Here is a 57,671-nt window from a genome sequence, read left to right on the forward strand (position 1 = left end):
TGATAAATTATCGAAGGATTATAAGGCCGCCCGGAACGCGGTAGAATCCGACGCCTGCCGCATCGGCAAGGGTCCGAACCGCACCGTCGACATCATCAAGCCGATAGTTGCCGGTGACCCTCATCTGGTTCACCCGCTCATCCGCAACGAGGATTGCTCCTCGATGATAGCGACCCAGTTCTTCCAGAACATCGCCAAGAAGCGCATCTTCAAAGATGATCCTGCCCTCGCGCCAAGCGAGTGTCGCAGAGGGATCGGCCGCATGAACGGAAGACACGGCGGACGCAGTGACGCTGACAGCTTGGCCGGGCGCAAGCACGGCCTTGTCCTTGCGCTCGCAAAGACAGAGGACCTGCACGCGGCCTCGCTCCAGCACGACCTCGTCTTCACCAGGGCCGGTCCTGACCGCAAATGCGGTGCCCAGCACTGTCACCTCGCCATAGCGGCCGCTGACCGTGAAGGGATGGGCGGGATCATGCACCACATCGAAGAAGGCCTCGCCGCGCAGCAGGCGGACATGACGCCGACCTGCATCGAAATCGAGCGCCACGGCGGTGTCGGTGTTCAGCAAGAGAGTGGAGCCGTCCGGCAACGGAACCCGCCTCTGTGCGCCAGTCGCAGTGACATAATCTGCCTGGAGCGCGACCACGAGCGCCGGATACTGCCAGATCCCCGCAGCAACCAGAACTGACGCGGCCAGCGCAGCGGCACGCATCGACCAGCGACCGCCCCTCGGTCGCCTAACCTCGGGCTTGGCGACAGGCAGCGCTTTCAACGCATCGAGGAACGGTTTCGAGTTCCATAGGATCTCAAGCCCCCGGAATTCCTCTTCATGACGCGGATCCTTCGCCAGCCAAGCGAGAAAATCGGCGTGTGTCGCCGCATTCTGCTTGCCGTCACGTAGCCGCACGAACCAGTCCAAAGCCTGATCCGCAACAGGATCGGCATGATTGAAGTCGGTGACCGTCCGGTCCATGTCCTGCGCGCCCTGATGTCCCACTTAGCCGATCCATTCGCAGTGTGTTTGCGGGCTCCTGATACCTTGACGCATAAGCACATCAAACCCGGCAAAATTCGTCGCGGAGACGGACCGCCTGGCTCCCTCTGTAGCGCGTTTGGTCGAGACGGTCGAAGAACGCATCCTGTTTCTCACTTCCCGTCCAGACGTGCCAGGGCATCACGGCAATGGGCCATGGCGAGTTTGAGATCATTGAACACCGTTCGTTCAGAGATGCCGAGATGGTCTGCGATGCGAGCATTCGTCCATTCTTCGATGCGGCTGAGCACCAGCACCGTCTGGGCGCGCTTCGGTAGGGTAGCAAGCGCGGTCTGGAACGCGCCGAACGTCTGCCTCTCGATCAATGCCTGCTCGATCGAGGGAATGTCGGCAGAAACGGCGGCCAGAAAGGTCTCATCCAGGCCCTCCACCTCCGCCGCTTCGCGCGTTCTGCGTCGCCGCAGGTGATCAAGCGCAAGGTTGCGGGCCGTCTGATGGAGAAATCCCTCGAGATGCTCGACCCGACCACTCTCGACCGCCTTGCGGGCACGCAGATAAGTCTCCTGCGCCAGATCTTCCGCCGTCTGGGGATCGCGCACGATCCGCATGACTGTCCACAACAGAGAGCGCCGGTGGGCGGCAAAAATCGCGTTCAGAATGGCAGGCAAGCGCAGTGCCTCCTGCTCATGGGCGGCCAATCACCCGGAAACCCCGTGCCTCTTTCCGATCGCTGCACCACGCACAATCGCCTTGTTCTGGCCGGACTGGCCGCGAGCTTTATCCGGCCGACAACGCCTGTACCGGCCTTTGATCGCCAATATTACGACAAGATCGGATGCGCAATGAAAACTTGATAAACCGATACAGGATTAAAAGGGGAGAGTAGCCATCTGGCGACAGGAGTGACTGCAAATATTTGCGTTGCCGTCACGGGATATGGCAGCAGGCCGCCCGCGACGGCCTGCTCCTTCCATCTGGTTGCCCTTAGCCGATGCGGATCGACTTCACGTTCACGAACTCCTTCAACCCTTCTGGACCGTGTTCCCGCCCGTAGCCCGACGTCTTCACGCCGCCAAACGGCATGCTTGGATAGGCCACATTGAAGGTATTGATGAACACCATGCCGGTATCGAAATAGTCGGCTGCCAGCTTGCGCGCCCGCTCGACATCGCGGCTGAAGATGCCTCCACCGAGACCGTAGCGGCTGCTGTTGGCAATCCGCAGGGCGTCCATATCATCCTTCGCACGGATGATTGCGGCAGCGGGACCGAACAGCTCATCCTCATAGGCCGGCTGGCCGGGTGCGACATCGGCGAGCACCGTCGCCGGATAGAACCAGCCTTCACGCTCCGGGACCTCTCCACCGACGACCAGTCGCGCGCCTTTTTCGATGCTGTCCTTGACCTGTTGGTGCAGCTCGTCGCGCTGCTTCTTGGTCACCATCGGACCGAGCTGCGTGTCATCGGCTTTCGGATCGCCAAGCTTGATGGAGCGGAAGGCCTCGGCATAAGCCTCGACGAAGGCGTCGCAATTCTTCTCCGTCACGATGAACCGCTTGGCGTTCACGCAGGTCTGGCCGTTGTTGTAGATGCGGCCCTGTACGCAGGTTTTGACCGCAAGATCGAGATCGGCGTCATCCAGCACCAGATAAGCATCGTTGGAACCGAGCTCGAGAACGGTTTTCTTCACCAGTTCCGCGGCTTTCGCGCCGACGGCCCGGCCGGCTCTGTCGCTGCCGGTGAGCGTCACGCCACGAATGCGTTCATCCTCGATGATCTTGTCGGACTGGTCATGCGAGATCAGGAGCACGCCGAACAAGCCCTTCGGCAGGCCGGCGCGCTCATAGAGGTCGCGCAGGAACAGGCCACTGCCGGTGCAGGCTTCGGCATGCTTGAGCAGCACGCCATTGCCCGCCATCAAACTCGCAATCGAATAGCGCACCGCCTGATAGGCCGGAAAATTCCATGGCTGGATCCCGTAGACGACACCGATAGGCGAATGCGTGACATAACCCTTTCCGCCCTCGATCTCGCGCTCTTCGTCAGCCAGAGCATCCGGGCCGATCTTGGCGGTGTAATCGCAGATCGCGGCACACAGATCGACTTCGCTCCGACTGTCCTTCAGCAGCTTGCCCACCTCGTCCGTCATGAGCTGGGCGAAGTCCTCCTTGGACTTGCGCATCTCGGCCCCGATGGCGGCGATCACCTCGGCCCGCTCTTCCAGGCTTTTCAGCCGCCAGTCGAGAAAGGCCGTATGGCTGGCTGCGACAACGGCCATGGCCTCGGCATCGGACATGTGGGGATAGGTCTTGAGATCTTCCTCGGTGAACGGATTGATGGTCTTGAGCGAATTGGACATGTCGGCGGAATTCTCCTGTTCGTGTTGACAAGCGAGTTGAGATTTTCACGCGTGTTGGGCACGCAGATGGGAGGTCAAATCTCACTCGAAGCGACACTCGGCTGAGCTTTCGGCACGCCCGTTGGCGGGGCCTTCGGGCGCAAGGTCAACCAATGCCTCGGGGCGTCAACGGCTCCCCCGACCCGCAGGTTTCACACAGCGGAGTGCAAATACTTGTGAGAAGAAGAAGCTTGACGCGGGACCCGGGACGGGGCCGCAGCGCTCCAAACCAGTTTCGACTGGCGGGCCGAACTGGTCCAGCAGTCATCAAGGCGCCGCCCGCTGATGTCGTTGCTGATGCGAGCATGCACAGCAATCAGGCGGGTAAAAGACTGCATCACAGATGCGAGCGTCCAACGGCAGTGCGCGCAAACAGGCCGCAATCGACTTGTTATTTTATTTATTAAATTAATTGTTGACGCTGGCTGTCTCATGTGGCTTCTTGCCACCGTCGGCACTTGGGAAAACCGATGGAGGAGCAACATCATGAAGTTTACGAACAAGCCTTTCGAAATGTCGCGTCGCCACTTTTTGGCGTCCACGGGTTCGGCGATCGCTGCATCGGCCCTGTCGACGCCTGCCATCGGGCAGACCCGCGAACTGACCATCATCTCCAACCGTGGGGATGTCGACCAGCGAAAGGCGCTGGAAGCGATCGCCGCAGCGTTCGGCAAGGAAGCGGGCGTCACTGTCTCGGTCAACAACATGGACCACGAGGCACACAAGACGGCCATCCGCAACTATCTCGTCACCAGCCCGCCGGACATCTGCTTCTGGTTTTCGGGCAGCCGGATGCGGTCCTTCGTGACCCGCGGGCTGTTTGAAGACATTTCCGATCTGGTGGCGCGCGAAAACTATGCCGATGTCATCGGCAATACGCTGGGCTCGGTCACCGTTGACGGCAAGCAGTATGGCCTGCCGACCGGAGGCATCCTCTGGGGCCTGTTCTACCGGCAGGACACCTTCGACGAATTCGGCCTCACCGTGCCGAAGACATTCGACGACTTTTTCACGCTCGCGGAAAAATCCAAGGCATCCGGCCTCGTCCCCATGAGCATCGGCACCAAGGATCAGTGGCCCTGCGGCGGCTGGTTCGACCACATGAACCTGCGCATCAACGGTCTCGACCATCACATGGACCTGATGGCCGGCAAGATCCAGTACACTGACGCCTCCCTGAAGGAGATCTTCGATCGCTGGGAAGCGCTGATCAAGGCAGACCTCTTCACGCCCAATCACACCTCCTTCTCATGGGATCCGGCAGCCGCCGCACTCGTGCAGAAGAAGGCCGCCATGATGGATCTCGGCAACTTCATCAAATATGCCTTCCCGGCAGAAGACCTGTCGCAGGTGCGGTTTGCACCCTTCCCCGAAATCAAGCCGGGTATGGAGCAGTTCGAAGACTTCTCGGTGGATTCGATCCATATGCCGTCAGGTGCGAAGAACAAGGATGCCGCACGCGAATTCCTCGCCTACTTCTACCGCCCGGAGAACCTGTCGGCCTATCTGATGCCGGAAGGCAATGTACCGGCCCGCAGCGACTGCGAAATCGGCGACGACCCGATCCTCAAGATGTCGGTCGAGGCCCTGAAGCGCGTCAAGGGGACCGCGCAGTTCTATGATCGCGACAGCGATCCGGATCTCGCCCAGGCCGGCCTGAAGGGCCTGCAGGAATTCATGGTTCGCCCCGAGCGGCGCGACACCATCCTCGCTCAGATCGAGCGCACCCGCGCCCGCATCCACGGCTGACCCTCTACAACGCGGGCGAACGCCGTTCGCCCGCCCTAAAACCGGCAGTAGACCCATGACAATTTGGTGGCGACGACACCGAAGCTGGCTGACGCCCGCTCTCCTTCTCGCACCGGGACTTATTCTGTTCCTGGTCATCATCGTGGCTTCGTCGATCGAAACCTTCTGGATCTCGTTTTTCGAGTGGGATGGCATCGGTCCGAAGACCTGGATCGGGCTTGGCAACTATGTCGAGCTCCTCGACGATCCGCAGTTCTACACATCGCTGAAGAACAATGTCATCTGGCTCCTGATGTTCTTGGCTGCTCCTCCGGCGGGGCTCGCCATCGCGCTGCTCGTCAATCAGAAAATCGCCGGGATGCGGCTGGCGAAATCCCTGTTCTTCATGCCGCTTGTCCTGGCGGCCGTCACCGTCGGCGTCATCTTCAACTGGTTTTACGACCCGACCTTTGGCCTGCTTGCCATCATCTACAACGCCCTCGGCGCAACGGCACCCGCCCTTTTGTCCGACGAGCACCTCGTCACCTTCGCGGTGATTATCGCTGCCCTTTGGCCCCAGATTGCCTTCTGCCTGGTGCTGTTCCTGGCAGGCCTCAACAATCTGGACGAAGAACTGATCGGCGCCGGGCGCGTCGATGGCGCCCGCGGCTGGAACATGCTGCGCCATGTTGTGCTGCCGCAGTTGACGCAGGTCGCCTTCATCGCAGTCGCCATCACACTCGTCGGCGCCTTGCGCTCCTTCGACCTCATTTCGGTCATGACGGCAGGCGGCCCGTTCGGCTCGTCCACGGTCCTCGCCTATCAGATGTATGAACAGTCGATCTTCTCGTACCGCTTCGGTTACGGCGCAGCGATTGCAACCGTTCTCTTCCTGATCATGGCGGTCTTCATCGCCTGGTACCTGCGTGGCCTGATCAAGGCTGAGAAAGGGACGTAACGCCATGTATCCCCGCCCCATTCCCGAGACGCAGACCGCTGCACGCGCGCTTTACATGACGATGGTTTGCGCTGTCCTTGTCCTTTGGCTGCTCCCCCTCTTCGCCATTCTCCTCACATCGTTTCGCTCGTTTGAAGATGTGATGGCCGGAAACTACTGGGGTTGGCCAACCGAGTTCAACCTCGTCGACAATTATGTTGCCGTCTTCCAGCAGACGAAGATGCTGCAATACTTCGTCAACAGCCTGATCATCACGGTGCCCTCGGTCATCATGGTGCTGGTGTTTTCGACCATGACGGGCTTTGTCCTGTCGCGCTATCCATTCCCCGGATCCATGGTGATCTTCGTGCTCTTTGTCGGCGGCAATTTCCTGCCACAACAGATCATGATGATCCCGATCCGGGACCTGATGGTGTCGCTTGGCCTCTACGACACCTTCTTCGCTCTGATGGCGTTCCACATCGCCTTCCAGACGGGTTTTGCCACCCTCTTCATGCGTAACTTCATCGCGGCCCTGCCGGCGGAGCTCTTCCAGGCGGCCCGGGCAGAGGGCGCCTCGCCCTGGCAGATCCTGATCCACATCGTCGTGCCGCTGGTGCGGCCTGCCCTTGCCGCGCTCGCCATCCTCACCTTCACCTTCATCTGGAACGACTACTTCTGGGCGATCGTGCTGACCCAGAGCGACGCAGTGAAGCCGGTGACCGCGGGTCTTGCCAATCTCAAGGGCGAATGGGTGTCGCAGTGGAACATCGTCTCTGCGGCCACGATCTTCGTCGCCATTCCACCGGTCCTGATGTTCTTCCTGATGCAGAAGCACTTCGTTTCGGGCCTGACAATGGGCGCCGTCAAGGGATGACCGACTGCGCCCGGCCTTTCATCGACACACTTGCAAGGGGCTGACCAATGAGCAGCGTCAAACTCGAAAACCTTCAGAAGCATTATGCACAGTTTCACGCTCTGAAGGATATCAATCTCACGATCGACAAGGGCGAGTTCATCGTCATGGTCGGCCCCTCCGGATGCGGAAAGTCGACACTTCTGAAGACGATCGCGGGCCTCGAGACAGTCACATCCGGCACGCTCTCGATCGGCGGACGCGACGTCACCCACGAGGAACCGGGTGACCGTGGCATTGCGATGGTTTTCCAGTCCTATGCGCTCTACCCGCATATGACAGTCGCCGAGAACATGGGCTTTGGCCTGAGAATGGCGAAGCGCCCGCAGGCGGAGATCGATGCGGCGGTCAAGCGCGCGGCGGAGATCCTCAGGATCACCGAACAACTGGACAAACGCCCAAGACAACTGTCTGGCGGCCAGCGGCAACGCGTCGCCATCGGCCGTGCGATTACCCGCTCTCCCGAAGTCTTCCTGTTCGATGAGCCGTTGTCGAATCTCGATGCAGCACTGCGCACACAGATGCGCGTGGAGCTTTCGACGCTGCATGCCCGACTGGGCTCGACCATGATCTATGTGACCCACGATCAGGTCGAGGCCATGACCATGGCGACCCGGATCGTCGTCTTGAACAAGGGTGAGATCGAGCAGGTCGGATCGCCGCTGGAACTCTACACCAATCCGAAAAACCTCTTCGTCGCCGGCTTTCTCGGAGCGCCCCGCATGAATTTCTTCGAGGGAACGGTTGCCGATATCGCGGGGAATACGGTCACCACGACCATTGAAGGTCTCCCACCCGTCAGCCTCGACCATGTCGACACGCAGGGTCTTTCTCCGGGAGACAGGATCACGCTCGGCGTTCGACCGGAGAAGCTGGCGACAGATAGCGGGTCGAGCGTGACCATTCCCGCCCGTATCCGGCTGGTCGAGCATCTCGGACGCGAGACCGTGTTCTATGCCGACGCCTCTCCCTTGAAGACTTCGGGGTCTGACACCGGAACCGAGAACATCACCGTGCAGCTACCGCAGATCGTACCCTTCGCCAGCGATGCCGCGGTCACGATCGGCTTCGAGATCGCCGACGCCTATCTGTTCGGCCCGGATGGGCAGACCCTTGCCGCCCGCAAGCCGCTGCAAGCCATCTGAATACCAGGAGCATTTCCATGAAACGGACCCAACCCGCGCCACTTTCCGTCTGGCGCCCCATCAATCTCGACGACTTCCTGCTGGGCGTTCCGCATTATCCCGAGCATGTCGACGAAAGCTACTGGCAGCGCGACGCCGAACGGATGAAAGAAGCCGGCTTCAATGCGGTGCGCATGGGCGAATTCGCCTGGCACATCTGGGAACCCTTCGAGGGCAAGTTCGACTTCGACCTCTTCGACCGCGCAATCGAGGTGCTCGGCAAGGCCGGCATCAAGACCATCCTTTGCACCCCGACCGCCACCCCACCGCGCTGGCTGACGATGAACTATCCGGAAGTGCTGCGCGTCGATCGCAACGGCCGCCGGGCAAGCCATGGCTCAAGACAGCATTGCGACACCACGAGCCCGGTCCTGCGGCAGCACAGTCGCCGGATCACATCGGCCATGGCCGAGCACTACAAGGACAATCCGCATGTCATCGGCTGGCAGACGGACAACGAGTTGAACACAACGGTGTCGGAATCCTTCTCCGACTCCGCCGCGCTCGCGTTCCGCAACTATCTGCGCCATCGCTATCAGACGATCAATGATTTGAATTTTGCCTGGGGTGGCCATTTCTGGGCCACGGCCTACGACAATTTCGACCAGGTGGTCCTGCCGTTCCCGATGGCACCGTCTTACTCAAGTCCTGGCCATGTTCAGGACTACCACCGCTTCCTGGCTTGGGCGACCGCAGCCTTCCAGCGCGACCAGGTCGAGATCCTCCGGGCGACCAATCCCGACTGGTTCATCTTCCACAATCTCGGCAATCTGCAGGACATCGATTTCCGCGCAGAATTCGGCCAGGATCTCGATTTCATCGGTTTCGACATCTATCCGATGCTCTATGACGAGTTCCGGCGGACCAATGGCCATGCCGCGACCCAGGCCCTGCAGCTCGATCTCTGCCGCAGCTACAGCGGAAACTTCCTGGTGCCCGAACAGGCGTCGGGTCTCGGCAGCCAGCCGTCCTTCACCACGATGAATCCCGAACCGGGTGAGATGCGCCGCATGGCCTTGTCTTCGGTGGCACGCGGCGCCGATGGCCTGATGTTCTTCCGCTGGCGTCCGGCCCACTTCGGTGCGGAAATCTACTGGATGGGCATTATCGACCACGATGATGTGCCGCGGCGGCGCTATCAGGAAGCCAAGCAATTCGCCTCCGACATCCACAAGATCAAGGATCGCCTGCTCGGAACGTCCGTGCATATGGATGTGGGCATCGCTGGTGCTGATTTCGACAATCAGGAGGCACACAAGACCTATCCCATCGGCCTGCCCTCACCGCAGGACGACGGCACGCTTTTGCATGCTCACTGCTATCGGCGCGGCATCGCTTGCGGTTTCGTGCATCCGGAAGACGACCTGTCACGGCTAAAAGTCTTTTACGTGCCGCATTGGGTGATGTGGAAACCGGAATGGACCCCGAAGCTTGAGGCCTTCGTAGAGGCGGGCGGCACGCTCATCGTCGGAGCGATGACGGGCACGCGCGACATCAACAACCACATCATCCGGGAACAGGCGCCCGGCGGAGCGCTGGCGAAACTCTGCGGCGTCAAGGTCGTGGAATTCGGTCGTCTGACCGCGAAGAACGGAGACGGTCTCTTCCAGCGGATGACACCCCAGGCCGGGCTGTATGACAATCCCAATCGTCCGGCCCCCTCTTCGGCGGAACGGATCTATGCCCTGGACTTTGCCGGACGGCGACTGGAAGTCGAGCACCTTTACGAGCAGATCGAGATCAAGCCGGACGTAGAGATCCTTGCACGCTGGTCGAACCGCTTCCTTGAAGGCGAACCGGCCGTTACCCGCCGCAAGGTTGGCAAGGGCGAGGTCATTTATGTTGCGACCTATCTCACCCCAGATCTGGTTGAAGCCCTGGAGGAGCAGGTTCTTTCACCACGCGGCGTCAGCCCGCTCCTAAACGATCTTCCGGCCGGTATCGAAGTAACCTTGCGCAGCTCCGAAGACCAGAAGCTTCTGTTCGTCCTGAACACGCTTGAAACACCGACCATGGTTCGTGGCCTGCCGTCCGGTTTCGATTTGCTGTCGGGCCGGGCCATCTCCGGGGAGCAAGAGCTCGAAGCCTATGGCTGCCTGATCATCAGTCTCGATTGAACCCCATAATCTCCCAAGCAACTGGCGGTGGAACATCAGTTTCACCGCCTCTTTTTATTCCGCGTCTTTCAGACCACTACCACTGGCTTCGAAATTGAACAGTGCCTGCGTTGCAAGGGCGGCCGCTCCCGAGCTCCAGAAATCATCCCGTTCATCCGGAACGATCGCAGGCGGCTCATCATAACATCGCGCCGCCAGGCTCTCGCGCATGGGCCCGAAGAGCAGATCGCCAAAACTGACGGCTTCCGCGCCCACGATCACGACCTCCGGGTCCATGATGTTGACGGCGTCCGCCAGATGGTAGCCGATCGCCTTGCCGGCCTCCTGAAGGATACGCCGGGCAACCGGATCGCCCTGGATTGCCGCTTCCTTCATCGCATATCGATCGACGCCCGCTGGCAAGCCCCGCTCGGATCGCCAGGCCTCGACAATCGCAGGCTCCGAGTAGAAGGCCTGCAGACAGCCTCGGCGGCCGCATTCACAAAGAGGCCCGTTGGGATCATGCGTCACATGCCCCAGTTTCCCGGCCCGGCCATGGGCGCCTCGGTGAATGACGCCATCGTTGACTGTCGCACAGGCAATGCCAACGCCAAGCGCAAGCGCCGTGAAAATCTTATGATGCCGCCCAAGCCCGAAAAGGTGTTGGGCCAAGGCAAAGGCCAGCGTATCGTCTTCCATCCAGACCGGTGCATTGACCCGCTGCTGCAACATCCGGCCGAAGGGCACGTTTTCCCACTGGAAACGTCGGCTCTGCACGCAGATCGCCTGCTCGATGTCGACGGTGGCCGGCATGGAGAAACCAATGCCGATCAGCTTTCCCTGCAGATCCGGAGCCGTGCGTCGTAGTCGGACAATGGCCTGCTCCGCGGCATCGAGCACATCTTCCGGCTTGGACGACTTGTACTCGACCGTCAGGCTGGAGAGGACCGATGTCGACAGGTCAGTCAAAACACATCCGAGCGTCCCGACGTTCATCTTGATGCCGATTGCATAATGGCCGGCATAATTCAGCTCGAGCGGTATCGGTCGCCTGCCGCTTGTCCCCGGCTGTGTCTCACCTTCGCGCAGATAGCCTTCGGCAATCAGGTCTGCGACGACAAAAGTCACGGCCGCCGGGCTCAGGCCGGTCACGGTTGCGATATCAGCCCTGCTTGCCGGTCCTTCACGGCGAAGAAGGTTGAGTATGAGCCGCCGGTTCATGGCTCGGGTCATACGCTGATCAATCTTCACGAATTGGACACTCCAAACACCGCTTCGCCACGACAACAAGACCTCAACTAGCAGATAGAGGTCCCGTTGTCGCCCGAATGCAATGTCGGAGCAGCGCTACAAGGTTCTCCTGGTCTTGTTCCGCCCTGGAGTATGGCTCAGCAGCCGTAGAAGCCAGGAAAGGTCGAGGAAAGGTCGTTTAAGGAGGCGGCAACAACACATGCGGTCAAAGACATGTCAATTGCGTGACATGGAGGTGGTTCATTGCCAACTGGCCCGGTCGAACCCTTGCAGATCGAAGACCGGCACCGCCGTTGACGGTCCGCACCTCGCCATCCTTCATGACCATGCGCTCCGGCCCCAAAACACGAGTCTCGTGCGGATCAATCCTCAGTGACTGATCATCCAGGGGCGTGCGGAAGGGAAAGCCTTGGCGCCATCAGCCCGGTACACCGTTTTCGACTTTTTCGGTGCACCCGAGCAGCAACTGCAGCCTGCACCGTGTCCCAGGGATTTCGATGTCTTGGGTTCGTGCGCTGCCTTCTCGTTGGTCCCGATCGCTGTTCGCGTCGCCTTGTCCATCAAGGCAAAGAAGGGCGTCGAGAAGAAGGCCCGTGGCGAAGGCGTCCCGCATTGCGGGCAGTCGCAAGGGTCGCCCGACATCGCCATCGGCCGGTTCTCGGTGAAGCCGCCGCAGTCCGGGCAGTTGTAATCGTAATTGGGCATGATCGGTTTTCCTCAGGATATGCTTCGATGCGCAGGACGCAGCTAATTCCACGCCCTGCGCCTGCGCCTTAAAGGTCGCGAGCCAACGGCACGTCGATCTTGCCGTCGAGGAACTTCTTCGGCCCGTCCGCACCCGGCTTCATGTCGAATTCGAAGATGTCGAGCGGCAGCCAGAGTGTGGCGCAGGCATTCGGAATGTCGACAACACCTGAAATATGACCCTGGACAGGGGCGGTACCGAGAATGGCGTAGGCCTGAGCGCGGCTGTAACCAAACTTCGTCATGTATTCGATGGCGTTCAGGCAGGCCTGGCGATAGGCGATGTGCACGTCGAGGTAATGCTGCTTGCCGCTCTCATCGACGGAAATTCCCTCGAAGATCAGGTAATCGTCATATTTCGGCGTAATCGGCGACGGCCGAAAGATCGGGTTCTTGATCCCGTATTTCGCCATTCCGTCCTTGATCAGCGAAACCTTGATATGCAGCCAGCCGGCCATTTCGATCGCGCCGCAGAAGGTGATTTCGCCATCACCCTGGCTGAAATGCAGGTCGCCCATCGAAAGACCGGCACCGTCGACATAAACCGGGAAATAGATCTTCGAACCGCGCGACAGGTCCTTGATGTCACAATTGCCGCCATGTTCGCGCGGAGGCACGGTGCGCGCGCCTTCTGCGGCAGCCTTGTCGCGAGCCTCGCCTTTGAGGCTGCCCATATGGGCGGTCGCTCCTCCATCCGGCAGCGCCGCCAGCGCAGGTACCCGCGACGGATCGGTATCGAACAATGCCTTTTCGCGGCTGTTCCACATGTCCAGCATCTTGTGATCCGGCAGGCAGCCGATCAGACCGGGATGGATAAGCCCGGCATATTTGACGCCTGGCACGTGGCGCGAGGAGGTGAACATTCCATGGAAGTCCCAGATCGACTTCTGTGCCTCGGGGAAGTGCTCGGTCAGGAATCCGCCGCCGTTCTTCTTGGAGAAGAAGCCGTTGAAGCCCCAGAGAGAGTTGTCGAAGGCACCGATGTCGAGGATGTCGACGACCAGCAGGTCGCCCGGTTGTGCCCCCTTGACGCCGATCGGCCCCGACAGGAAATGCACCTGGCTCAGATCGACATCGCGGACATCGGCCGCATCGTCGTCATTCTTGATCTGGCCGCCGGTCCAGTCATAGGTCTCGACCAGGAAATCGTCCCCCGGCTCGACCCAGCAGGCCATCGGAATATCCGGGTGCCAGCGGTTGTGGATCTTCTCGTTGGTATAGGGCGACTCGCTGAGATCGACCTTGATCAGGGTATCGGGCATGGCTTGGCTCCTTCCTTGGATGTGAAGCGGCTGGGTTTGGTGGGATCAGACGGAGAGGAAGCTGGAGACGCGGGCCTCATCGATGCCGGCGCGCGGGGCTTCATGGACGAATTCGCCCTTTTCGATCACCAGCACCCGGTCGGCCATGTCGAGGGCAAAGCTCAACACCTGCTCGGAGACGACGATGGAAAGGCCGATCTCGTCGCGGATCCGGCAGAGCGTTCGCGCCATCTCCTTGATGATCGATGGCTGGATGCCTTCGGTCGGCTCGTCAAGCAGCAGCACTTTCGGCTTGGACGCCAGCGCGCGGGCGATCGCCAGCTGTTGCTGCTGACCGCCGGAGAGATTGCCACCGCGCCGCCCCTTCATCTCGAGCAGCACGGGAAAAAGCTCGTAGATCTGCCCTGGCACGGTCTTCTCCCCGGTCACGGTCAGCCCGGTTTCGATGTTTTCCTGGACCGTGAGCGTTGAAAAGATCATCCGCCCCTGCGGCACATAGGCGAGACCTTTGGCCACCCGTTCGTAGCTTTCGAGCCGCTCGACCGGTGTCTCGCCGATCCGGATCGATCCCGCGGCGGAGGGAACGACCCCCATCAGCGACTTCATAAGCGTCGTCTTGCCCATGCCGTTGCGACCCATGATCGCAACGATCTCAGCGGGTTTGACGTCGAAGGACAGGCCGTGAATGACTTCGCTCTGGCCGTAGCTGACCTTCAGTTTTTCGACTGACAACATGACGATCTCCTAGTGACCGAGATAGACTTCGACGACCCGCGGATCGCTCTTGACGCGCTCCATGCTGCCTTCCGAAAGCACCTTGCCCTGGTGCAGCACGGTGACCCGGTGGGCGATGTCCTCGACGAACTTCATGTCGTGCTCGATGACGATCACCGATTGGTTCTTCGTGATCGTGTTGAGGAGTTCCGCCGTCTTGATGCGCTCGGCAACGCTCATCCCGGCCACCGGCTCGTCGAGCATCAGAAGCCGCGGCTTCTGGATCAACAGCATGCCGATCTCCAGCCATTGCTTCTGCCCATGACTGAGGATTGCCGCGTCGGTGTTCAGATGATCCTTGAGGAAAATCAGTTCGGCCACTTCCTCGACCCGCTCGATGACCTCCTTGTCCCTGCGAAAGGTGAGCGCCCCGAAAACGGAGCGGCCGCGGGGAAAGGAAAGTTCGAGATTTTCGAAGACGGTGAGATCCTCGTAGATCGACGGGTTCTGGAACTTGCGACCAACGCCTGCATGCACGATCTCGTGCTCGCGCATACGGGTGAGCTCCCGACCGTCGAACCGGATGGAGCCGGACGTCGCCTTCGTCCGCCCACAGATGAGATCGAGCACCGTGGTCTTGCCGGCCCCGTTCGGTCCGATGATCACGCGGATCTCGTTCTCGTCGACATAGAGCGAGAGGTCATTCACCGCCTTGAAGCCGTCAAAGGACACGGTGAGGGCGTCGATGCTGAGGATGAAGTCTTTCGCGGGTTGAGAAACAACTTGCATGCTCGCCTCCATCATTCGGCCGCTTGCGGCTGCGTCAGCGGCGCGCGTTTCAGGAAACCGGGTAGCCGGCGTGTAACGAACGGCTCGACATAGTCCTTGACCACACCGGCAAGGCCGTAGGGGAAGGCCATGACGACAGCGATGAAGAGGCCGCCCATGGCAAACAGCCAGAGTTCGGGGAAACTCTCGGAAAAGGTTGTCTTGGCGGCATTGACGAGAAGCGCGCCGTAGATCGCCCCGAACAGCGACAGGCGTCCGCCGACGGCCGCAAAGATCACCATCTCGATGGATGGCACGATCCCCACGAAGGACGGCGACATGAAGCCGACCTGCAGCGTGAACATCGCACCACCTATGGCAGACATCGCAGCGGCAAGGCAGAAGATGAAGATCTTGAAATTGGCGACGTCATATCCGGAGAATCGAACCCGGTCCTCGCGATCCCGCATGGCGATCAGCAACCGGCCGAATTTCGAGATGCGGACCGCCTGGGCGAGGAGGAGCACACCGATCAAAAGCACGGCGTTGACGAAGTAGAGGATCAGCTTGGCCTCGTCGGTACGGATATCCCAGCCGAGCAAGGTCCTGAGATCGGTGATCCCGTTGACACCGCCGGTATAACCCTGCTGGCCGATGATCAGGATGGTAAGGATCGCGGCAACGGCCTGGGTGATGATGGCGAAATAGACCCCACCGACGCGCCGCTTGAACATGGCCGAACCAATGATGAAGGCGAAAATCGACGGGACGAGAAGGATCGCGGCAAGCGTGAAGGAGAAGGAATAGAAGGGCGCCCACCACGACGGCAGTACAGTGATCTGGTTCCAGTCCATGAAGTCGGGAATGCCTGGCGTCGACTGGATCTTCGTCGCTTCGGGCGTGGAGGCCTCAAGCTTGAGGAACATCGCCATGCAGTAGCCACCGAGACCGAAGAAGATCCCCTGGCCCAGGCTGAGGATGCCGCCATTGCCCCACAGCAGGACGAGGCCGATGGCAACGAAGGCATAGGTCAGATACTTGCCGATCAGATTGAGCCGGAAGATGTCCAGCCCGAGAGGCAGGACAATGAGCAGCAGCGCGGCCAGGATGGCGAAGTAGAGCCATTCCTTGCGGGAGAAGAGAAAGCCGACAGCAGGCATGGGAGATCTCCTTAGCGGCGGATGTTGAGGGAGAAGAGGCCTTGCGGTCGCAGCATCAGGATCCCGACGACGGTGAGCAGGGTCAGAACCTTGGCCATGGAGCCGCTAAGGAAGAATTCCATTGTCGACTGGGCCTGGGAGATGGTGAAGGCCGAGGCGATGGTGCCGATCAGACTGCCCGCACCGCCAAAGACGACCACGAGGAAAGTATCGACAATGTAGAGCTGTCCCGCCGTTGGCCCGGTCGAGCCGATCATGGTGAAGGCGGAACCGGCAATGCCGGCGATGCCGCAGCCGAGCCCGAAGGTCATGCGGTCGACCTTCTTGGTATCGATGCCGACGGCACCGGCCATGACGCGGTTCTGCACCACCGCGCGCACCCGCTTGCCCCAGGACGAGCGATACATGAGGAAATAGACACCGGCAGCGATGATCAGGGTGAGCACCATGACGAAGAGGCCGTTGAGCGGCACCTCGATCGTATCGCTGACGGCAACGGACCCCATCATCCAGTCAGGGAGGGTTACGCCGACTTCGCGGGCGCCGAAGATCGAGCGATAGAGCTGCTGCAGCACGAGCGACAGGCCCCAGGTGGCCAGCAGCGTGTCGAGCGGTCGACGATAGAGATGACGGATCAGCGCCCATTCGACGAAAACGCCGAGCGAAAACGAGGCTGCGAAGGCAAGTGCCATGGCAACGAAGAAATAGAAAGGGAAGAGCCCGGGCAGATAGGTCGTCACTAGGGTGGAGACGAGATAGGTGACATAGGCGCCGAGGATCATGAACTCCCCATGCGCCATGTTGATGACCCCCATCTGTCCAAAGATGATGGCAAGACCGAGTGCCATCAGCACGAAGACGGAAAACAGGATCAGCCCTGCAAAGCCCTGCATGGCCAGGATCGAGAAGAATTCGCTGTAGGTATAGTCACCGATCATTGCGTCACCTCGCATGTCCTCGAAAGACGTTCGGGAAAAAGGGGCCGGCTAAGCCGGCCCTCCAGGCGGGGAACGAGGCTTATTGATAGCCTTCCGGGAATGGATCGGGCTCCATCAGGTCCGTGGTCTCGTAGACGACGTCGTACTGACCGTCGGCACGGGCGTGTCCGATACGGGTCTTGGACCAGAGGTGGTGGTTCTCGTGAACCTTCACATAGCCTTCCGGTGCCGTGGAAAGTTCGATGCCCGGCGAAGCGGCGCGCACCTTGTCGATGTCGAAGGAGCCAGCCTTCTCCACCGCGGCCTTCCACAGCCAGGGGCCGAGATAGGCGGCTTGGGTGACGTCGCCGATGACGATATTGTCGCCCCACATCTTCTTGAATTCAGTGACGAAGGACATGTTGTTGTCGTTCGGCAGGCTCTGGAAGTACTTCATGGCGGCATAGGCCCCAACCATGTTTTCCCCGCCGATGCCAAGGATTTCGTCTTCGGTGACAGAAATCGTGAGAAGCAGCGGCTTCTCCTTGGTCATGTCGATGCCGGCCGCCTTCAGCTGCTTGTAGAAGGCGACGTTCGAACCGCCGACGACGATCGCATAGATCACGTCAGGCTTCTTCAGCTTGATCTTGTTGATCACCGAGTTGAACTGGGTATGGCCGAGCGGGTAGTATTCCTCGCCGACGACTTCGAGGCCGAGCTTCTCGATGTGCTTGCGGGCGATCTTGTTGGACGTGCGCGGCCAGATATAGTCGGAGCCGAGCAGATAGAAGCTCTTCGCACCCTTCTCCTTCACCACCCAGTCGATGCCGGCGAGAATCTGCTGGGTCGCTTCCTGACCGGTGTAGATGACGTTCGGCGACTGCTCGAGCCCTTCGTAGAAGGTCGGGTAGTAGAGCATGCCGTTATACTGCTCGAAGACCGGCAGAACGGCCTTGCGCGAAGCCGAGGTCCAGCAGCCGAAAACGGCAGCGACCTTGTCCTCGACAAGCAGCTTCTTCGCCTTTTCGGCAAAGGTCGGCCAGTCGGAGCCTCCGTCTTCCTGGATCACCTCGATCTTGCGGCCGAGAATGCCGCCGCTGGCATTGATCTGCTCGATGGCGAGCTTCTCGGCCTGCACGGAACCGGTTTCGGAAATAGCCATGGTGCCGGTGACGGAATGCAGGATGCCGACTTTCACCGTGTCGTCGGTCACGGCAAGACCAGTCGTATTGATCGCCGCAGTGGACGTGTCCTGTGCAAGCAGCGGTGTGTTCAGGGCGGCCAGCAGCGGGATCGATGCCACCCCCGCAAGCAGGGCTCGGCGACTGATGCTCATCTGTGGTTTCTTGGGGTCGTCAGACATGGCGTGCCTCTTCATCGTTCTAGGAGGTTGCGGCGGGGGCTGGCAGCAATTGAACCGGCCAACTGGCGGTAAATTCGTCGCAATTTGTGCAACGCAACAATGGAGCGTTTGACGTATACCCACCCGGGTCTTTGTCCCCTATGGTTCCCTTCAACAGAGGCAATCCGTTCGGGAAACCAAGGAAAAACACGAGCCTGCGTCATCGGTTCATTTGGCCCGCAAGGCCTGGCGTCAGGATCGGAAATCGCGATTTCCCCGAATGGTACGAGAATTGCCTCCCAAAGCAGGGGCATAGCGCGCGGCAGGCCGCCTCGCCGGTCGCAGGGGGATGAATTGAACCAGGCCGAACGGATTCCCAGAATTCGGCGGACCTACAACAGGTGGGTCGCCAACCAGACGTTGGAGGACTACGCCCTGCGCTTCACCGCGCACGAGGTGCGTCGTTTCTCGCCGGGTCGGATCGCCAACACGGCGCTGGGTGCGATCTCCTTCCTGGCGCTGGAAGCGATCGGTGGGGCCATCACCTTGAGCTACGGCTTCACCAATGCAACGCTAGCAATCCTGGTCGCATGCTCGGTCATGCTGGTCATCGGCATCCCGATTGCCTACAGCGCCGCCCGCTACGGGGTGGATATCGATCTTCTGACCCGCGGTGCCGGTTTCGGTTATCTCGGCTCCACCGTGACCTCATTGATCTATGCCTGCTTCACCTTCCTCTTCTTTGCCATCGAGGCGGCGATCATCGCCAAGGCGCTGGAATTGATCACGGGACTGCCGCTGACGATCGGCTATATCGTCAGCGCGGTCGCCATCGTTCCCCTCGTCACCCACGGCGTGACCTTCATCAGCCGGTTCCAGGCATGGTCGCAGCCTTTCTGGGTGGTGCTGCAGCTTGCCCCCTTTGTCTTCATCGCTGCCCAGGGGCTTGAACCGGTGCGCGACTGGACCGGCTATACCGGTCTCATTGGCCCGGTCGACCATGGCTTCGATGTCGCGCTCTTCGGTCTCTGCTCGGCCGTGGTATTTTCGCTCGCGGCACAGATCGGCGAACAGGTCGACTATCTGCGCTTCCTGCCGCGCAAGACAGCTCAAAACAGGGTACGGTGGTGGCTCGCGCTGTTGAGCGCGGGCCCCGGCTGGATCGTCATCGGCGGGCTGAAGATCCTGGCGGGTTCGTTCCTGGCCTTCTACGCCTTTCGAAACGGCGTTGCGTTTGAGGATGCCTCCGATCCGACGCAGATGTATCTGACCGTGTTCAGCCAGATGCTCGGCTCGCCAGAGTTTGCGCTGGGCGTCACCGGCATTTTTGTCGTCATCTGCCAGGTGAAGATCAACGTCACGAATACCTATGCCGGGTCCATCGCCTGGTCGAACTTCTTTTCGCGTCTGACCCACAGCCATCCGGGGCGCGTCGTCTGGCTCGTGTTCAACGTGTTGATCGGCCTGCTACTGATGGAATTCGGCATCTACAAGGCATTGGAAACGGTGCTAGGCCTCTATTCCATCGTCGCCATTGCCTGGACTGCCTCCATCGCCGCCGACCTGATGATCGCCAAGCCTTTCGGCCTGTCGCCGCCTATCATCGAGTTCAAGCGAGCCCATCTCTACGACATCAATCCGGTCGGTTTCGGCTCGATGACGATCGCGGCACTTGCCGCCTTCGCCGCCTATGGCGGCCTCCTCGGCGAACTGGCGAGCAAGATCTATGTCTATGTCGCGCTTGCCCTGCCCTTCGTGCTCGTGCCGCTGATCGCGAGCCTCACAGGCGGGCGCTATTACATCGCAAGAAACAGCAGCGTTCACGCGGACGCTTCAGGCCATGCGGGATGTTCGATCTGCGAGCTGAATTTCGACCGGGAGGACATGGCCCACTGCCCGGCCTATTCGGGACCGATCTGCTCGCTCTGCTGCTCTCTCGATGCACGCTGCCACGACCTGTGCAAAACCGATGCACGCTTCAGTCAGCAGGCAAAGGCCGTCGCCCGCGCTTGGCTGCCGGCCGGGATGGCCGAGGCGGTCCATGGCAGCGTGATGCGCTATATCGCGCTCTTCACGGTGGTGAATGCCTTCATGGGCAGTGTCTTTTGGCTCATCCACTTCCAGAGCACGATCGAATATCCGGATGCTGCCAAACTGATCGGCTTCGAGCTCTGGAAACTCTACATCATCCTCTTCATCCTAGCCGGCATCGTCACCTGGCTCTTCGTGCTGGCTCAGGAAAGCCGCGACTTCGCCGAGGAAGAAGCCAGCCGCCATACCAGACTGCTGATGGACGAGATCCGGGCCCATGAGGAAACCGACCGACAGCTGCAAAAGGCCAAAGAGGCGGCGGAATCGGCGAACCTTGCCAAAAGCAAATACGTCGTGGGCCTGAGCCACGAACTGCGCACACCGCTAACCGCGATCCTCGGCTATGCGCAGGTTCTCGAGCGCCAGCAGGGCATGCCGAACTTCGTGCACAATGCCGCCCGGACGATAAAGCGCAGCGGCGAGCACCTCGCCGACATGATCGAGGGTCTGCTCGACATCTCCAAGATCGAAGCCGGCAAGTTCGAGATCTACCGTCACAAGATTGCACTTGGTCCCTTCCTGGACCAGATCGTGGACATGTTCAGTCTGCAGGCGCAAGCAAAGGGCATCAGTTTCGAGTTTCGTGCCACCTCACCCATTCCGGACTATGTCTATACCGACGAGAAACGGCTGCGGCAGGTCCTGATCAACCTGTTGTCCAACGCCATCAAGTTCACCCATTGGGGCCATGTCTGCTTCACGCTGTCCTATCGCGGCCAGGTCGCGACGTTCGACATCGAGGACACAGGGGTCGGTATCAAGCCCCAGGATCTGGAGCGGATTTTCCTGCCCTTCGAGCGAGCCGAGCAACCCGTCGACCAGACCCAGCCACCGGGCACGGGTCTCGGCCTGACGATCACCCGGTTGCTGGTCGAGATCATGGGCGGCGACCTCAAGCTGACAAGCCAGCCTGGCAAAGGCACGCAGTTCACCATCCGCCTGATGCTGTCGGAGGCTCAAAGACCTGATGATCTGGCGGCACCGGCGCTCGCTGTAGCCGGTTACGAAGGGCGCCGCAGGACAATCCTGATCGCCGATGACGATGCCACACAGCGCGCGCTGATGGAGGAGGTTTTGACCCCGCTCGGCTTTTCGGTGATCACCGTGAACGACGGACCGGCCTGCCTCTCGACCCTTGCCCTGCACCGCCCGGATATCGTCATTCTCGACCTTGCGATGCCCAGCATGTCCGGCTGGGACGTCGCTCGGCGCATCCGCCAGCGTTACGGCCGCGACCTGCCGATACTCATTCTGTCTGCCGATGCCGGCACCGAGCGCACCAGGCCGGAATACGCGCCGCTGTTCGATTCCTATCTGATCAAGCCTTTCAACTTAGAAGGCCTGTTCGAACGTCTGGCAACACTCATTCCGCTGACCTGGATACTGGATGACGGGGTTCATGTGGAGACTTCCCAGCGCCCATCGTTCGCGCCCGACGAACTGCCCGACGCGCGCCGGCTGCAGCAACTCAGGACGCTGGGTCAGACGGGCTTCGTCCGCTCGATCGAAGCAATGCTGAACGACTTGGAGATCTCCATGCCCGGTACCGAGCGTTTTTGCCGACATATGCGCCAACTGGCCACGAACTACCGCATGCGCGAGTTCCTGGCGATTATTGAGGATACCAGGAACCATGCCTGACACCTTCGACGGCAGCCGCGTTCTGATTGTAGATGATTCCGGCGAGGCACTCGCCATGCTATCGGACGCCCTGAGCCTGGAGGGGCTTGAGGTTCACACCTCGAGCAGCGGCCGGTCCGCCATCTCCATGGCCAATTCCAAGGTGCCGGACATCGTGTTGATGGACGCGATGATGCCGGGACTGGATGGTTTCGAAACCTGCCGGATTCTCAAGGCGGCGCGAGGTTTTGAAGACCTGCCGGTGATCTTCATGACCGGCTTCAACGAGAATGAGCATGTGGTGAAGGCGCTCGCCTCCGGAGGCGTTGATTTTGTCGTCAAGCCGATCCTGCTCGATCAGCTTTTCGCCCGCATGCGCGTCCATCTGAGCAATTCCAAACGGTCGCGTTCAGCCCGCCATGCGCTCGATTCCACCGGCCGCTGGATCGTCGCCTGCGACCCCAACGGCTTGATTGGCTGGTCGACACCCCAGGCATCGGATCTCTTGGCCAAGGTCGGAATCCGTGCCGATGCCAATAGCTATCTACCGCTGGAGATCCTGTCCTGGCTGGCCGACGGTGCAGGAAACGACATTGGCGGCAATCCCAACATCTTCCATTACTCCCGCCTCGGTCACGACATCGAGTTCCGGCGCCTGACAGAAGGCCAGACCGACGAAATCCTGCTGCGGCTGGTCGACCGCCACCGCGGCGCCGACGAGGAGCAGCTGGCAAGAGCCTTCGGCCTGACCCTGCGCGAGGCGGAGGTTCTTCTTTGGGTGGCCCATGGCAAGTCCAACAAGGAAATCGCCGATATCCTGGAGATGTCGCCGCGCACAGTGAACAAACATATGGAACAGATCTTCAATAAGCTTGCGGTCGAGAAGCGCACCTCTGCTGCGACGTTGGCCGTGAGGGTGCTCTGGCGGGAGTGACGCAGGCAAGCATGAGCCATCAGTCCGGCCCTGCGCTCACTGTGGCGCAGGGCCGGACCTATACCTCGGGCGAGAGCCTCATTCCGCCGCGGTCATGTGCACGATGTCTTCGTTTCCGTGCTGACGCAGGGGCCGGTTTCCGGCAAGCAACCGGGCCAGGAGGTAGAAGACCGGCGTCATGAAGATGCCGAACAGGGTGACGCCGATCATGCCGGAGAACACGGCGACGCCCATGGCGGAGCGCATCTCCGCACCAGCGCCGGTCGAAACGACGAGCGGGATGACGCCCATGATGAAGGCCATCGACGTCATCAGGATGGGCCGAAGGCGCAGGCGGCTCGCCTCGACCGCGGCCTGAAACGGCGTGCGGCCCTCGAACTCGAGTTCGCGCGCAAATTCGACGATTAGGATCGCGTTCTTCGCTGAAAGCCCTACCAGCACGACAAGCCCGATCTGGGTGAAGATGTTGTTGTCTCCGCCCGTGTACCAGACACCGACCAATGCGGCGAGCACGCCCATGGGCACGATCATGATGATCGAGAGTGGCAGGGTCAGGCTTTCATACTGCGCGGCCAGAACGAGATAGACGAGCAGCAGGGCAAGCGGGAAGACGACGATACTCGAATTGCCCGCCAGGATCTGCTGATAGGTCAGATCCGTCCATTCGAAATCGATGCCGGCTGGCATGGTTTCCTTGAGGATCTTTTCCATCGCCGCCTGCGCCTGCCCCGAGGAAAACCCGGGTGCGGGACCACCATTGATGTCCGCAGCGAGGAAGCCGTTGTAGCGCGTGGTGCGTTCCGGGCCGGTCGAGGTTTCGACCTTGAGCAGGGCCGAGAGCGGGATCATCTCGCCGCTTGCCGAACGCACCCTCAGCTGACCGATGTCTTCCGGCTGAGCGCGATATTGCGCATCCGCCTGAACGCGCACACTGTAGGTGCGGCCGAACGCATTGAAGTCGTTGACGTAGAGCGAACCCAGATAGATCTGCAAGGTCTGGAAGACGTCCGTCACCGACACGCCGAGCTGCTGGGCCTTCACCCGGTCGAGATCGGCGAAGAGCTGCGGCACGTTGATCTGGAAGCTCGAGAAGATGCCGGCCAGTTCCGGCGTCTGATAAGCCTTGGCAAGAACTGCCTTGGTCGTCTCGTCCAGCGTCTGGTGGCCGAAACCGGCGCGATCCTCGATCTGCAGCTTGAAGCCACCGGTCGAACCGAGACCATTGACGGGCGGCGGCGGGAACATGGCGATGAAGGCGCCGTCGATGGCAGCGAACTTCTGATTGAGTGCCATGGCAATGGCCCCACCCGACAAGGACGGATCCTTGCGCTCGTCGAAATCGTCGAGCACCGCAAAGACGATGCCGGCATTCGAGCCGATAGTGAAGCCGTTGATCGACAGGCCCGGGAAGGCGAGCGCGTTCTTCACGCCGGGTTCCTTGAGCGCGATGTCGCTCATCTGACGGATCACCTCTTCCGTGCGGTCAAGTGTTGCCCCGTCAGGCAATTGCGCAAAGCCGATGAGATACTGCTTGTCCTGGGGGGGAACGAAGCCCCCGGGCACGCCGGTGAACATGCCATAGGTAGCTGCGACCAGCGCGAGATAGATCACCATCACCAGGCTCTTGCGGCCAAGCAGCCCACCAACCGTCTTTCCGTAGCCGTTTGACGCCGCGCCAAAGGCGCGGTTGAAGCCGCGGAAGAACCAGCCAAGCAGGCTGTCCATCACGCGGGTCAGCCGATCCTTCGGTGCGTGATGGTCCTTCAGGAGCAGGGCGGCGAGCGCCGGCGAAAGCGTCAGGGAGTTGATCGCCGAGATGACCGTCGAAATGGCAATCGTCAGGGCAAACTGACGGTAGAACTGTCCCGAGAGACCGGTGATGAAGGCAAGCGGCACGAAGACCGCGACGAGCACCAGAGCGATGGCGATGATCGGCCCGGAAACTTCCTTCATCGCGCGATAGGTCGCCTCGCGAGGCGAGAGACCGTTTTCGATGTTGCGCTCGACGTTTTCGACCACGACGATCGCGTCATCAACCACGATGCCGATTGCCAGCACGAGGCCGAACAGCGTCAGCGCATTGATCGAAAAGCCGAACGCGTACATGACCGCAAAGGTGCCGATGATCGAGACCGGGACGGCGATCAGCGGAATGATCGAGGCACGCCAGGTCTGGAGGAAGAGGATCACGACGAGCACGACAAGGGCAATCGCCTCGAGAAGGGTGTCGACGACCTTGTCGATCGAAGCACGAACGAATCCGGTGGTGTCGTAGACGATCTCGAAGCGAACACCTTCCGGCATGGCCTGCTGCAGGTCGGCCATGGTCTGCTGGACGGCATCGGAGATAGCGATCGCGTTGGAGCCCGGAGCCTGGAAGATCGGAATGGCGACGGCCGGTTCGCCGTCGAGAAGCGAGCGGAGTGAGTATTCTGCGGCCCCGAGCTCGATGCGCGCAACATCGGCAAGACGGGTGATTTCGCCGTTCGGGCCCGCCTTGACGACGATCGCGCCGAATTCTTCCGGCGACTGAAGGCGACCGCGCGCATTGATGTTCAGCTGAAGGTCGACCCCTTGTGGCGAGGGCGAAGCGCCGATCGTGCCGGCGGCCGCCTGGACGTTCTGCTGGGCAATGGCATTCGTTATGTCGCTGGCCGCCAGTCCGTGCTCGGCCACCTTTTGCGGGTCGAGCCAGATGCGCATCGAATAGTCGCCCGCGCCGAAGATCTGGACCTGGCCCACGCCTTCGATGCGTGCCAGGCGGTCCTTGATGTTGAGCGTGGCATAATTGCGCAAATAGGTGAGGTCATAGCGATCACCGGTGGAGACAAGATGCACCACCATCATCAGGTCAGGCGAACTCTTGACCGTCGTGACGCCGAGCGCCCGCACCTCAGCCGGCAGCCGTGGCTCTGCCTGCGCAACGCGGTTTTGAACGAGCTGCTGCGCCTTGTCCGGATCCGTCCCGAGGCGGAAGGTGACGGTCAGGGTGAGCACGCCGTCGGACGTGGCCTGGCTCGACATGTAGAGCATGTCCTCCACGCCATTGATCTGCTCTTCGAGCGGCGTCGCCACGGTTTGGGCGATAACGGTGGGGTTGGCGCCCGGATAGACCGCACGGACCACCACGGATGGCGGCACGACCTCCGGATATTCGGAGATCGGAAGTGCGCGCAGACCGATGAGGCCGGCGACGAGGATGAGGATCGAAAGCACGCCGGCAAAGACCGGCCGATCGACAAAGAAGCGGGAGAAATTCATCTGAGGACCCATAAGGCGGACAAAGGGGGAGCGATCCCGCGATCGGCATCACGGGAGGGGCGAATTTCGATAAGGGTGCTGGGTGGTGGCGAAGCGCTCTGACGAAGACGTCAAAACTCTTCGTTTGCCACCTGGCTGATCAATTCTTGAGAGCTGTCTGTTCCTGCGGCGCGACCACGGCGCCGGGGCGAATGCGCTGCAGGCCGCTCACCACGATCCGGTCTCCAGCCTCAAGGCCGGTTTCCACGATCCGTTGGCCATCAACCGCAGCGCCAAGCTCGATCTGCCGATAGCTGACCGTATTGTCGGGGGCGACGACGAAGACGAATTTCTTGTCCTGATCGGTCCCGACAGCGCGTTCGGAGATCGTCATGCGGTCTTGCGCCTTCGCCTGGCCGAGCCTGATGCGCGCGAACTGTCCGGGAATGAGGCGGCCATCCGGATTGTCGAAGACGGCACGCACGCGGATCGTCCCCGTCGCAGCGTCAATCTCGTTGTTGATCAGCTGCAGCCGACCGGGAATGGGAGGGCTTCCCGCTGCCGCCTCGACTTCGACCGGGATCTGCTCAAGCAGCAGGCCTGCGTCATTGGCCGGCAGGGTCGACAGGACGTCGCGCAGATGGTCTTCGGCAATCGTGAAGCTTGCATAGATCGGGTCGACCGAGACGAGCGTCACCAAGGAGGGCGAAGAGGGGCCGGCAGCCACCAGATTGCCGACGGTGACATCCAAGGTCCCGATGCGGCCTGCAATCGGCGCACGGATTTCGGTATAGGCGAGATCGAGTTCGGCAAGCTTCAAGGCCGCCTTGGCGGACTGCAGCTCGGCTTCGGTCGACGCTTTCGTGCTCTTGCGCTGGGCGACTTCGCTTTGAGAAATCGTGTTGCGTTCAAGCAGCGCGTTGCCGCGTTCGAGTTCCGTCTCGGCAAGCACCAGCCGAGCTTCGGAGGATGCCACCGCGCCGCGTGCCTGGTCGACCACGGCGCGATAGGGCTCAGGATCGATCGAAAAGAGCAGGTCACCCTGGCTGACATGCCCGCCCTCGCGGAAATGGACGGCTTGGATCGCGCCTGCGACGCGCGAGCGGATTTCGACCCGATCGACGGCCTCGAAGCGGCCGGAAACCTCACGCCAAACCTGCACCGGTCGAGGTTGGACTGTCGCGACCGTGACAGGCACGGCCGGTGGTGCGGTTGCGGTTTCCGTCGATGCAGCTTGCGCATCCCAGGTTGGTTCGAAATAGACGACGCCGGCAATTGCCAAAGCTGTCGCCATCGCGGAACCCCATAGGGCCGCGTTCCTGATCCTTGCGGTCATGATCGTCTCCTTCGGTTCGCCTGGAACCGCTATGTGGTGGAAGCGGGTTGGGAGCCCGCCGTCAGTGCGGCAGTTCCTGCAGGAACTGCGAAAACTCCGTCGAAATCTGCGAATGCCATTCGCCGTCTCGACCATGGTAAAGCCCTGTCCATCCGAGATGGTCGGGCAATATTCTGGTCTTCACGGACACGCCTGACGACTGCAGACGTGCCGCATAATCCAGGGCCTCGTCGCGCAGCGGATCGTCATCCGACGTCACGACCAGGGCCGGAGCCGCTCCCATCAGCCGCGAGCACAGACACGGGGCAGCATAGGGATGCTGGCCGTCGCTCGCCTGGGCCAGATAATGGTCCCAGCCGTCCGACCAGCGCTGTTGAAGCCCGATCGCATCGGCCGTGCGAAAGGACATTGTCACCATGCGGGGATCGAGCATGGGAGACAGAAGAACCTGCCCCGCGAGCTCTCCCGGCATGGCATCACGCGCCTTCAGAGCGAGGCTCGCAGCGAGGTTTCCGCCCGCCTCATCTCCGGCAACCAGCACCGGAGAATGCAGGTTGGCAAAGCGCTTGCGCTTGGCAAACAAATGCTTCAACGCCTCGAAAGCCTTTTCCAGCGCTCCTGGAAACAGGTTGCGCGTCGGCCCGCCGAAATCGGCTTCCACGACCAGGGCGCCGGCTTCTGCCATGGCCGCTGCGGCCGGTGCATCCCCCAGACGCGGTGGAGCTGCACCGAACGCATTGCCGGAAAAGTACAAAACGAGCGGCCGGCGCTTTCCTTTGCCAGTCCCGTCATAGACGCGGAACGGCAAGGGAAACCGTATCTCTCCGTCCTCTCCGCTCTGCCATTCCTTGCTCATGCTATTCCGTGGTCATCTGCTGAATTCAGCTTCCGCTTGTTGGGTCTTTATATTATTATCCACCGAAGCGGCACAAGCCTTGCAAATCCGAGAGCTCTGTTCCGGAATTTTGAATAATAACCCTCTTATTGAGCTAAGGCGTATAATGGATCAGCTATCGGCCATGCGGGTGTTCACGAGAGTGGTGGAGACCGGCAACTTCTCCAAGGCGGCCCACTCGCTCAAGATGCCGAAGACCACCGTCACCACTGCGGTTCAGGCTCTGGAGGCGCATCTGGCGACCAAGCTCTTGAACCGGACCACCCGCAAAGTGGTGGTGACGACCGATGGGGCGCTCTACTACGAACGCGCGGCGCGTATTCTATCGGAGCTGGACGAGCTCGATGGAAGTCTCTCCAGCTCGCAGGCACAGCCATCAGGCAAGGTCAGAGTTGCTCTGTCTGGTGCCTTTGCCGATCGCATCATCATGCCGGCCCTGTGCGACTTCCACACGCGCTATCCGAAAATCCAGCTCGAATTCGATATTGGCGACCGGATCGTTGACTACGTCGCCGAGAATATCGACTGCGCCTTGCGGGCGGGCACCCCAACAGACCAGTCGCTTGTGGCCCGGAAAGTGGCAGACCTAGAACTGCGCACCTATGCCTCGCCGATCTACCTCGAGCGGATGGGGTTCCCCCGCCATCCGCGCGATCTCGAAAACGGGCACTTCGGCGTCGGCTACATGAAAGCCTACGAAGGCCGTGTCTTCCCGCTGCAGTTTCGCAAAGAAGACGAAGAGGTCGAAGTCAGGCTGGATTATGTGATCTCGGTGAATGAATTCAGGAGCTACATGGCCGCAGCCGTTGCCGGCATCGGCGTCGCCCAGGCCATCGCCTTCACTGTCCGGGACTATGTGGATCGCGGCGAACTCGTTGAAATCTTGCCGGACTGGCCGCGGGATCCCGTCCCGCTCTACATCGTCTATCCACAGACACGCCATTTGAGCAACAAGGTGCGGGTTTTCGTCGACTGGCTGGCGAAGAAGCTCAACGAGGCGAACCAATGCGAAGCGCAGCTCAAGTCCGCGGCGCCCAAGGCTGAGGCATGAGGTAACGGCCCGGTCCATGACCGGCCACCATGCAAAGCAGGCGCTCCTTCGCAATTCCTTAAGACATCACTGCAACGGTGACGCCAAAACTGAAGGCAAAAGCATATGCGCACGATCACCGTAATACTGCTGCTGGTTCTCTCCGGCTGCTCCGGCACAGCCAATGGCGGACACGAATACGAGCCGCCCAAGAGCACCCCTTGGTCAGAAGGCGCCTCGTAAGCCGCATTAGCGTTGGCAGCCGGTTCAACTCCGGCCGAAGGTCCTCGGAAGTCCTGCTCATCAACGCCGGCCCGGTACCGTCTTGGAGCAAGAATTGGCCCCCATCAGGGGGCCAACACCGTTCAGGCTAACCATCCGTCAAAGGTTGTTTGCCCGCTGCTGCATCATCATGAAAGTGTCGAAGGTGTAATCCGGCAGCTGCATCCAGAGATAACCCTCCTTCTTGAATGCCAGCTGGCTGTCGTAGATCTTCTTGAAACTCTCGTTCGACGCATTGATCTCGGCATAGGTGGACAGCGCCGCCTCGTAGCAAGCCATCATGATTTCTTGGCTGAACGGGCGCAAAACGGCGCCAGACGCCGCCAGTTCCTTCACGGAAGCCGGGTTCTTGACGTCGTATTTCGCCAGCATATTGGCATTGGCGAAGGCACAGGCGTCCTGCAGGATCGCCTGATAATGCGGGGGAAGGCTGTTCCACTTCTCCAGATTGACCATGGCATGGAGTGCTGCGCCCCCTTCCCACCAGCCCGGATAGTAGTAGTACTGCGCAACCTTGAAGAAGCCGAGCTTCTGATCGTCATAGGGCCCGACCCATTCGGTGGCGTCGATCGTGCCCTTCTCGAGCGCCGGGTAAATGTCGCCACCCGCGATCTGCTGCGGCACGACCCCGAGCTTTTCGACAACCTTGCCGGCGAAGCCTCCAATCCGCATCTTCAAGCCCTTGAGGTCGTCGACCGTATTGATCTCTTTGCGGAACCAGCCCCCCATCTGCGCACCGGTATTGCCGGCTGGCAGGCCGTACAGGTTTTGGGTGGCGAAGAACTCATTCAGCAGTTCGTTGCCGCCACCCTGATAGAACCAGGCGTTCTGCAGGCGCGCATTGAGACCAAAGGGAACGGCTGTGGCCAGCGCATAGGTCGGGTCCTTGCCCCAATAATAGTAGTTGGCGGTGTGAGCCATTTCGACGGTACCGGCAGCGACCGCGTCGTTGGCCTGAAGCCCCGGCACAATCTCGCCGGCCGAAAAAACCTGGATCTCGAAGTTGCCGTTGGTGGCCGCCTTGACGCGTTCGGCCACATCGCTTGCTGCACCAAAGATCGTGTCCAGTGCCTTCGGAAAAGATGATGTCAGCCGCCAGGTGATTTTCGGGTTTTCCTGCGCGATGGCGGGTGCCGCAAAAACGGCAGACGCGGCGACGCCCGCACCGGCTGTGCCCGCATTGCGGATAAAGCTACGACGATCCATGAATTACCTCCCAATGTTGCCCCAAAGACGTTTATCGCCTGCCCTCCCGGCAGCAATGCTTAAGCTAATCATCACATTTGGAATGTTTCAAGCAAGACTGGATTGGGAGGCCCATCCAGCCTCGTCTATCGGCATCATCAGCCGATTGATCCCACACGCTCGGAACTCTCAACCGGCATGCGCCCGGCCCTCATCGGCTGGTCGAAAACAGTTGCTGCGGGAGTCGCCACAGACAGCGTTACCGTGAACGCGCTTCTTCAGGACCTGTCAGACACGAAGGGTAGAGGAACTCGATGCAGCCGCAGCCAGCCGTTCAGCTAAGTGTGTCGAGGAAATCGCGACAGACCCCGCAGCCGCCATTCCGGCTGCTCGCCCCACAGACCCGTCTTATGGCTCCAGTCCGGCGCAGCGGGCGGTGTTGCGGATGTGGGTTTCCATTTCGTGCTTTGCCCGCAACCCGTCATTGGCGCTGAGGGCCGCGATGATCTTGCGGTGTTCGCCGATCGATTCGCGCATGCGCTCGGGATCGGTGATCGGGATTGGCTGACGTTGCGTCTCGGTCACCTGATCGCGCACGGTCTGATAGAGCGCCTTCAACATGGCATTGGAGCAGGCGGAGACGATGACGCCATGGAATTCCAGATCCGCCTCGACATTGGCCAGCAGATCCTGGTTCGCCCAGCAGTCCTCCATCGTCTGCGTCGCCCGCTCCATCTTGTCGAGTTGCAATTGCGTGAGGCGCCCGGCCGACAGCCTGGCGATTTCCCCCTCCAGGAGGATGCGCGTCTGGAAGACGTCGAAGACGGAATACCTGTCCGAATAGCGCCAGGGCGCCATATGCCCGCTGACGCCTGCATCGGAGACCGAGGGGACTGCGACAAAGGTCCCCCTGCCCGCCTCCGTCTTCAGGAGACCTAAGGTTTCCAGCGTCAGAAGCGCCTCACGCAGGGATGCCCGACTGATCCCGAATTTTTGGGAAAACTCCCGCTGTGACGGGATTTTTTCGCCCGGCTTCAACTGCCCGGACTGGATCATGCCCTGGATCTCGCGTGCCACCGATTGCGGCACGAGCGTCTTGTTGAACATGCGGTCCCTTCCCCGGCGGCCTGTCTCGAAGCGGCAAGTGTATTTTTTCCGGCCGCCCCTTGCCAAGCGGAAAGCAGCATGCTTGTTTGGCCTGACTGGTCTGACCAGTTAGACCAATGTAGATTGAGTCACGTTCAAAAAACAAGGGGAACTCTCATGACACGCTCCACGACATTCAAGGCGACGCTCTTTGCCGGGCTGCTCGCCGCATTTTCGACCAGCGCCCATGCCGCCGACCTGACGGTCGGTGCCAATATCGGCAATGTCCCATGGGAATTCGAAGACGCCAGCGGCAAGGTGACCGGCTTCGAGGTCGACCTCGTCAACGAAATCGCCAAGCGGCTCGGCAAGACGGTCGAATTCGTCAATACGCCCTTCAACGGCCTCTTCCCGGCCGTTCAGTCGGGCCGCATCAACATGGCGATTTCCTCGATCACCATCACCGAGAAACGTCTCGAATCGGTCTCCTTCGCCCAGCCCTATTATGACAGCGACCAGTCGCTGACGGTCACTGCCGCCTCCGGCATCACGGGTCTGAAGGACATGGGCGACAAGGTTGTCGGCGTCGACACCGGCTCGACCGGCGACATGTGGGCCGAAGCCAACAAGGGCGAGTACAAGCTTGGCGAGATCCGCCGCTTCGAAGGCCTCCAGCCGGCCATGCTCGATCTGGTCGCCGGCCGCATCGACGGCTACATCTCCGACATCCCGGCCCTTCTCTACTACGTCAAGGGCAAGCCGGAATTGAAGGTGGTCGAGCGTATTCCGACCGGCGAAAAATACTCGATCATGTTCAACAAGGATGATCCACTCGCAGCCGAGGTGAACACCGTCATCACCACGCTGAAGCAGGAAGGCTTCATCGCAAAGCTGCACGAGACCTGGTTCGGCGCCAAGGCTGAGGACACGACCTCGACCGTCACCGTCCTCGACATGCCCAAGGCCATGTAAGCTCGAAACGCAAACCGGCGGAGCGCAAGAGTTCCGCCGGCCTGCCATGGGAGCCGGTCCGGCATGACACTCATCAATACCTTCTTCAACCTCGACGTCCTCATGAACAGCCTTCCGGCTCTTCTCTGGGGTCTCGTGGTCACCCTGCAGATCGGCGTCACCAGCATTCTCGTCGGCCTGGCGGGCGGTCTCTTTCTCGCGGTCACCCGCCTCTATGCGCCTGCCTTCATCAAGCTCCTCATCCGGATCTATATCGACATCTTCCGCTCGATCCCCCTGCTGGTGCTTTTGATCGTCGTTTACTATGCGCTTCCCTTTGTCGGCATTCGCCTCTCGCCCTTCCTGTCGGCTGTTACGGCGCTCTCGCTGGTCTCGGCGGCCTATACGGCAGAAATCTTCCGCGCCGGCATCGAAGCCATCCCGCACGGACAATTCGAGGCGTCTGCAGCGCTTGGCCTTTCCAACCGCCACACCATGGTGGACGTGATCCTGCCCCAGGCAATCCGCATCGTCATTCCGCCACTGACGAACAACTGCATCAACGTCATGAAGGACACGGCCCTTGCCTCCGTCGTCGCCATGCCGGATCTCTTGAAGCAGGCCACCCAGGCCCAGGCTCTTGCCGCCAATCCGACACCGCTGATCGGTGCCGCCCTCATCTATATCGCCCTTCTCTGGCCCATGGTCGCGGTCGTCTCGCGCCTTGAAAAACACTTCAGCCGGGGGAAACGCTGATGACTGCTACAAACGCGCCGCTCATCTCCATCCGCGGCCTCACCAAGGCCTATGGCACCTTCACCGTCCTGCATGGGATAGACCTCGACATCGCCGAGGGAGAAGTCGTCTGCGTCATCGGCCCCTCGGGTTCGGGCAAGTCGACGCTCATCCGCTGCATCAATCATCTGGAAGCCTTCGCGCCGGAAAGCCGCATCACGGTCGATGGCATCACCGTCGAGCCGGGCCCGAGCCTTGCCAAGGTCCGTGCCGAAGTGGGCATGGTCTTCCAGTCCTTCAATCTCTTTCCCCACATGACGGTTCTGAAAAACGTCATGCTCGCTCCCATGCGGGTCCGCGGCACACCGGAAAAGGAAGCCGAGCGCAAGGCGCGCGAGCTTCTCGCCCGCGTCGGGATTGCAGAGCAGGCGGAGAAGTTTCCCGGACAGCTCTCCGGCGGTCAGCAGCAACGGGTTGCCATTGCCCGGGCGCTTGCCATGGAGCCGCGGGTGCTGCTCTTCGACGAGCCGACATCGGCACTCGATCCGGAAATGGTCGGCGAAGTGCTCGACGTGATGCGCAAGCTTGCGGGATCCGGCGTCACCATGATCGTCGTGACGCATGAAATGGGCTTTGCCCGTCAGGTTGCCGACCGGGTGATCTTCATGGATGGCGGCCGTCTGGTCGAAAGCGGACCGCCGGAAGACATCTTCGACAGCCCCAAACACGAACGGACGCGCGGCTTCCTGCGCGCAGTCCTCAACCACTGAACAAGAACAAGACTGGAGGACACCCCGCCATGGCGACCCAAGACCAGAAGGCGCTCGATCTCGATTACGTGCGAAGCCAGTTCCCGGGGCTTTCCCGCGGATGGACCTTCTTCGACAATGCCGGTGGATCGCAGATCCTCAAAGGCGCTGTCGAACGCATGAACACGTTCCTCTATGAAAAGAATGTCCAGATCGGCGGATCCTACGAGGTCTCGCAAGCGGCAGCGGCAGCCCTTTACGAGGCCCGCACGGCCGCCATGCATCTCGTGAATGCCAACCGCCCCGAAGAAATCGTCTTCGGCAATTCGACGACGGCACTCCTGCAGAACCTGGCGCGCGCCATGCACAGCCAGCTGTCGCCGGGTGACGAGATCATCATCACGGTCTCCGACCATGAATCCAATATCGGTCCCTGGGATCGCCTGCAGGAACGCGGCGTGGTGCTGAAGATCTGGCCGCTCAACAAGGAGACCCTGACGCTCGACCTTGCCGATCTCGGCGCCCTCATGACCCAAAAAACCAAGCTGGTCTGTGTCACCCATTGCTCGAACCTCTTGGGCTCGATCAATCCGATCCGCGAGATCGCCGATTTCGTCCATGCTCGCGGTGCCAAGATCTGCGTCGATGCCGTCGCCTATGCCCCGCATCGCGCCGTCGACGTTAAGGCCTTCGACGTCGATTACTATGTCTTCAGCCTCTACAAGACCTATGGGCCGCATTACGCGCTGATGTACGGCAAATACGACCTGCTCCTCGCGCTCGACCCGCTCTATCACTACTTCTACGGCCACGACAAAGTCCCCGGCAAGCTCGAGCCCGGTAACCCGAACTACGAGCTCGCCTATTCGACCTGCGGGATCGTCGACTACCTGGTCTCTCTCGGCGAACAGGCCGGTGAGACCGGCTCAATCAGGCAGAAGATCGAAGCCGCTTATCGCGCGATCACGGTCCAGGAAGACGCGCTCACCGAACGCCTGCTGACCTATCTGCGCTCGCGCAACGACTGCATGATCGTCGGCCAATCCGTGAACAGGGAGAGCCAGCGCGTCCCGACCATCGCCTTCCGTTTCGATGGACGCGAGGCGGCCGACCTCTGCAAGGCGATGGACGCGGAAAAGATCGCCATGCGCTTCGGTGATTTCCATTCACGTCGGCTTGCCGAATATCTCGGCCTCACCGACCATGGCGGCATGCTGCGCGTCTCCATGGTGCATTACAACACGATCGAGGAAGTCGATCGCTTCACGGCTGCTCTCGACCGCATTCTGGCCGGGGAAGCGGGCATGGCAAAGGCCAGCTGAGGCCCAACACGAAAGGATGGACGGGATGCGCTTCGATACGGTGATCCGCAACGGAACGGTGGTGACAGCGAGCGATACCTTCGTCAGCGACGTCGGCATCAGGGACGGCCGGATCGTGGCGCTCGCGACCGGTCTGACAGACGCCGATGACGTCATCGACGCCACCGGCCTCTTCGTGCTCCCCGGTGGTATCGACAGCCACGTCCATCTCGACCAGCCCTCCGGCGACGGCATCGTCATGGCCGACGATTTCGACAGTGGGACCAGATCTGCGGCCATCGGCGGCAACAGCACCGTGCTTGCCTTCTGCATGCAGGAAAAGGGACAGTCCCTGCGCGAGGCACTCAAGGTTTATCATGCAAAGGCCGAGGGCAAGTGCCATGTCGACGTCTCCTTCCACCTTGTGATCACGGATCCGACGGCGGAAGTGCTCGGTCAGGAACTGTCGGCACTGGTGGAGGATGGCTATACATCGCTCAAGGTCTTCATGACCTATGAGGGCCTGCGTCTGCGCGACGACGAGATCCTGGCAACGCTGGACACGGCACGCCGCACCGGGGCGCTGGTCATGGTCCACTGCGAAAACGAAGATGCCATCCGCTATCTCATCGGCCGCCACGAGGGAGAGGGCAAACTCGCGCCGAAATATCATGCCACGACCCGGCCGATAGCTGCCGAGCGTGAAGCGACCCACCGCGCCCTGTCGCTCGCCGAAATCGTCGATGTGCCAATCGTCATCGTGCATGTCTCCAATCGCGAGGCGATGGAAGAAATTCGCCGGGCCCGTCAGCGCGGCCAGAAAATCGCCGGCGAGACCTGCCCGCAATATCTGATGTTGACCGCGGATGATCTGGACCTCGAAGGCTTGGATGGCGCCAAATATGTCTGTTCTCCGCCACCGCGCGACAAGGCGAGCCAGGACGCCTGCTGGGAGGGGATCGAACAGGGCGTCTTCGACCTCTTTTCCTCCGACCACTGCCCCTTCCGCTTCGACAATCCGGAAGGCAAGCTGAACGAGAAGGGCAAGCGGCATTTCCGCTGGATCCCGAATGGCATTCCCGGCGTGGGAACCCGTCTGCCGATCCTCTTTTCCGAAGGCGTGATGAAAGGCCGGATCGACATCAACCGCTTCGTGGCCGTCACATCCACCAACCATGCAAAGCTCTACGGCATGTACCCGCAGAAGGGCACGATTGCGATCGGATCGGACGCCGACATCGCGCTTTGGGATCCGAGGAAGAAGGTCACCCTGACCAACGAGATCCTCCAGCACGGCGCCGATTACACGCCTTACGAGGGGCTCGAGCTTCAAGGTTGGCCGGTACGGCTGCTCGTTCGTGGTCAGACGATTATGGAAGACGGATCGCTCATCAACGAAGCGCGCGGTGAGTATCAGAGCCGCAAGAGGTCAAACCTGATTGCGGACACCAGTTCGGTCGCCTCACTAACGCCCTAGAGAGACAGGCAGCGCTGCTTTCAAGTAGCTCGCCAGGAAAACCTAAACCACCGCTTCCGCTTCAATCTCCACTTCATAGTCACCGACCAAAGCGCCGGCCTCGATCAGGGTGTTGGCTGGAAGCACGTCAGAAAAAAAGCGGCCATGGGCCCGCGAGACAGGCTCCCACTGTGACGCATCCTTCAGATAGATGCGCGTGCGGACGACATCCTCCATCTTACCGCCGAGAGCAGAGATGGAAGCCAAGATCTTGTCGAGGATGTAGGTCGCCTGCGCGCCCGGATCGCCGGGCGCCACACAACGGTTACTGCCGTGGGTTGCCGTGGTACCCGATACCAGGATTCTGTCCCCGATCCGCACGGCCCTGCTGTAGCCGGCCAGCGGCTCCCAAATGCTTCCCGAGGAAACCCGCATGCGATCCGCGCGCCCCGGCACCGGAACGGCCGTGTAGACGGACGGGATCGCATCGAGATGATGGCTGAGGTCGCCGGATGCGGTCAGGAAGGGCGGCTTTCGATATTCATCGCCGCAATCGCCGGGAATGGGTGTGGCCTCAGTAAAGGCGCTCTCGAGCAGGTCCCGGTCCTCCGCATCCAGTGCGAAGGTGAAGACCTTCAGGTTGTCGTTGCGATGCTCGTTCTCACCGAGCCGGGCCCCGATGATCGTGGCAGCAACGGCCGGGTGTTCGAGAACCCAGCGGCTGGCGACGTTGGAGATCGAGACCCCGTGTTTGAGGGCGATCGTGGATGCCGCCCTGAGAATACCCTGATAGACGCCCCATCCGCCGGCCGTATCGATGAAGCGTTTGTATTTCGACCGGCTCCAGTCGGGGATCGACGCGGGCTCCGGCTGACCGAGCCACTTCTCCGACAGAAACCCGCCGCAGAGCGTGCCATAGGCCAGAAGCTTGACGCCGCGCCTCAGGCATAGTGCTGACAAATCGCCGGCGGCGCGCCGGTCGATCAGGGAGAAAGACACCTGGTTGCTGGCGATATCGATGCCATCGGAGAGCGCGACGTTGAGATGCGCTGCATCGAAATTGGTAAGGCCGAGGGCGCCGATCAGGCCTTCTTCTTTCATCGCCTGCATCTCATGCAGCGCATCGAGCCAGGCCGGATGCTCGAAGGTCCACCAATGGAACTGTAGAAGATCGACCTTGTCGACGCCGAGGCGGGTAAGTCGGTCCTCCACGCCCCGTCGCACCACGTCGCGCGTCATCGGACCAGGCTCGGGGCACCATTTGGTGAAAGCCACCGGTCGCTTCTCGCCAGCGGCATAGCGCTTCAGGAGGTGACCGGTGATGATCTCTGCCGATCCATAATGATCGGCCATGTCGAAACTGTCGAACCCGGCCTCCGCATAGGCCTGCAGGGCATCGGCCCCCTCTTCCGGATCGACCGTGGCGCCGTCTTTCTCGATATCGGCAACCTGCCACAGCCCACAGACGAGGCGGCTGATCGACAGGTCAGGCGTGAGCGCGATACGTTCGGGATGCTGGGACACGGCGATGATTCCTTGGTGATCAGGGTTGTTTGGTGCGGCGGCTGAGGCGCGCGAGCGGGCTCACCTCGCCGAACAGGCCGCGCGGGCGCAGCAGCAGCATCAGGCAGAGCCCCAGGCCGATCGCAACGATCTGCAAGGCGGCAGCCCGCGCCTGCTCTTCGGGCGGCACGAAGGCGGAGACGGCAGCGGCCGTGAGCGCCCAGAGCCCCCAGACGAGAATGGCGCCGGCAATCGCGCCGCGATTGTTGCCCGAGCCGCCGACGATCAGCATGGCCCAGACCTGGAAGGTGAGCACCGGCATGTAGTTGTCGGGTGCGATAAAGCCGATGAAATGTGCCTGGGCAGCGCCAGCAAGGCCCATGATCGCGCCGCCGAGGGTAAAGGCCTGCAGGCGAAAGCGGACAGGCCGCTTGCCAAGCGCCTGGGCGGCCACCTCGTCTTCTCGGATCGCCCGCAAGACGCGTCCCCAGGGGCTGCGCGACAGGTGCTGCAGACCGAGATAGAGCACCAGCACAACAAGCGCCATGAGAGCGCAGTTGGCGAGACTGAAAAGCAGTGCATCGCCCTGCAGATCGGCGAAGGGACGCGGAATGAAACCGATCCCGAAGGCTCCGCCGGTCACGCTTTGAAGATTGAGCATGCAGAGCTGAACGGTGACGGCCACGCCGAAGGTGGCGATTGCCAGATAATCGGATCTCAACCGGATCGTCAGCGCGCCAACGGCCCAGGACAACGCTCCCGAGAGAATGGCAGCCCCCAGCCAGCCCACAGCAATCGGCAGTCCGAAACCGCCAAAGCGTTCCGCAGTATCAGGAGTGGTGAGGATGGCCGACGTATAGGCCCCGACCGCGACGAAGGCCGCGATGCCGACATTGAACAGGCCTGTCATGCCCCACTGAATATTCAGCCCCAGGCAAATGATCGCATAGGTAAAGGCCATGGTCAGGAAGAAGGCGCCATAGGCGATTAGATCGATGCTCATGCCGCTTTTCCAAAAAGGCCGCGGGGCCGGACGAGAAGGACCGCAATCAGGATGGCAAAGGAGACTGCCGCACGCCATTCTGCGCCAATGAGCTGGACCGTGAAGGCCTCGGCGAGGCCGATCAGCAGGCCGGCGATCATGGCACCGGGGACCGAACCGATACCGCCGAGGATCGCGGCTGCAAACAAGGGCAGCAGCAGGTCATGCCCGAGATAGGGGCGGATCTGGATGATCAGCCCGCTCATGATGCCGGCGATACAGGCAAGTGCAGCACCGAGAAACCAGGCCGTTCGGATGACCCGGCGGACATCGATGCCGGCGATACCGGCAAGACCCGGGTTTTCGCTAACAGCGCGCATCGCCCGGCCGATATCGGTCCGCGTCATGACGAGGTGAACGGTGACGACCGAAATCAGCGCCACGGCCAGCATGGCCAGCTGGTCCGGCGTCGCTCTGAGGCCCAGGCCGAGCTTCATGGCGATCTGCAGCGCCTGGCTGAAATAGGCGGGCTTCGAGGTAAACAGGAATTCCAGCAGACTGCGCAGTGCAAGCGATGCGCCGAAGCTTGCCATCACCATGATGATGATGGCGCTGCCGCGTCGCCGGAAACTCGAAAAGAGTGCCGCATCCACCGCCAGTGCAAGTAGCCCCGTCAGTGCGATGGCGAGGAGCGCTGCGATCGGAAGCGACCAACCAAAGGAGAACGGGCCGAGCGGCGTGGTCATCCCTGCCCCGAGCACGCCAAGGGCACTGCTGACGCCGAGTGCGAGATAGGCGCCCCAGGACAGAAGCTCGCCATGGGCGAAATTGGCAAAGCGGAGGATCGAGTAAGTCAGGGTAACGCCGACGGCGCCCAGCCCGATGATTGCGCCTGCAATCAGCCCGTCCATCAGGAATTGCGGGTTCATCTCGACACCCCCTCGGCTGCACGGCCCGTGGTCCCGAGATAGATCTGCCCGATCAGTGGATCATCGGCGAGTTCCGCCGGTGTGCCCTCGTGCCGAATAACGCCCTCGGCCAAGATCACGGCACGGTCGGCAATCGCCATGGCCGCCTTCACGTTCTGCTCGACCAGAATGATCGTCACGCCCTCGCCATTGATACGCTTGAGCATGGAAAAGACTTCGCCGACGATTTTAGGGGAAAGACCGGCAGACGGTTCATCGAGGATCAGCACCGGCGGATCAAGCGCCAGTGCCCGCGCCACGGCCAGCATCTGCCGCTGACCGCCGGAGAGCGCCCCGGCAAGCCGTTTCGGCTGGATTGCGAGATCGGGAAAACGGCTCAACATCGTCTCGATGACAAGGCGGCGCGCGTCTTTCGGCAGGAGAGAGACCGCGATCTGCAGGTTCTCCAGAATGCTCATGCTGGCAAAGACATTCTCCGTCTGCGGCACGAAGGCCAGACCTTCCGCCACTTTGCGATGGGGCGCGACATCCGTGATGTCCCGCCCGGCAAGGTGGACCCGGCCCGAATGCACGGGCACCATGCCGGCGATCGCCTTGACGAAGGTAGACTTGCCTGCACCGTTCGGGCCCAGAAGCACGACAAGTTCGCCCCGTGCGACAGCAAGATCGACGCCGCGAACTATGGGGAGGTCCGGCTCGTAGCCTGCGACCAGCGCCGAGGTTGCAAGAACGGCGTCTGTCATGCACCACCACCGAGATAGGCTTCGATGACTGCGGGATTGGCGGAAACGTCAGCCGGTGATCCCTCGGCCAGCAGCTTGCCGAGCGCCATCGCAATAACGCGCGAGCAGAGCCTGGATACCATGTCCATGTTGTGTTCGATAAGCAGTATGGACTTGCCCTCCGCGTTCAGCGCCACCACACGATCCATGATCACCTCGAGCAAGGCGGGGTTCACGCCGGCGGCCGGTTCATCGAGCAGGATCACCTGCGGGTCGGCCATCAGGACGCGCGCCAGTTCCAGAAGCTTGCGCTGCCCGCCGGACAAGACGCGGGCGGGCTCGTGGGCAAGCCGCGATAGCGTGACGAACTCGAGCATGACATGCGCCTTTTCAAGCGCCGCCTTCTCCTCGCGGCGCACCAGACCCGGCCGGAGAAAATTGGAAAACAGCCGTTCTCCCGTCTGCTTCTGAGCGCCGACCAGCACGTTTTCCAGCACGCTCATCTCGGAGAATGGACGTGGGATCTGGAAGGTCCGTGCGACCCCATGCGCGATGCGCTGCTCAGGCGCTTGGCTAGAAATGTCTTGCCCCTCGATGAAGATCCCTCCGGAGCTGGGCTTGAGGCTGCCAGCCAGCAGATTGAACATCGTGGTCTTGCCTGCACCATTCGGACCGATCAGGCCGAGAATCTCTCCCTTGGCGAGCTGCAGCGACATGTCGGAAACCACGGTCAGCCCGTCAAAATGCTTCGTCACATGCCGCACTTCGATGGCTGGCGATGACGCGGCCGTTGGAAGGGACGCGGGTGATGGGGGCTGCACGACAGTCGCTTCCAAAATGAGCCTTGATTTGATCCGTGATGTTTGATCAAACTTTACGCTGACGCGAAAATCAACCGATATTTCCGAGGAGTTGAGGCGGAATGACGGATACGATCGCCCAGTCGGATGATCTGCTGACGCCTGTCGGCCGAGAGACGCTCCAGGATCGCGTCTACGAGCAGTTGCGCCGCACCCTGATCAATGGCGGCTTTGCCGCAGGCGATATGCTGCGGATCGTCGACATGGCGGACCGCCTGAAGACCAGCACCATGCCAGTACGCGAAGCGCTGGGTCGCCTAGTCTCCGAACAGGCCCTGGAGGCCCTGCCCAACCGCTCTGTCAGGGTCCCCCTGATCACCCGTGAACGTCTCGATGATCTGGAGCGTGCCCGCATCCTGATCGAGGGGCGTCTGGTGGCGCTCGCCTGTGACAGGCTGACGGCGGAGGACATCGAAGGCCTGAAACAGATCAACCGGGATTGCGAGGCAGCCTTTGAGCGGCATGGCCAGGACGTCGGCCCCGTTACCTCTGAAATCAACCATCGCTTCCATTTCCACATCTATCGCGCCGCCTCTTCGCGTGTGCTGATCCCGATGGTCGAGAGCCTTTGGCTGCAGTCCGGCCCGGTGGTCCGGGCCGCTGCCCATATCCATGACGAACAAGGCGGCCTTGCCGCGACGAACCACCACTGGACGCTAATCGCTGCTCTCGAAGCACGCGATGAAGAGGCTGCCGTGAACGCGCTCTCCAACGACATCGGTCGCTCCTTCGATCTCGTGCGAGGGCGCCTCGACGCTGGCGACGAAGCAGCGTGAGGGAAATCGATGGGCGCTAAAGACGATACCTTCGAGCTCTTTGATCTGCGTGTCGAGGTGGTGATCCCCGAAGACGGCGCCGTCTACTGCGGCGCCAGGCCAGGCGATTATTTCGAGCTGCAGGGCGAGATGCTTTATCTTCCGCCAGGACAAGGCATTTCGATCTACTCGCTCGCCTCCGTGCTTCCCCTTCTCGCCGCCAAGCAACGCCCCACCCATGCGCATGACTGGATGACAACGGATGCGGAGATCGCCTGTCCGGATCCCAACTGCTCATCCCGCTTGAGAATTCGCCGGACCGGGCTTCGCCGTTTCAGCCATGCAGCAACGACCGCCGTGCCCCTCGAAGGAAAAGAATAAGATGCAGCATATCTCCATCGCCCCCGGTTACGAAATCTCCCGCGTCATCCGCGGCGGCTGGCAGTTGGCGGGCGGCCATGGCGCCATCGATGCGGAGATGGCGATCGAGGATATGGTGGCCTTTGCCGATGCCGGCATCACCACCTTCGACTGCGCCGACATCTACACAGGCGTGGAAGATCTGATCGGACGGTTCAGGCTGCGCTACCGCGACCTGCACGGCCAGGCCGGACTCGATCACATTCGCGTTCACACCAAATTCGTACCCGATCTCGGCGTTCTCCCGACAATCTCAAAGGCCTATGTCGAGAAGGTGATCGACACGTCGCGCAAGCGGCTGAACATGGAGCGCCTCGACCTTGTCCAGTTCCACTGGTGGGACTACGAGATGCCAGCCTGGCTGGACACGCTCGGCTGGCTGAAGGAGCTGCAATCCGACGGGCGTATCGACAAGATCAGCGCCACGAACTTTGACAGCGACCATGTCACGGCGATCCTCGATGCCGGGATCCCGCTGACCTCGCTGCAGCTGCAGTATTCGCTGCTCGACCGGCGCCCGGAAAAGCGCATGGTCGGGCTCTCTGCTCAGTGCGATTTCGCGCTGTTCTGCTACGGCACGGTCGCCGGTGGCTTTCTCTCCGATCGCTGGCTTGGCAAGACGGAGCCAGAGCATCCGCTCGAGAACCGTTCGCTGACCAAATACAAGCTGATCATCGACGATCTCGGTGGCTGGGATCTGTTCCAGGCATTGCTTGCAACGCTTCGCAAGGTGGCGGACCGTCATGCGACCGACATCGCCACGATCGCCAGTGCCGCGATGCTCCGCCGGCCAGGCGTCACGGCGGTGATCGTCGGCGCGCGCAATCGCGATCACCTCGCCTCCAACCTCGCCATCTCCGATGTCGTCCTGTCCGATGCCGACCTGGCGGAGATCGAGACCGCCATGGCCGGCGCGCGCGAACTGGAAGGGGACGTCTATACGCTCGAGCGGGACCGCACCGGGCGCCACGGCAGCATCATGAAATATAATCTCAACAAAGGGGAATGACATGAGTAAGGGAAATCAACTGAAACGCCTCGTTCTGACATCGACCATGCTTGCCGGCCTTGCCGTCGGTGCTGCACCGGCCTTCGCGCAGGAATGCGACATCACGGTCGGTGTGGTCATGGAGCTCACCGGCCCTGCAGGGGAATATGGCAAAGCCGGCGCGAAATCCGTGGAAATGGCCTTCCGTGACTTCAACGAAGCGGGCGGCGTCGATGGCTGCAAGCTCGTGATGGACACGCGCGACAGCCAGAGCCAGGGCAATGTCGCCGTTGATCAGGCTACACAGCTCGTCAACATCAAGAAGGTGCCGGTCGTCATCGGCGGCATCATTTCCTCGGTCTCGATCCCGATCCTCACCTCCGTCACCGCACCTGCCGGTGTCGTTCAGGTCTCGCCGGCATCCTCTTCCCCAACGCTGACGGCCCTTGGGCGCGAAGGCAAGACCAATGGTGTGTTCTTCCGCACCATCACGTCTGACGCCCTGCAGGGAACGGCTGCCGCGAAATACGCGCTCGACCAGGGCATGAAGAAGATTGCGATCATTCACGTCAACAACGACTTCGGCAACAACCTGATGCAGGAGTTCACCGCAGCCTATACCAAGCTCGGCGGCACGATCACCTCGACGACACCCTATAACGAGAAGCAGGCCAGCTACTCGTCAGAAGCGTCGGTTGCAATGGAAGGTGAGCCGGATGCGCTCTATCTCATCTCCACGCCGGTGGACGGAGCAACGATTGCCCGCGCCTGGATTTCCGGCGGCGGCGTCCAGAAATTCTTGTTCAATGATGGCATGAACTCCAAGGATTTCATTGCCAGTGTCGGCCCGCAATATCTGAACGAGGCATACGGCACCTCTTCCGGTACCACGCCGACTGCATCGACCGAGTACTTCAACGCGAACTACGCGGAATTCTCCGGCGGCATCGAGCCATCGGCACCGGCCGCAGACCGCTCCTATGATGCCGGCGCGATTGTGGCTCTGGCGATCGCCAAGGCAGGCAAGGCCGACAAGGACGCGATCAAATCAGCGATTTCGGAAGTCACAGCACCCGGCGGCACGCCGATCTACGCCGGCAAGGCCGAATTCGAGAAGGCGCTCGGCCTGCTCAAGGACGGCAAGCCGATCAAATATGAAGGCGTCATCGGCCCTGTGAGCTTCGACCAGTACGGCGACATCACCGGACCCTTCAGGCTTTGGAAGATCACCGACGGAGAAGTAACGACTGTCGGCCAAATGGAGTCCGAGGCAGTGGCCGACATCAAGGCTAGCTTGGCGAAGTAAGTCTCAACAAGCGGTCAACACTGGGCGGCTCTCCAGCCGCCCAATCCCGCACTCCTCCCGGAACCCTTCCATGCCTTGATCCACGAACGGTTTCGCAAGGTAAGAGATGACGGTTCGCTCTCCCGTCTTGCTATAGACTTCAACGGGCATGCCCGGTGCGCGCTTTTCAGAATTTGACTTGAGATCCGCGGGTTCGAAACTGATGCGTGTCGCGCCGATCTGCCATTCCGCGGCGTCGACGAACACCGCTGTGTGCTCCTTAAGGAGGTAAGAGCGCTGCAGTCGAATCTCGCCAAAGGAAAAATTGCGGCCCATCAAGCCAAGGATAAGGCGCAAGAGATGGAACTAAGCCTCAAGGCGCAGTTAAATCGGGACCTGCTGGCCGGTCAGTTGTCGTGTGAGATCAACAGCTTCACCGGCTGGCGCCGCTGTTTGCCTGTGCCGACGGGCTTTTGCGAGATCGGCGTTTATGGAGGGTTTTTTTTGGTTGCGGGGGCCTGATTGCACTGAGACTTGCATAATTTCCACGTTGAGAGGGCCAAAGTTAGCCCTTTGTGGGGTAAGCATAATTATGGAACTTCACTGAAGCCTCGAGACGATTAAGCGTGTCGCAGTCGCCGAGCTCGATGACACCGCCGGGAATGAACACTGCTGTTGCTCGCAGGGCAAGTCTTGGGCTAGGCTGGTCGCTGATCTTGGATCGTGGTTGAAACCCTTGTCCCGATACAGTGCCTACCAGCATGACGAGACTTGAATGTCAAGGGACGCGGCCGCTCGTCTGGAGGCGCAAGGGGTGGAACTCAGCGGCAAGGGAGAGATCCAATGATCATTGAGCTTGGCCACTATGCCCTGGTGCTGGCACTCGCCACCTGTCTTGTCGTTTCCATTTTGCCCGTGATCGGCGCACGGCGCGGTGACGCAGCAATGATGGCGGTGGGTACCACCGGCACCTATGCAATGTTCGTGCTCGTCGCCTTCTCCTTCGCGGCCCTCACCTACGGCTACGTCTTCTCCGACTTCTCGGTGCAGAACGTCTTTGAGAACTCTCACTCCCTCAAACCGATGATCTACAAGGTATCCGGCGTCTGGGGGAACCATGAAGGCTCGATGCTGCTCTGGGTGCTGATCCTGACGCTGTTCAGCGCCATGGTCGCCTTTTTCGGCACCAATCTCCCGGACCGGCTGAAAGCGAATGTGCTGGCCGTACAGGCCTGGATCACGACGGCCTTCACGCTCTTCATTCTTCTGACGTCCAACCCCTTTATCCGCCTGTCGCCAATCCCGGCGGAGGGCCGGGATCTGAATCCGGTCCTGCAGGACATTGGTCTCGCGATCCATCCGCCGCTGCTCTATCTCGGCTATGTCGGCTTCTCGGTTTGCTTCTCCTTTGCGATCGCAGCATTGATGGACGGGCGCATCGACGCCGCCTGGGCGCGCTGGGTTAGGCCCTGGACGCTGGCTGCCTGGGTGTTCCTGACGGCCGGCATCGCCATGGGCTCCTACTGGGCCTACTACGAGCTCGGCTGGGGTGGTTGGTGGTTCTGGGATCCGGTCGAGAACGCCTCCTTCATGCCCTGGCTGGCGGGCACGGCCCTTCTGCATTCGGCGCTCGTGATGGAGAAGCGCGATGCCCTGAAGATCTGGACAGTGCTGCTCGGCATCATCGCCTTTTCGCTGTCCCTGCTCGGCACCTTCCTCGTACGGTCAGGCGTGCTGACCTCGGTGCACGCCTTTGCGAACGACCCGACGCGCGGTGTCTTCATTCTCGGCATTCTCGTGATCTTCATCGGCGGGGCCTTCACCCTTTTTGCGCTGCGCGCGCCGATGCTAAGGGCCGGCGGCCTGTTCCAGCCGATCTCGCGTGAAGGTGCGCTGGTTCTCAACAACCTGATTCTCACCGTCTCCACCGCGTCTGTTCTGATCGGCACGCTCTATCCGCTGTTTCTGGAGACGCTGACGGGCGAGAAGATCTCAGTCGGGCCGCCCTTCTTCAACATCACCTTTGGGTTGCTCATAATACCCCTCCTGCTCGCGATGCCCTTCGGGCCATTCCTCGCCTGGAAGCGCGGCGATCTACTAGGTGCGCTGCAGCGGCTCTACGTGGCGGCGGCGGTCTCGCTCATGCTTGGCCTCGGTTTCTGGTACGCCCAGAATGGTGGACCTGTCATGGCGGTGGCAGGGCTTGCGCTCGCCTTTTTCGTCATGGGCGGCGCGGTATCCGATCTCTGGTATCGGGCAGGCTTTGGCAAGCATCCGCTGTCCACCGCCTGGAGTCGACTGAAGGGCCTGCCGCGGTCGGCCTTCGGCACGTCACTTGCGCATTTCGGCATGGGTGTGACCGTGCTCGGCGTCGTGGCCGTCACCACCTTCGAGACGGAAACCGTGGTCGAGATGAAGCCGGGCATGACGGTGGAGGCCGGCGGTTATGTCATCACCTTCGACGGCATTCGCGCCGCGACGGGACCGAACTATACCGAAGACCAGGGGCATTTCACCATCCGCGAAGATGGTGTCGAGGTGGCCGATGTCTGGTCGTCGAAGCGGCTCTACACGGCCCGCCAGAGCCCGACGACGGAAGCCGGCATCGTCACCTTCGGCTTCAGCCAGCTCTACATCTCGCTGGGTGACCCAATGGCCGCGGGGGGCATTGTCGTACGTGTCTGGTGGAAGCCCTGGATCCTCTGTATCTGGTCCGGTGCCATCGTGATGATGGCTGGTGGCATCGTCTCGCTCTCTGATCGCCGTTTGCGAGTCGGCGCGCCGAAGCGAACCAAGGCCTCGGTACGGCCGTCGTTAGGGGTCAGCTGAGTGCACGAACAGACGGGCACCTCCGCTTCCTGCGCGAATTAGACGAAGGCACCATCCCGGCCCGGCACAAGGCGGCATACATTGTTCAGGCAGCCTTGCTCGACCCAAACTTTGGTGCCAGACGAATGTAAGCCAACTGGCTCAGCAGTTCGATCAGTGTCTGCGTGACAATTATGGCTGGAAGAATCGGTACAGCGCCCGGGACAGCGAAAGCCAGCGGCAGGACGACCAGAGAGTTGCGCGTGGCGGCACTGAATGCGACGGCACGGCCCGCTGGCGCATCAAGCCGGAACAACTCACTCATACCCCACCCCGCCAAGGGCGCAGCAACCGCGTATGCCACGTATATTGGCACAACACGGAAAGTGGCATCGAGTGCGGGGCCGAGTTGCGGTACGACGGCAGCAACCACGACAAAGAGTACGAACGCTGTCGCAGGAACCGGAAGCAGCCCCAAAACCGCCGACGCACGCTCCCCGGCCACACTTCGGCCGGCCCAGAACTGGATGAGGACGGCGAAGACAAGCGGGACTGCGATCAGCCAGACGAACGCGTGGAAAAATGGTCCGGCTTTGATAAGAGACCCGGCCTCGGGACCGAGGAAAACGCTCAAATAGACGGGCAACAGTAGCATTTGGGCGATCAGGAGCGCGGGTGTTGCTGCCAGCAGGAGACGGGCGTCGGCGCGGCCAAGATGCGAGAACGTAACAACATAGTCGATGCATGGGGCGAGAAGGACGAGCAAGACGCCAAGCCGTATCATCGGATCGGGTGGAAGAAACGGTACGAGAACTCCCACCAGCACAGGCATGACAACAAAATTCGCCAGAAGCAGGACGCCAAGGAAGCGGAACCGCGCGAGGGCCATCCGAAGTTCCGCAAGCGGAACCTGAAGGAAGGTCACAAACAACATGAACGCCAGCGACGGATTTATGCCGATCTCAAGTGCGGTTGTTCCGGAAATCGAGAGAGCCGCCAAAGCGCCAAGGACAACTGCGCCAAAGTAGATCCGGACCTGATGATTTTCGAGGGTCTCACGGAGGGTCAACGGAGCGCTTTCAGTTTTCATTTCAGGCCGGACGAAGCTAGCCAAGTCCGAGAACGATGACCACCCTTGCTATCCCGTGGTCTAGTCTTCGAACACTTCTGGTGCCAGCTCATTGCAGACAGCAAAAGGAATGGCGGGCCTGGAGAACTGGACAGGGAGTCGGACAGAAAAGTCCGATTGCCAGGATCACCTGAAGGCTCCCCTTATATGTCGCAAGTCGGTTGATTTGAGTAAGTCGACCTGCGCCGTAGATCAGCGTGAAAGTTTGAAAGGGCTGGGTATAGGTCGGTCCGGGTCGTGTCAGGCTTTGCGGTATTCATGCGCTATTCTCTGCCTTTCCATCGTGACCAGACATGAAACTACTGACGACTTCAATTGGATTGTTCTCCAATTTTCGGGATCCCGACAGCTATCCGATTTATCCGCCACCATGCGAAGACCGACAGGAGGAGCATTGCAGCAAGTAAGACAACACTTGCAAAGCCCCAGCCGGTTTCCACCGCCTCGTCGATCTGTGCGCCGAAAACGAAGCCCGCCATAACCAGGCAGACGGTCCAAACTATTGCTGATCCTGCATTCAGAACTGTAAACTTTGCCCATGACATTGATCCGAGACCAACCGGAAGCGCGCCGATGGTCCGCATACCCTTGGGATATCTGTAAAGAAAGATGTAGGCCCAACCGTACTTTGCAACTAGGATTTTCGCGCCCGCATAGGCCTTTTCAGCAAAAGGCCACCTCGTTAACCACGCATCCCCGTATCGTCTGGCGATAAAGAACCGTGCTTCGTCCCCGAGATAGCCGCCGGCAAAGGTTACGGCTAAAACAAGGGACAAGTCCAAAGCTTGTGTTTGAGCCGCATAGCCCGCGAACAATGGAAGACTACCGCTTTTCAGCATGCAATATGCAAAAAGCAGGATGTAGATCCATGTACCGTATTCTTGTAGTAGATCAGACAAGCCGTCCATATCGCTTCACCAAGTCAAATCGCAGGCACAAACAGAAACTCTTTTGTGTACGATCTACACGATCTATCGGATGTTTTCCTTCGCATGGCCTGCCTGGTGAGTGCACGACCATCGGGCATCTGGTTCAGTTTGGCAGAGCCCGCGCACGAACTGAGGCTGCCGGTGTTTTCCAACAGCCTCTACCTGACAGCGCCAGGAGAATGCGGATAACCGGAGTCGGCCCCTACATGGCACAGGCCTTGCATGCCTGACCCGACTTCAGGCCGCTGAACTGTTGAGGGGCTTCACGGTTTTCTCCGTCTAAGCCTCAGAGAAGGGAGGCAGGCTGGTAACGACGATGGGGGTTTTGCCTGGCACTCGACCATACAAGTCGACAACGTCCTGATTGATCATACGGACACACCCCGAGGATACCGACTTGCCAATCGTCCACCATTCTGGCGATCCATGGATGCGGTATAGCGTGTCTTCGCCATTCTGAAAAATGTAAAGCGCACGCGCGCCCAAAGGATTCTCGAGGCCAGGTGGCATACCACCATTGGCAATGCTATAGGGCGCAAGTTCTGGCTGTCGAGCGACCATCTCGTCAGGTGGCGTCCAGCGCGGCCACTGACGTTTGTACTGGATGACCCCCTTGCCCGACCATTCGAACCCCTGCCGGCCGAGACCGACGCCGTATCGCATCGCCTGTCCGCCCTCGTAAGTCAGGTAGAGAAAGTAATTGGCCGTATCCACGACCAATGTGCCTGGCCGCTGTCCAGTCGGATCACTCACCATCTGCCGGTAATAGCGCTTGGCGATCTTCTGGTAGGGTATAGCAGGCAGCGGGAACTGTTCGTTCAGTATTGGTCCATAGGTGATTTCCAGAACCGGATGGGCGGTGGGCACGATTTCAGACTGTGTCGTCTCCACGGTCGTTCTCGAGCAGCCAGTCAATACAGCCGCCGCTGCCCCAGCACCGCCGATAACGAAGCCTCGTCGTGTCAATTTCCCAGACTGCAATGTATTTCCTCTCGAAGGTTGAAGTTCTGGCTTAAGAGCCGGTCATCAGATTGCGGATTTTCTTCATGCGAACCTCGCGGGATTCATGCATGTCGAGCGTTCCTTTGAAGCTCCCATTGGCGTCCATCATGTATACGCCAGCCGTATGGTCCATTGTGTAGCTTCCATCTTCGGTCGGAACCTTGCGTGCATAGGCGGAGAAAGCTTTAACAGCCGTCGCTGTTTGCTCCGGCGTTCCCCGAAGGGCAAGGATTCGACGGTCGAAGGATGTCATGTACTCGTTCAGCAACTGCTGAGTATCTCTCTCGGGGTCAACGCTGATGAATACAACGTTGAAACCGCTCGCAGCCGGCCCGAGTTCATTCATCAGGTCACTCAACTCGAACAACGTTGTGGGGCAGATGTCTGGGCAGTGCGTAAAGCCAAAAAACGCCAAATACGGCTTTCCCTTGAGGACAGCGTTGTCGATCACTTGGCCCCGGTGCGAAACCAACTCAAATGGGCGACCGATCGCAGGGGTAGAGGACGTGTCTGGCTCACCACGTTTGCCGCCACCCGACTGCAGCAAATAACCTATAATCAGTAGCAATGTGAAGATCGCAACCACACACCACGCCACAAGTCGAAACGCTCTGAGAGCTTTCATCTAATTCCCTGCCGACATTCACCCTGAAGAACCTCTTGGAGCAGTCCTAATCCCTCTAGTAGCTTGAGGTTCAAGGCAAGTGGCGAAGAAAATCGAAATTCTCCTCAGTCATGTCGCTGTCATCCACATCGGACAGAAAGCGCCCTTGACCCTCAAGCTACTAGAGGTTTCATACTGACGAGCATCAATGAGCGACAGGAATGGCAGAGAAGTGGTGAAAACTAACGACGGCGCATGGCTTGCGATCTTTAGCGCGTGGATAATTGCCATGGGTTCGACGCTCGGCGCACTGTTTATCGGTGAGGTCATGGGGCAAGCGCCATGCGATCTCTGTTGGCACCAGCGAGCTTTCATGTTTCCATTGGCAGTGCTGCTCGCCGTCGCCGCTTTCCGCTCTGATGCCCGCGCCTGGATCTATGCCGTTCCGCTGGCAGCGGTGGGATGGTCGATCGCGGCATTTCACAACCTTCTTTACTTCAACATCATCCCCACGGCCATCAAGCCTTGCGGCCAGGGGCCATCCTGCTCGGGCTCGGGTATGCTCCTCTTCGGAACCCTGCCCATTCCGCTCCTGTCGCTTGGCGCGTTTACTGTCATCATCGTCCTACTTCTAATCGTGCGCCGGAGAACACCAGCATGAACAGACGCACTTTCGTTATCGCTTCGGCTTCGGCCGCGATTGCCGTTTTCGCAGGCGGCGCGGCCCTCTATGATGGGCTTACGCCAGAAGCGGAGCCAGCGCCCTCTCCAATGCCGGGGAACAATACCCTCGTCAGAATGCACTCGCCGGTCATGGGGCCGGTTTCGGCGCCTGTGACAATTGTCGAGTTTTTTGATCCGTCATGTGAGGCGTGCCGGGCCTTTTATCCGCTCGTGAAGCAGATGATGATGCAGACCGGAAATGACGTGCGACTTGTCCTGCGATACACCGTATTCCACGAAGGTTCCGACGATGCCGTGCGCATATTGGAGGCCGCGCGCAAACAAAACCTGTTTGAACCGGTCCTAGAAGCGATACTGGAACAGCAGCCTGTCTGGGCCGATCATGGCAGACCAGATCTAGAAAAGGCATGGCAGATTGCGGCGATGGCCGGACTTGATGTCGAGCAGGGAAAGAAGGATGCGGCGTCCCCCGCGATCGACAATATTCTTGCCCAGGATATGGCCGATGTTCAGGCCAACAATGTGAAACAGACCCCGACCTTTTTCGTGAACGAAAAGCCTCTCACAGAGTTCAGTCCGCAAGGTCTTTTCACCCTGGTGAAGGCTGAAATCGATGCCAGCAAGGCAGGATCCTGACCTCGGAGACCGGACCGGAATTCATGAGTGGACATCACCACGATCATGGAGCGGATGCAGGAGACAAGCGTATAGGGGGAGCAATTCTCGTAAACGTGCTCCTTACTTTTGCGCAGATTGCCGGCGGCATCTTCTCCGGCAGTCTTTCCCTGATCGCGGATGCGCTCCACAACTTCAGTGACGCTGCATCACTTGTGATCGCGTATGGTGCACGTCGGATCGCGCGCCGCCGTGCTGACGAAAGAATGACGTTCGGCTATGTTCGTGCGGAAATCGTCGCATCGCTGATCAACTACACGACTTTGATCGTCATTGGGCTCTATCTCGTGTATGAAGCGGTCATGCGGTTCATCACACCGGCGCCGATAGAAGGGTGGACGGTCGTGATCGTCGCTGGCATCGCGCTCGTCATCGATTTGATTACAGCCATGCTCACCTACACCCTTTCAAAAACCAGCATGAATATCCGCGCCGCTTTCTTGCACAATGTGTCGGACGCGCTTGGATCGGTGGGTGTGATTATTGCCGGCACGCTTGTGCTAATATACGGCTGGACATGGATTGACCCAGCGATCACCCTCATGATCGCAGCCTACATACTCTGGCAGGCCTTCACTGAGATCGGAGGATCGATCAAAATCCTGATGATGGCGGCGCCTGAGGACGTAAATGTGAACGAACTTGTTTCAGACATGCGTTCCGTCGAAGGCGTCCAGGAGGTGCACCATGTCCATGTGTGGCGGATCGATGAAGATCACAAGGCATTGCAAGCGCATCTCGTTGTGACGGAGTCATCTCTGCGCGGTGCTGCTGAAGTGAAAGGCGCAATGCGAAAAATCCTGCGGGACAGGCACGGTATCGGCCACAGCACTCTGGAAATCGAAACGCCAGAGGACGGTTGCGAAGACGGCGTACAGGTCATCGGTCATAATGTTGTAGGGACCTGAGACTAGAGGCTTTGCAGGTACCGTTGACGGATATGCTCAACGATGAAAGCCGCATCGTCAGCCACACCCGCGATCAGACCAGAGGCACGGTTCCGCTGCCATGGACGTCCTACATAGTAGAGGCCGGCAACAGGCGAAATCCCGTTGGAGTGAATTGGGGCAGCCCGAGCATCAACTGCACCTTCGACTTCAATCCAAGGAAGCTCATCGGCATAGCCTGTCGCCCAAACTATGGATCTGATGTTCTCGCTCGATCCGTCGGCGAAACTTGCCCCGCGATCATGGATCGCAGCCAGTCTCGGCTTCAGGATTACCCCCAACCGCCTAAGTGAAGCATCGTCATTGCCACGAACAGGGAATGGATCCGCACGCCTCATCCTTCGCCCGATGATCCCCTGCGCCGATGCACGGAGAAGGCCGAGCTGCCCCAGCCATACCCACAAACTGCGTCCGAGGATCTTCTCCGGTAAAAGTCTGCGCTTTCGCCCGCGTGCAAGCAGCACCTGTTGAAACCCAGCCAACGCGATTGCCACGTCCCTTCCACTCGCGCCATCTCCGACAACAAGAACAGGGCCTTTCGCCACCGAGCCCGGATTGCGGAACTCAGTTACGTGCATCTGCTGAATGTCGGCCGGGAGCAATTTCGACAATCCAGGAATTCGCGGTGTTGAAAATGCCCCCGCGGCAACGATGACAATATGACTTGTGAGACGATCGCCGTCTTGCGTTGACGCCACGAAGAGACTGCCTGCCTTCTCAAGTCGAACGACCTTCTTCGAACTGATGACCGGAAGTTTATGGAAGGAAGCATACCGCCGCAGATAGTCAGCAAACTCATCCTTTCCAGCATAGCCATTTGCATCACCAACCAGGGGCATATCCGAGAGCGCACTGATGCTGCGAGGTGTAAAAAGTGTGAGGCTGTCATATCTGTTGCGCCAGCTGTCGCCGATTTTTGTGCCAGCATCGACAATCAAGAAGCTCAGGCCCTGCCTCTTCAAGGCATATGCCGCAGCGAGCCCGGCTTGACCCGCCCCTATAATCAGGATGTTGGTCCGCATTGTATTCCTCTCAAGCAAGATCGTCGTTATCCATCAACGGCTGGGGAGGTTACGGTTACATTGGGCTCAGGCCTTGCCTCTCGACCAATATGCGAGAAGCTCAAGAGAAACACCGCCACAACGAAAATCGTGAGCACTGCCAACACAATCCAGTTATTGCGTCGTATCTTCTTAATCCGCTCATCGGGCTGGGCCATAATTCAATCTCCTGCCGCACTTGGGGCGGTCACCCCGTCGCCGGACCTGGCCTTCTTCTTCTGGAAGGGGTCAGCCAGCGCCGCATCTGGTCTGCTAACCGGATATTTTGTGCCCGAGATGCGAGCCGCAAGTCGGTCCGGACCCTCTTTCTTAAGGAGTGCGCGGAAACTTGGATGCATCCCGCCATCCACATAGGACGACACCGTGGAGCCGCCGGCCTGTTGAAGCGCAGCCTCAAGCCTTTGGTTTTCTTCGGCCATGCGGGCCATCAGTGCGGGATCAGGAGAAGCGACGCTTGCGGGGCAAGCCTCCAGTGGGTAACGGGGCTCTCCGCCCACGAACTCTTTGTTGAACATGTAGCGGCGGCCACACACCGAGACTTTTGGTTGCTGACGGGTCAGTTCGAAAAGGTCGTATCCCTCCTTCAGAGTCCGCCAGAACGACAGGTTTTGATTGTCCTTGTGCAGCGCCATGTTTTCCGTCGTCATCCGGAAAGGATAGGCCTGGACCTGGAACCGCTCCTGTCCCGATGAAAGTGCCTTGGCGACGATTGCATATATCTCACCGACGCCCTGGTCTGTCAGCGCAAAGCAACCGGAAGAGGAGCAAGCACCGTGGACCATCAGCGCCTCGCCGGTATAGCCGAGTGCCGACTCAAGCCTGTTTGGATAGCCCAGGTTGAAAGATACATAGTACTGCGATTTAGGATTCAGCATGCCTTTCGAGACATGGTAAAATCCTTCGGGCGCTTGGCGATCACCGTCCTTAAGCTTGGGGCCTAGCTTCCCGGACCACCTGCACATCGGATATGTCTTGAGCAGTGCGTAGCGTCCACTTCGGTCAATCTTCCAGACCTCGAGCTCGCTTTCCTGCTTGAAGATCCTGATCAGGACGGGGCTTTCCGCTGCCATCCCCTTCTTTGCCATCTCTGCCAGCATCTTGCTCGACAGTTCGGGTGCCCTGCTGGACAGGTCGTCCAGCCCCATGTCTGAAACACATCCGGATAGGGAGACAGCTATAAGGGCTCCAATGCAGGCATTCCGCGCGATCAGAAGTGCTCGTTCATTCAAATTCTGAAACCAATTCATTTCGTCACTCTTCGCGCTTTCAATGAAACCCTGCCGACATCACCCAAAAGGTGCCGAGCGCACCACGGCAGCCGGCAATACAGGAAGGGGGCACGACCGCACGACGCCGCATCGAACAAATCCTTGGCCGCCGGTACAGATATAGGACCTCAAGTAACTAGAGCTACAAGGGGCAGCCCCAGGAAAAGCTGAACGCTCCTCCCACCCAACCATCTACTCATCTTTGGGTACGGGGCCAGGCACAACATCGAGCAGAGATTTATCAACCAGGGGGGTTACCTTCATTGGGTTTGCTCCGGAGGTGCGCATCCGCTCCAGATCTGCTGCAGTGAGGTAATCGAGTTTGGTGATCAGAGTTTTATAGTAGGCTTGCAGACCAATCCGCTTGTTCATCCGCTCCACCAGATCTAACCTCAGAGTGTCAGCTGCGAATTCGGGATCAGTGAGAACCGGTCCCGACACCAGTGTCGCGATCAATTCGTCCGTCAGTTCTGCCTCCGGGCTGGGGCTAGCACGCAGTGCCTCGTCATTTGCGGTCAACGTCACTTCCGCAACGACGTAACCGTCCACCTTTTTCTCCCGAATGATCGGGACGGTCACCATCGCCGATTTGACCACCTCATGTTCGGTGAGCCCGGGAGACTGCGCCTCAACCTGTTTGGGCGCCGGGGCCCACTGGAAACCAGCGTAGACAGCAACCAGGCACACCAAGACACACCACGCTCCGGAGAATGCAATCTTCCACATTTACTGATCTCCATGAGGATCAACCGGAGCTACGCCGGGGTCCTCCACGGATCGATGTCCTGTCATCGCATTCAGGCGTGATTGGACAGT

Annotated in this window: 51 protein-coding genes; 22 read left to right on the plus strand and 29 right to left on the minus strand. The window is 60.2% G+C overall.

The features are described 5' to 3' along the window. Positions 1-7 precede the first annotated feature (7 nt). From FAA86_RS15620 to FAA86_RS15630, 3 genes are all read right to left on the minus strand, one after another. Positions 8-1,000: a FecR family protein gene (locus FAA86_RS15620; protein WP_136542079.1), complete on the minus strand. Its 993-nt coding sequence runs from the start codon at positions 998-1,000 to the stop codon at positions 8-10. 149 nt (positions 1,001-1,149) lie between these two features. Continuing rightward, a complete protein-coding gene (locus FAA86_RS15625) occupies positions 1,150-1,605 on the minus strand; it encodes an RNA polymerase sigma factor (protein ID WP_374725552.1) in 456 nt (151 codons plus the stop codon). Positions 1,606-1,981: 376 nt separating this feature from the next. Further along, a complete protein-coding gene (locus FAA86_RS15630; protein WP_136542081.1) occupies positions 1,982-3,355 on the minus strand; it encodes an NAD-dependent succinate-semialdehyde dehydrogenase in 1,374 nt (457 codons plus the stop codon). Between the two features lie 525 nt (positions 3,356-3,880). Between FAA86_RS15630 and FAA86_RS15635 the strand changes: the two genes are divergently transcribed. From FAA86_RS15635 to FAA86_RS15655, 5 genes are read left to right on the plus strand one after another with little or no spacing between them, the layout of a single operon-like run. Then, positions 3,881-5,143 (plus strand): ABC transporter substrate-binding protein, encoded by a 1,263-nt coding sequence (locus FAA86_RS15635; protein ID WP_136542083.1) that lies wholly within the window; start codon positions 3,881-3,883, stop codon positions 5,141-5,143. A gap of 55 nt (positions 5,144-5,198) precedes the next feature. Continuing rightward, positions 5,199-6,080, plus strand: coding sequence for a carbohydrate ABC transporter permease (locus tag FAA86_RS15640; protein ID WP_136542085.1), 882 nt, complete (start codon positions 5,199-5,201; stop codon positions 6,078-6,080). Between the two features lie 4 nt (positions 6,081-6,084). Further along, a complete protein-coding gene (locus FAA86_RS15645; RefSeq protein ID WP_136542087.1) occupies positions 6,085-6,936 on the plus strand; it encodes a carbohydrate ABC transporter permease in 852 nt (283 codons plus the stop codon). 47 nt (positions 6,937-6,983) lie between these two features. Further along, positions 6,984-8,120, plus strand: a complete 1,137-nt coding sequence (locus FAA86_RS15650) for an ABC transporter ATP-binding protein (protein WP_136542089.1) — start codon at positions 6,984-6,986, stop codon at positions 8,118-8,120. Between the two features lie 17 nt (positions 8,121-8,137). Then, positions 8,138-10,276 (plus strand): beta-galactosidase, encoded by a 2,139-nt coding sequence (locus FAA86_RS15655; protein ID WP_136542091.1) that lies wholly within the window; start codon positions 8,138-8,140, stop codon positions 10,274-10,276. A gap of 54 nt (positions 10,277-10,330) precedes the next feature. Here the strand turns inward: FAA86_RS15655 and FAA86_RS15660 are convergent, their stop codons facing one another. From FAA86_RS15660 to urtA, 8 genes are all read right to left on the minus strand, one after another. Next, the gene (locus tag FAA86_RS15660; protein ID WP_136542192.1) at positions 10,331-11,476 is read right to left on the minus strand and encodes an ROK family protein; all 1,146 of its coding nucleotides are present in this window, start codon (positions 11,474-11,476) and stop codon (positions 10,331-10,333) included. 399 nt (positions 11,477-11,875) lie between these two features. Then, on the minus strand, positions 11,876-12,211 hold the full coding sequence (locus FAA86_RS15665; RefSeq protein ID WP_136542093.1) for an FmdB family zinc ribbon protein: 336 nt from the start codon (positions 12,209-12,211) through the stop codon (positions 11,876-11,878). Between the two features lie 68 nt (positions 12,212-12,279). Beyond that, the gene (gene fmdA, locus FAA86_RS15670; RefSeq protein WP_136542095.1) at positions 12,280-13,512 is read right to left on the minus strand and encodes a formamidase; all 1,233 of its coding nucleotides are present in this window, start codon (positions 13,510-13,512) and stop codon (positions 12,280-12,282) included. A 45-nt stretch (positions 13,513-13,557) separates the two neighbouring features. Continuing rightward, on the minus strand, positions 13,558-14,247 hold the full coding sequence (gene urtE / locus FAA86_RS15675) for an urea ABC transporter ATP-binding subunit UrtE (protein WP_136542097.1): 690 nt from the start codon (positions 14,245-14,247) through the stop codon (positions 13,558-13,560). A 9-nt stretch (positions 14,248-14,256) separates the two neighbouring features. Further along, positions 14,257-15,015, minus strand: coding sequence for an urea ABC transporter ATP-binding protein UrtD (urtD, locus tag FAA86_RS15680; protein ID WP_136542099.1), 759 nt, complete (start codon positions 15,013-15,015; stop codon positions 14,257-14,259). 11 nt (positions 15,016-15,026) lie between these two features. Beyond that, the gene (gene urtC, locus FAA86_RS15685) at positions 15,027-16,154 is read right to left on the minus strand and encodes an urea ABC transporter permease subunit UrtC (RefSeq protein ID WP_136542101.1); all 1,128 of its coding nucleotides are present in this window, start codon (positions 16,152-16,154) and stop codon (positions 15,027-15,029) included. Between the two features lie 11 nt (positions 16,155-16,165). After that, complete coding sequence (urtB, locus tag FAA86_RS15690) at positions 16,166-17,092, minus strand: urea ABC transporter permease subunit UrtB (protein WP_136542103.1); 927 nt, start codon at positions 17,090-17,092, stop codon at positions 16,166-16,168. 79 nt (positions 17,093-17,171) lie between these two features. Beyond that, a complete protein-coding gene (urtA, locus tag FAA86_RS15695) occupies positions 17,172-18,434 on the minus strand; it encodes an urea ABC transporter substrate-binding protein (protein WP_136542105.1) in 1,263 nt (420 codons plus the stop codon). A gap of 333 nt (positions 18,435-18,767) precedes the next feature. Here urtA and FAA86_RS15700 point away from each other — a divergent pair, with 333 nt between their 5' ends. Both FAA86_RS15700 and FAA86_RS15705 read left to right on the plus strand, forming a co-directional pair. Then, positions 18,768-22,145, plus strand: coding sequence for a hybrid sensor histidine kinase/response regulator (locus tag FAA86_RS15700; protein ID WP_136542107.1), 3,378 nt, complete (start codon positions 18,768-18,770; stop codon positions 22,143-22,145). Beyond that, on the plus strand, positions 22,138-23,058 hold the full coding sequence (locus FAA86_RS15705; RefSeq protein ID WP_136542109.1) for a response regulator transcription factor: 921 nt from the start codon (positions 22,138-22,140) through the stop codon (positions 23,056-23,058). The genes FAA86_RS15700 and FAA86_RS15705 overlap by 8 nt, the downstream gene beginning before the upstream one ends. Before the next feature lie 78 nt (positions 23,059-23,136). Here the strand turns inward: FAA86_RS15705 and FAA86_RS15710 are convergent, their stop codons facing one another. From FAA86_RS15710 to FAA86_RS15720, 3 genes are all read right to left on the minus strand, one after another. Then, positions 23,137-26,319, minus strand: a complete 3,183-nt coding sequence (locus tag FAA86_RS15710) for an efflux RND transporter permease subunit (protein ID WP_136542111.1) — start codon at positions 26,317-26,319, stop codon at positions 23,137-23,139. 139 nt (positions 26,320-26,458) lie between these two features. Next, entirely contained in the window at positions 26,459-27,634 is a 1,176-nt protein-coding gene (locus FAA86_RS15715) for an efflux RND transporter periplasmic adaptor subunit (protein WP_136542113.1), read from the minus strand. Positions 27,635-27,695: 61 nt separating this feature from the next. Next, a complete protein-coding gene (locus FAA86_RS15720) occupies positions 27,696-28,490 on the minus strand; it encodes an alpha/beta hydrolase fold domain-containing protein (RefSeq protein WP_136542115.1) in 795 nt (264 codons plus the stop codon). A 145-nt stretch (positions 28,491-28,635) separates the two neighbouring features. On the opposite strand from FAA86_RS15720, the gene FAA86_RS15725 reads away from it, so the two are divergent. Next, positions 28,636-29,580 (plus strand): LysR family transcriptional regulator, encoded by a 945-nt coding sequence (locus tag FAA86_RS15725; RefSeq protein WP_113462407.1) that lies wholly within the window; start codon positions 28,636-28,638, stop codon positions 29,578-29,580. Positions 29,581-29,940: 360 nt separating this feature from the next. Here FAA86_RS15725 and FAA86_RS15730 read toward each other — a convergent pair whose 3' ends face one another. Together FAA86_RS15730 and FAA86_RS15735 are read right to left on the minus strand one after the other, a co-directional pair. Continuing rightward, positions 29,941-31,047 (minus strand): TRAP transporter substrate-binding protein, encoded by a 1,107-nt coding sequence (locus tag FAA86_RS15730; protein ID WP_136542117.1) that lies wholly within the window; start codon positions 31,045-31,047, stop codon positions 29,941-29,943. A 387-nt stretch (positions 31,048-31,434) separates the two neighbouring features. Then, the gene (locus tag FAA86_RS15735) at positions 31,435-32,133 is read right to left on the minus strand and encodes a FadR/GntR family transcriptional regulator (RefSeq protein WP_136542119.1); all 699 of its coding nucleotides are present in this window, start codon (positions 32,131-32,133) and stop codon (positions 31,435-31,437) included. A 156-nt stretch (positions 32,134-32,289) separates the two neighbouring features. On the opposite strand from FAA86_RS15735, the gene FAA86_RS15740 reads away from it, so the two are divergent. From FAA86_RS15740 to hydA, 5 genes are all read left to right on the plus strand, one after another. After that, positions 32,290-33,084, plus strand: coding sequence for an ABC transporter substrate-binding protein (locus FAA86_RS15740; protein WP_136542121.1), 795 nt, complete (start codon positions 32,290-32,292; stop codon positions 33,082-33,084). A gap of 63 nt (positions 33,085-33,147) precedes the next feature. Then, positions 33,148-33,819 (plus strand): amino acid ABC transporter permease, encoded by a 672-nt coding sequence (locus FAA86_RS15745; RefSeq protein ID WP_136542123.1) that lies wholly within the window; start codon positions 33,148-33,150, stop codon positions 33,817-33,819. Continuing rightward, the gene (locus FAA86_RS15750; protein ID WP_136542125.1) at positions 33,819-34,568 is read left to right on the plus strand and encodes an amino acid ABC transporter ATP-binding protein; all 750 of its coding nucleotides are present in this window, start codon (positions 33,819-33,821) and stop codon (positions 34,566-34,568) included. Before FAA86_RS15745 ends, FAA86_RS15750 begins: the two co-directional genes overlap by 1 nt. Positions 34,569-34,597: 29 nt before the next feature. Beyond that, positions 34,598-35,869 (plus strand): cysteine desulfurase-like protein, encoded by a 1,272-nt coding sequence (locus FAA86_RS15755; protein ID WP_136542127.1) that lies wholly within the window; start codon positions 34,598-34,600, stop codon positions 35,867-35,869. A gap of 25 nt (positions 35,870-35,894) precedes the next feature. Continuing rightward, positions 35,895-37,325 carry a dihydropyrimidinase gene (gene hydA / locus FAA86_RS15760; RefSeq protein ID WP_136542129.1) on the plus strand — a complete coding sequence of 477 codons (1,431 nt, stop codon included), beginning with the start codon at positions 35,895-35,897 and terminating at the stop codon, positions 37,323-37,325. Between the two features lie 42 nt (positions 37,326-37,367). Here hydA and FAA86_RS15765 read toward each other — a convergent pair whose 3' ends face one another. The 5 genes from FAA86_RS15765 to FAA86_RS15785 are packed head-to-tail and all read right to left on the minus strand — an operon-like array spanning position 37,368 to position 42,195. Further along, entirely contained in the window at positions 37,368-38,828 is a 1,461-nt protein-coding gene (locus FAA86_RS15765; protein ID WP_377343993.1) for an aldo/keto reductase, read from the minus strand. Between the two features lie 19 nt (positions 38,829-38,847). Continuing rightward, positions 38,848-39,810, minus strand: coding sequence for a branched-chain amino acid ABC transporter permease (locus FAA86_RS15770; protein WP_136542133.1), 963 nt, complete (start codon positions 39,808-39,810; stop codon positions 38,848-38,850). Then, positions 39,807-40,718: a branched-chain amino acid ABC transporter permease gene (locus tag FAA86_RS15775; protein WP_136542135.1), complete on the minus strand. Its 912-nt coding sequence runs from the start codon at positions 40,716-40,718 to the stop codon at positions 39,807-39,809. Before FAA86_RS15775 ends, FAA86_RS15770 begins: the two co-directional genes overlap by 4 nt. Next, positions 40,715-41,461 (minus strand): ABC transporter ATP-binding protein, encoded by a 747-nt coding sequence (locus tag FAA86_RS15780; protein WP_136542137.1) that lies wholly within the window; start codon positions 41,459-41,461, stop codon positions 40,715-40,717. The genes FAA86_RS15775 and FAA86_RS15780 overlap by 4 nt, the downstream gene beginning before the upstream one ends. After that, entirely contained in the window at positions 41,458-42,195 is a 738-nt protein-coding gene (locus FAA86_RS15785; RefSeq protein WP_246035103.1) for an ABC transporter ATP-binding protein, read from the minus strand. The genes FAA86_RS15780 and FAA86_RS15785 overlap by 4 nt, the downstream gene beginning before the upstream one ends. A gap of 167 nt (positions 42,196-42,362) precedes the next feature. Here FAA86_RS15785 and FAA86_RS15790 point away from each other — a divergent pair, with 167 nt between their 5' ends. Genes FAA86_RS15790 through FAA86_RS15805 form a run of 4 tightly spaced genes read left to right on the plus strand, consistent with a single transcriptional unit; the run spans position 42,363 to position 45,769 of the window. Then, entirely contained in the window at positions 42,363-43,076 is a 714-nt protein-coding gene (locus FAA86_RS15790) for a GntR family transcriptional regulator (RefSeq protein WP_136542141.1), read from the plus strand. A gap of 9 nt (positions 43,077-43,085) precedes the next feature. Continuing rightward, positions 43,086-43,436, plus strand: coding sequence for a TIGR04076 family protein (locus tag FAA86_RS15795; protein ID WP_136542143.1), 351 nt, complete (start codon positions 43,086-43,088; stop codon positions 43,434-43,436). 1 nt (position 43,437) lies between these two features. After that, positions 43,438-44,484 carry an aldo/keto reductase gene (locus FAA86_RS15800; RefSeq protein ID WP_136542145.1) on the plus strand — a complete coding sequence of 349 codons (1,047 nt, stop codon included), beginning with the start codon at positions 43,438-43,440 and terminating at the stop codon, positions 44,482-44,484. Positions 44,485-44,530: 46 nt separating this feature from the next. Continuing rightward, positions 44,531-45,769, plus strand: a complete 1,239-nt coding sequence (locus tag FAA86_RS15805) for an ABC transporter substrate-binding protein (protein WP_136542193.1) — start codon at positions 44,531-44,533, stop codon at positions 45,767-45,769. A gap of 3 nt (positions 45,770-45,772) precedes the next feature. Here the strand turns inward: FAA86_RS15805 and FAA86_RS15810 are convergent, their stop codons facing one another. Continuing rightward, entirely contained in the window at positions 45,773-46,015 is a 243-nt protein-coding gene (locus FAA86_RS15810; RefSeq protein WP_136542147.1) for a hypothetical protein, read from the minus strand. 6 nt (positions 46,016-46,021) lie between these two features. Here FAA86_RS15810 and FAA86_RS24640 point away from each other — a divergent pair, with 6 nt between their 5' ends. Together FAA86_RS24640 and FAA86_RS15815 are read left to right on the plus strand one after the other, a co-directional pair. After that, complete coding sequence (locus FAA86_RS24640) at positions 46,022-46,270, plus strand: hypothetical protein (protein ID WP_167495008.1); 249 nt, start codon at positions 46,022-46,024, stop codon at positions 46,268-46,270. 321 nt (positions 46,271-46,591) lie between these two features. Then, positions 46,592-48,577: a heme lyase CcmF/NrfE family subunit gene (locus FAA86_RS15815; RefSeq protein WP_136542149.1), complete on the plus strand. Its 1,986-nt coding sequence runs from the start codon at positions 46,592-46,594 to the stop codon at positions 48,575-48,577. An 85-nt stretch (positions 48,578-48,662) separates the two neighbouring features. Here the strand turns inward: FAA86_RS15815 and FAA86_RS15820 are convergent, their stop codons facing one another. The 4 genes from FAA86_RS15820 to FAA86_RS15835 all read right to left on the minus strand — a co-directional run bounded on the left by FAA86_RS15820 (position 48,663) and on the right by FAA86_RS15835 (position 52,241). Continuing rightward, a complete protein-coding gene (locus tag FAA86_RS15820) occupies positions 48,663-49,625 on the minus strand; it encodes an arsenic resistance protein (protein WP_246035104.1) in 963 nt (320 codons plus the stop codon). 371 nt (positions 49,626-49,996) lie between these two features. Then, positions 49,997-50,593 (minus strand): DedA family protein, encoded by a 597-nt coding sequence (locus tag FAA86_RS15825; RefSeq protein WP_113462171.1) that lies wholly within the window; start codon positions 50,591-50,593, stop codon positions 49,997-49,999. Between the two features lie 300 nt (positions 50,594-50,893). Next, positions 50,894-51,595 carry a L,D-transpeptidase gene (locus tag FAA86_RS15830; protein WP_167495009.1) on the minus strand — a complete coding sequence of 234 codons (702 nt, stop codon included), beginning with the start codon at positions 51,593-51,595 and terminating at the stop codon, positions 50,894-50,896. A 31-nt stretch (positions 51,596-51,626) separates the two neighbouring features. Continuing rightward, complete coding sequence (locus FAA86_RS15835; protein WP_112828966.1) at positions 51,627-52,241, minus strand: SCO family protein; 615 nt, start codon at positions 52,239-52,241, stop codon at positions 51,627-51,629. 187 nt (positions 52,242-52,428) lie between these two features. Here FAA86_RS15835 and FAA86_RS15840 point away from each other — a divergent pair, with 187 nt between their 5' ends. The 3 genes from FAA86_RS15840 to FAA86_RS15850 are packed head-to-tail and all read left to right on the plus strand — an operon-like array spanning position 52,429 to position 54,487. Beyond that, positions 52,429-52,881, plus strand: a complete 453-nt coding sequence (locus tag FAA86_RS15840; RefSeq protein ID WP_136542151.1) for a disulfide bond formation protein B — start codon at positions 52,429-52,431, stop codon at positions 52,879-52,881. Next, entirely contained in the window at positions 52,878-53,540 is a 663-nt protein-coding gene (locus tag FAA86_RS15845) for a DsbA family protein (protein WP_136542153.1), read from the plus strand. Before FAA86_RS15840 ends, FAA86_RS15845 begins: the two co-directional genes overlap by 4 nt. A 23-nt stretch (positions 53,541-53,563) precedes the next feature. Further along, on the plus strand, positions 53,564-54,487 hold the full coding sequence (locus FAA86_RS15850) for a cation diffusion facilitator family transporter (RefSeq protein ID WP_136542155.1): 924 nt from the start codon (positions 53,564-53,566) through the stop codon (positions 54,485-54,487). 2 nt (positions 54,488-54,489) lie between these two features. Here FAA86_RS15850 and FAA86_RS15855 read toward each other — a convergent pair whose 3' ends face one another. The 3 genes from FAA86_RS15855 to FAA86_RS15865 form a co-directional block, all read right to left on the minus strand. Then, positions 54,490-55,548: a flavin-containing monooxygenase gene (locus FAA86_RS15855; protein ID WP_136542157.1), complete on the minus strand. Its 1,059-nt coding sequence runs from the start codon at positions 55,546-55,548 to the stop codon at positions 54,490-54,492. Between the two features lie 200 nt (positions 55,549-55,748). Further along, complete coding sequence (locus FAA86_RS15860) at positions 55,749-56,834, minus strand: L,D-transpeptidase family protein (RefSeq protein WP_210309960.1); 1,086 nt, start codon at positions 56,832-56,834, stop codon at positions 55,749-55,751. Positions 56,835-57,047: 213 nt separating this feature from the next. Continuing rightward, a complete protein-coding gene (locus tag FAA86_RS15865; RefSeq protein ID WP_136542159.1) occupies positions 57,048-57,581 on the minus strand; it encodes a hypothetical protein in 534 nt (177 codons plus the stop codon). Between the last annotated feature and the right edge of the window lie 90 nt (positions 57,582-57,671).

It is taken from the genome of Rhizobium rosettiformans W3 (assembly GCF_004912135.1).
In the GTDB taxonomy this organism is placed as follows: Bacteria; Pseudomonadota; Alphaproteobacteria; order Rhizobiales; family Rhizobiaceae; genus Allorhizobium; species Allorhizobium rosettiformans.

Coding starts and splice junctions, on each gene's coding strand:
- FAA86_RS15625 (WP_374725552.1), bottom strand. CDS start 1,605: ATGCGGATCGTGCGCGATCCCCAGACGGCGGAAGATCTGGCGCAGGAG.
- FAA86_RS15630 (WP_136542081.1), bottom strand. CDS start 3,355: ATGTCCAATTCGCTCAAGACCATCAATCCGTTCACCGAGGAAGATCTC.
- FAA86_RS15635 (WP_136542083.1), top strand. CDS start 3,881: ATGAAGTTTACGAACAAGCCTTTCGAAATGTCGCGTCGCCACTTTTTG.
- FAA86_RS15640 (WP_136542085.1), top strand. CDS start 5,199: ATGACAATTTGGTGGCGACGACACCGAAGCTGGCTGACGCCCGCTCTC.
- FAA86_RS15645 (WP_136542087.1), top strand. CDS start 6,085: ATGTATCCCCGCCCCATTCCCGAGACGCAGACCGCTGCACGCGCGCTT.
- FAA86_RS15650 (WP_136542089.1), top strand. CDS start 6,984: ATGAGCAGCGTCAAACTCGAAAACCTTCAGAAGCATTATGCACAGTTT.
- FAA86_RS15655 (WP_136542091.1), top strand. CDS start 8,138: ATGAAACGGACCCAACCCGCGCCACTTTCCGTCTGGCGCCCCATCAAT.
- FAA86_RS15660 (WP_136542192.1), bottom strand. CDS start 11,476: ATGAACCGGCGGCTCATACTCAACCTTCTTCGCCGTGAAGGACCGGCA.
- FAA86_RS15665 (WP_136542093.1), bottom strand. CDS start 12,211: ATGCCCAATTACGATTACAACTGCCCGGACTGCGGCGGCTTCACCGAG.
- fmdA (WP_136542095.1), bottom strand. CDS start 13,512: ATGCCCGATACCCTGATCAAGGTCGATCTCAGCGAGTCGCCCTATACC.
- urtE (WP_136542097.1), bottom strand. CDS start 14,247: ATGTTGTCAGTCGAAAAACTGAAGGTCAGCTACGGCCAGAGCGAAGTC.
- urtD (WP_136542099.1), bottom strand. CDS start 15,015: ATGCAAGTTGTTTCTCAACCCGCGAAAGACTTCATCCTCAGCATCGAC.
- urtC (WP_136542101.1), bottom strand. CDS start 16,154: ATGCCTGCTGTCGGCTTTCTCTTCTCCCGCAAGGAATGGCTCTACTTC.
- urtB (WP_136542103.1), bottom strand. CDS start 17,092: ATGATCGGTGACTATACCTACAGCGAATTCTTCTCGATCCTGGCCATG.
- urtA (WP_136542105.1), bottom strand. CDS start 18,434: ATGTCTGACGACCCCAAGAAACCACAGATGAGCATCAGTCGCCGAGCC.
- FAA86_RS15705 (WP_136542109.1), top strand. CDS start 22,138: ATGCCTGACACCTTCGACGGCAGCCGCGTTCTGATTGTAGATGATTCC.
- FAA86_RS15710 (WP_136542111.1), bottom strand. CDS start 26,319: ATGAATTTCTCCCGCTTCTTTGTCGATCGGCCGGTCTTTGCCGGCGTG.
- FAA86_RS15715 (WP_136542113.1), bottom strand. CDS start 27,634: ATGACCGCAAGGATCAGGAACGCGGCCCTATGGGGTTCCGCGATGGCG.
- FAA86_RS15720 (WP_136542115.1), bottom strand. CDS start 28,490: ATGAGCAAGGAATGGCAGAGCGGAGAGGACGGAGAGATACGGTTTCCC.
- FAA86_RS15725 (WP_113462407.1), top strand. CDS start 28,636: ATGGATCAGCTATCGGCCATGCGGGTGTTCACGAGAGTGGTGGAGACC.
- FAA86_RS15730 (WP_136542117.1), bottom strand. CDS start 31,047: ATGGATCGTCGTAGCTTTATCCGCAATGCGGGCACAGCCGGTGCGGGC.
- FAA86_RS15735 (WP_136542119.1), bottom strand. CDS start 32,133: ATGTTCAACAAGACGCTCGTGCCGCAATCGGTGGCACGCGAGATCCAG.
- FAA86_RS15740 (WP_136542121.1), top strand. CDS start 32,290: ATGACACGCTCCACGACATTCAAGGCGACGCTCTTTGCCGGGCTGCTC.
- FAA86_RS15745 (WP_136542123.1), top strand. CDS start 33,148: ATGACACTCATCAATACCTTCTTCAACCTCGACGTCCTCATGAACAGC.
- FAA86_RS15750 (WP_136542125.1), top strand. CDS start 33,819: ATGACTGCTACAAACGCGCCGCTCATCTCCATCCGCGGCCTCACCAAG.
- FAA86_RS15755 (WP_136542127.1), top strand. CDS start 34,598: ATGGCGACCCAAGACCAGAAGGCGCTCGATCTCGATTACGTGCGAAGC.
- hydA (WP_136542129.1), top strand. CDS start 35,895: ATGCGCTTCGATACGGTGATCCGCAACGGAACGGTGGTGACAGCGAGC.
- FAA86_RS15770 (WP_136542133.1), bottom strand. CDS start 39,810: ATGAGCATCGATCTAATCGCCTATGGCGCCTTCTTCCTGACCATGGCC.
- FAA86_RS15775 (WP_136542135.1), bottom strand. CDS start 40,718: ATGAACCCGCAATTCCTGATGGACGGGCTGATTGCAGGCGCAATCATC.
- FAA86_RS15780 (WP_136542137.1), bottom strand. CDS start 41,461: ATGACAGACGCCGTTCTTGCAACCTCGGCGCTGGTCGCAGGCTACGAG.
- FAA86_RS15790 (WP_136542141.1), top strand. CDS start 42,363: ATGACGGATACGATCGCCCAGTCGGATGATCTGCTGACGCCTGTCGGC.
- FAA86_RS15795 (WP_136542143.1), top strand. CDS start 43,086: ATGGGCGCTAAAGACGATACCTTCGAGCTCTTTGATCTGCGTGTCGAG.
- FAA86_RS15800 (WP_136542145.1), top strand. CDS start 43,438: ATGCAGCATATCTCCATCGCCCCCGGTTACGAAATCTCCCGCGTCATC.
- FAA86_RS15805 (WP_136542193.1), top strand. CDS start 44,531: ATGCTTGCCGGCCTTGCCGTCGGTGCTGCACCGGCCTTCGCGCAGGAA.
- FAA86_RS15815 (WP_136542149.1), top strand. CDS start 46,592: ATGATCATTGAGCTTGGCCACTATGCCCTGGTGCTGGCACTCGCCACC.
- FAA86_RS15825 (WP_113462171.1), bottom strand. CDS start 50,593: ATGGACGGCTTGTCTGATCTACTACAAGAATACGGTACATGGATCTAC.
- FAA86_RS15835 (WP_112828966.1), bottom strand. CDS start 52,241: ATGAAAGCTCTCAGAGCGTTTCGACTTGTGGCGTGGTGTGTGGTTGCG.
- FAA86_RS15840 (WP_136542151.1), top strand. CDS start 52,429: ATGAGCGACAGGAATGGCAGAGAAGTGGTGAAAACTAACGACGGCGCA.
- FAA86_RS15845 (WP_136542153.1), top strand. CDS start 52,878: ATGAACAGACGCACTTTCGTTATCGCTTCGGCTTCGGCCGCGATTGCC.
- FAA86_RS15850 (WP_136542155.1), top strand. CDS start 53,564: ATGAGTGGACATCACCACGATCATGGAGCGGATGCAGGAGACAAGCGT.
- FAA86_RS15855 (WP_136542157.1), bottom strand. CDS start 55,548: ATGCGGACCAACATCCTGATTATAGGGGCGGGTCAAGCCGGGCTCGCT.
- FAA86_RS15860 (WP_210309960.1), bottom strand. CDS start 56,834: ATGAATTGGTTTCAGAATTTGAATGAACGAGCACTTCTGATCGCGCGG.
- FAA86_RS15865 (WP_136542159.1), bottom strand. CDS start 57,581: ATGTGGAAGATTGCATTCTCCGGAGCGTGGTGTGTCTTGGTGTGCCTG.